Annotated in this window: 54 protein-coding genes and 1 pseudogene (1 of these 55 running past the window's edge); 45 read left to right on the top strand and 10 right to left on the bottom strand. The window is 38.3% G+C overall.

Annotated elements, in window-relative coordinates; translation table 11 throughout:
* On the top strand, positions 1–3,309 hold the 3' portion of the coding sequence (locus Q7O55_RS05270) for an AAA domain-containing protein (RefSeq protein WP_303928972.1). The gene continues 42 nt to the left of window position 1, outside the view; the window shows 3,309 of its 3,351 coding nt (coding positions 43–3,351); its start codon lies off the left edge, out of view; the stop codon is at positions 3,307–3,309.
* Positions 3,310–3,315: 6 nt separating this feature from the next.
* On the opposite strand, the gene Q7O55_RS05265 is transcribed toward Q7O55_RS05270, so the two are convergent.
* Entirely contained in the window at positions 3,316–4,530 is a 1,215-nt protein-coding gene (locus Q7O55_RS05265) for an OFA family MFS transporter (RefSeq protein ID WP_303928970.1), read from the bottom strand.
* A gap of 552 nt (positions 4,531–5,082) precedes the next feature.
* Here Q7O55_RS05265 and Q7O55_RS09305 point away from each other — a divergent pair.
* The 3 genes from Q7O55_RS09305 to Q7O55_RS05255 all read left to right on the top strand — a co-directional run bounded on the left by Q7O55_RS09305 (position 5,083) and on the right by Q7O55_RS05255 (position 6,825).
* Entirely contained in the window at positions 5,083–5,205 is a 123-nt protein-coding gene (locus Q7O55_RS09305) for a CD1845 family protein (protein ID WP_369691709.1), read from the top strand.
* Positions 5,206–5,236: 31 nt separating this feature from the next.
* On the top strand, positions 5,237–5,869 hold the full coding sequence (locus Q7O55_RS05260; RefSeq protein ID WP_303928969.1) for a flavodoxin family protein: 633 nt from the start codon (positions 5,237–5,239) through the stop codon (positions 5,867–5,869).
* A gap of 359 nt (positions 5,870–6,228) precedes the next feature.
* A complete protein-coding gene (locus Q7O55_RS05255) occupies positions 6,229–6,825 on the top strand; it encodes a hypothetical protein (RefSeq protein ID WP_095066165.1) in 597 nt (198 codons plus the stop codon).
* 171 nt (positions 6,826–6,996) lie between these two features.
* Here Q7O55_RS05255 and Q7O55_RS05250 read toward each other — a convergent pair whose 3' ends face one another.
* The gene (locus Q7O55_RS05250) at positions 6,997–7,608 is read right to left on the bottom strand and encodes an acetate uptake transporter (protein ID WP_303928967.1); all 612 of its coding nucleotides are present in this window, start codon (positions 7,606–7,608) and stop codon (positions 6,997–6,999) included.
* A 429-nt stretch (positions 7,609–8,037) separates the two neighbouring features.
* Entirely contained in the window at positions 8,038–8,697 is a 660-nt protein-coding gene (locus Q7O55_RS05245) for an HAD family hydrolase (RefSeq protein ID WP_303928965.1), read from the bottom strand.
* Between the two features lie 139 nt (positions 8,698–8,836).
* Between Q7O55_RS05245 and Q7O55_RS05240 the strand changes: the two genes are divergently transcribed.
* Positions 8,837–9,679, top strand: coding sequence for a hypothetical protein (locus Q7O55_RS05240; protein WP_303928964.1), 843 nt, complete (start codon positions 8,837–8,839; stop codon positions 9,677–9,679).
* A gap of 150 nt (positions 9,680–9,829) precedes the next feature.
* On the opposite strand, the gene Q7O55_RS05235 is transcribed toward Q7O55_RS05240, so the two are convergent.
* Positions 9,830–11,137 (bottom strand): APC family permease, encoded by a 1,308-nt coding sequence (locus Q7O55_RS05235; protein ID WP_303928977.1) that lies wholly within the window; start codon positions 11,135–11,137, stop codon positions 9,830–9,832.
* Positions 11,138–11,152: 15 nt separating this feature from the next.
* A complete protein-coding gene (locus Q7O55_RS05230; RefSeq protein WP_303928963.1) occupies positions 11,153–11,893 on the bottom strand; it encodes a gamma-glutamyl-gamma-aminobutyrate hydrolase family protein in 741 nt (246 codons plus the stop codon).
* A gap of 226 nt (positions 11,894–12,119) precedes the next feature.
* Between Q7O55_RS05230 and Q7O55_RS05225 the strand changes: the two genes are divergently transcribed.
* Positions 12,120–13,163, top strand: a complete 1,044-nt coding sequence (locus Q7O55_RS05225) for an AEC family transporter (protein ID WP_012864537.1) — start codon at positions 12,120–12,122, stop codon at positions 13,161–13,163.
* Between the two features lie 96 nt (positions 13,164–13,259).
* Here the strand turns inward: Q7O55_RS05225 and Q7O55_RS05220 are convergent, their stop codons facing one another.
* The 3 genes from Q7O55_RS05220 to Q7O55_RS05210 all read right to left on the bottom strand — a co-directional run bounded on the left by Q7O55_RS05220 (position 13,260) and on the right by Q7O55_RS05210 (position 16,985).
* Positions 13,260–14,816 carry a polysaccharide biosynthesis protein gene (locus Q7O55_RS05220; protein ID WP_303928961.1) on the bottom strand — a complete coding sequence of 519 codons (1,557 nt, stop codon included), beginning with the start codon at positions 14,814–14,816 and terminating at the stop codon, positions 13,260–13,262.
* Positions 14,817–14,819: 3 nt separating this feature from the next.
* Positions 14,820–15,749, bottom strand: a complete 930-nt coding sequence (fba, locus tag Q7O55_RS05215; RefSeq protein ID WP_303928959.1) for a class II fructose-1,6-bisphosphate aldolase — start codon at positions 15,747–15,749, stop codon at positions 14,820–14,822.
* Positions 15,750–16,010: 261 nt separating this feature from the next.
* Complete coding sequence (locus tag Q7O55_RS05210; RefSeq protein WP_303928957.1) at positions 16,011–16,985, bottom strand: RluA family pseudouridine synthase; 975 nt, start codon at positions 16,983–16,985, stop codon at positions 16,011–16,013.
* 225 nt (positions 16,986–17,210) lie between these two features.
* Here Q7O55_RS05210 and Q7O55_RS05205 point away from each other — a divergent pair, with 225 nt between their 5' ends.
* The 12 genes and pseudogenes from Q7O55_RS05205 (at position 17,211) to Q7O55_RS05150 (ending at position 28,047) form a co-directional block, all read left to right on the top strand.
* Positions 17,211–18,806 (top strand): WG repeat-containing protein, encoded by a 1,596-nt coding sequence (locus tag Q7O55_RS05205; protein ID WP_303928955.1) that lies wholly within the window; start codon positions 17,211–17,213, stop codon positions 18,804–18,806.
* Between the two features lie 386 nt (positions 18,807–19,192).
* Complete coding sequence (locus Q7O55_RS05200) at positions 19,193–19,687, top strand: YajQ family cyclic di-GMP-binding protein (protein WP_004696277.1); 495 nt, start codon at positions 19,193–19,195, stop codon at positions 19,685–19,687.
* A 71-nt stretch (positions 19,688–19,758) separates the two neighbouring features.
* Positions 19,759–20,877, top strand: coding sequence for a cobalt-precorrin-5B (C(1))-methyltransferase CbiD (gene cbiD, locus Q7O55_RS05195; RefSeq protein WP_303928953.1), 1,119 nt, complete (start codon positions 19,759–19,761; stop codon positions 20,875–20,877).
* A complete protein-coding gene (cbiE, locus tag Q7O55_RS05190; RefSeq protein ID WP_303928952.1) occupies positions 20,853–21,479 on the top strand; it encodes a precorrin-6y C5,15-methyltransferase (decarboxylating) subunit CbiE in 627 nt (208 codons plus the stop codon). Before cbiD ends, cbiE begins: the two co-directional genes overlap by 25 nt.
* Positions 21,476–22,063: a precorrin-6Y C5,15-methyltransferase (decarboxylating) subunit CbiT gene (cbiT, locus tag Q7O55_RS05185; protein ID WP_303928951.1), complete on the top strand. Its 588-nt coding sequence runs from the start codon at positions 21,476–21,478 to the stop codon at positions 22,061–22,063. The genes cbiE and cbiT overlap by 4 nt, the downstream gene beginning before the upstream one ends.
* Before the next feature lies 1 nt (position 22,064).
* The gene (gene cobM / locus Q7O55_RS05180) at positions 22,065–22,826 is read left to right on the top strand and encodes a precorrin-4 C(11)-methyltransferase (RefSeq protein ID WP_303928949.1); all 762 of its coding nucleotides are present in this window, start codon (positions 22,065–22,067) and stop codon (positions 22,824–22,826) included.
* Positions 22,827–22,830: 4 nt separating this feature from the next.
* Positions 22,831–23,976 carry a cobalt-precorrin 5A hydrolase gene (locus Q7O55_RS05175; RefSeq protein ID WP_303928947.1) on the top strand — a complete coding sequence of 382 codons (1,146 nt, stop codon included), beginning with the start codon at positions 22,831–22,833 and terminating at the stop codon, positions 23,974–23,976.
* 29 nt (positions 23,977–24,005) lie between these two features.
* A complete protein-coding gene (gene cobJ / locus Q7O55_RS05170; protein WP_303928976.1) occupies positions 24,006–24,695 on the top strand; it encodes a precorrin-3B C(17)-methyltransferase in 690 nt (229 codons plus the stop codon).
* Positions 24,692–25,479: pseudogene (gene cobK / locus Q7O55_RS05165) on the top strand (precorrin-6A reductase). The gene cobJ and the pseudogene cobK overlap by 4 nt, the downstream one beginning before the upstream one ends.
* A complete protein-coding gene (locus Q7O55_RS05160) occupies positions 25,466–26,131 on the top strand; it encodes a precorrin-8X methylmutase (RefSeq protein ID WP_004696261.1) in 666 nt (221 codons plus the stop codon). Before cobK ends, Q7O55_RS05160 begins: the two are co-directional and overlap by 14 nt.
* Positions 26,132–26,269: 138 nt before the next feature.
* Positions 26,270–27,265, top strand: coding sequence for an iron ABC transporter permease (locus tag Q7O55_RS05155; protein WP_303928946.1), 996 nt, complete (start codon positions 26,270–26,272; stop codon positions 27,263–27,265).
* The gene (locus Q7O55_RS05150) at positions 27,265–28,047 is read left to right on the top strand and encodes an ABC transporter ATP-binding protein (protein ID WP_303928944.1); all 783 of its coding nucleotides are present in this window, start codon (positions 27,265–27,267) and stop codon (positions 28,045–28,047) included. The genes Q7O55_RS05155 and Q7O55_RS05150 overlap by 1 nt, the downstream gene beginning before the upstream one ends.
* Positions 28,048–28,115: 68 nt before the next feature.
* Here Q7O55_RS05150 and Q7O55_RS05145 read toward each other — a convergent pair whose 3' ends face one another.
* Both Q7O55_RS05145 and Q7O55_RS05140 read right to left on the bottom strand, forming a co-directional pair.
* Positions 28,116–29,057, bottom strand: a complete 942-nt coding sequence (locus Q7O55_RS05145) for an ABC transporter substrate-binding protein (protein WP_303928943.1) — start codon at positions 29,055–29,057, stop codon at positions 28,116–28,118.
* Positions 29,058–29,108: 51 nt separating this feature from the next.
* A complete protein-coding gene (locus tag Q7O55_RS05140; RefSeq protein ID WP_303928941.1) occupies positions 29,109–30,098 on the bottom strand; it encodes a sirohydrochlorin cobaltochelatase in 990 nt (329 codons plus the stop codon).
* Positions 30,099–30,559: 461 nt separating this feature from the next.
* Here Q7O55_RS05140 and Q7O55_RS05135 point away from each other — a divergent pair, with 461 nt between their 5' ends.
* From Q7O55_RS05135 to Q7O55_RS05005, 27 genes are all read left to right on the top strand, one after another.
* Positions 30,560–31,441, top strand: coding sequence for a sirohydrochlorin cobaltochelatase (locus Q7O55_RS05135; protein WP_303928939.1), 882 nt, complete (start codon positions 30,560–30,562; stop codon positions 31,439–31,441).
* Positions 31,442–31,647: 206 nt separating this feature from the next.
* A complete protein-coding gene (locus Q7O55_RS05130; RefSeq protein WP_303928938.1) occupies positions 31,648–32,502 on the top strand; it encodes a sirohydrochlorin cobaltochelatase in 855 nt (284 codons plus the stop codon).
* Between the two features lie 86 nt (positions 32,503–32,588).
* Positions 32,589–33,296, top strand: coding sequence for a precorrin-2 C(20)-methyltransferase (gene cobI, locus Q7O55_RS05125; RefSeq protein WP_004696248.1), 708 nt, complete (start codon positions 32,589–32,591; stop codon positions 33,294–33,296).
* 29 nt (positions 33,297–33,325) lie between these two features.
* A complete protein-coding gene (locus Q7O55_RS05120; protein WP_303928936.1) occupies positions 33,326–34,702 on the top strand; it encodes a cobyrinate a,c-diamide synthase in 1,377 nt (458 codons plus the stop codon).
* Positions 34,703–34,906: 204 nt separating this feature from the next.
* Complete coding sequence (gene cobO / locus Q7O55_RS05115) at positions 34,907–35,449, top strand: cob(I)yrinic acid a,c-diamide adenosyltransferase (RefSeq protein ID WP_012864517.1); 543 nt, start codon at positions 34,907–34,909, stop codon at positions 35,447–35,449.
* Positions 35,450–35,588: 139 nt separating this feature from the next.
* Complete coding sequence (locus Q7O55_RS05110) at positions 35,589–35,978, top strand: class II SORL domain-containing protein (RefSeq protein ID WP_004696242.1); 390 nt, start codon at positions 35,589–35,591, stop codon at positions 35,976–35,978.
* Positions 35,979–36,297: 319 nt separating this feature from the next.
* Complete coding sequence (locus tag Q7O55_RS05105) at positions 36,298–37,527, top strand: aspartate kinase (protein WP_004696945.1); 1,230 nt, start codon at positions 36,298–36,300, stop codon at positions 37,525–37,527.
* A gap of 7 nt (positions 37,528–37,534) precedes the next feature.
* Entirely contained in the window at positions 37,535–37,852 is a 318-nt protein-coding gene (locus Q7O55_RS05100) for a hypothetical protein (RefSeq protein ID WP_004696238.1), read from the top strand.
* 140 nt (positions 37,853–37,992) lie between these two features.
* Positions 37,993–40,902, top strand: coding sequence for an insulinase family protein (locus Q7O55_RS05095; RefSeq protein ID WP_303928933.1), 2,910 nt, complete (start codon positions 37,993–37,995; stop codon positions 40,900–40,902).
* Between the two features lie 80 nt (positions 40,903–40,982).
* Positions 40,983–41,957, top strand: coding sequence for a tRNA glutamyl-Q(34) synthetase GluQRS (gene gluQRS, locus Q7O55_RS05090; protein ID WP_303928931.1), 975 nt, complete (start codon positions 40,983–40,985; stop codon positions 41,955–41,957).
* Between the two features lie 132 nt (positions 41,958–42,089).
* Positions 42,090–42,464, top strand: coding sequence for a CoA-binding protein (locus Q7O55_RS05085; protein ID WP_101928366.1), 375 nt, complete (start codon positions 42,090–42,092; stop codon positions 42,462–42,464).
* 9 nt (positions 42,465–42,473) lie between these two features.
* Positions 42,474–42,794 (top strand): thioredoxin, encoded by a 321-nt coding sequence (gene trxA / locus Q7O55_RS05080; protein WP_004696229.1) that lies wholly within the window; start codon positions 42,474–42,476, stop codon positions 42,792–42,794.
* Positions 42,795–43,177: 383 nt separating this feature from the next.
* Positions 43,178–43,609 (top strand): division/cell wall cluster transcriptional repressor MraZ, encoded by a 432-nt coding sequence (gene mraZ / locus Q7O55_RS05075; RefSeq protein ID WP_004696227.1) that lies wholly within the window; start codon positions 43,178–43,180, stop codon positions 43,607–43,609.
* 9 nt (positions 43,610–43,618) lie between these two features.
* On the top strand, positions 43,619–44,551 hold the full coding sequence (gene rsmH, locus Q7O55_RS05070; RefSeq protein ID WP_303928928.1) for a 16S rRNA (cytosine(1402)-N(4))-methyltransferase RsmH: 933 nt from the start codon (positions 43,619–43,621) through the stop codon (positions 44,549–44,551).
* Positions 44,552–44,572: 21 nt separating this feature from the next.
* Positions 44,573–44,977: a cell division protein FtsL gene (gene ftsL, locus Q7O55_RS05065; protein ID WP_004697156.1), complete on the top strand. Its 405-nt coding sequence runs from the start codon at positions 44,573–44,575 to the stop codon at positions 44,975–44,977.
* A 55-nt stretch (positions 44,978–45,032) separates the two neighbouring features.
* The gene (locus Q7O55_RS05060) at positions 45,033–46,514 is read left to right on the top strand and encodes a UDP-N-acetylmuramoyl-L-alanyl-D-glutamate--2,6-diaminopimelate ligase (protein WP_303928926.1); all 1,482 of its coding nucleotides are present in this window, start codon (positions 45,033–45,035) and stop codon (positions 46,512–46,514) included.
* Position 46,515: 1 nt separating this feature from the next.
* Positions 46,516–47,874: a UDP-N-acetylmuramoyl-tripeptide--D-alanyl-D-alanine ligase gene (murF, locus tag Q7O55_RS05055; RefSeq protein ID WP_303928925.1), complete on the top strand. Its 1,359-nt coding sequence runs from the start codon at positions 46,516–46,518 to the stop codon at positions 47,872–47,874.
* 56 nt (positions 47,875–47,930) lie between these two features.
* Complete coding sequence (gene mraY / locus Q7O55_RS05050; protein ID WP_278457128.1) at positions 47,931–48,917, top strand: phospho-N-acetylmuramoyl-pentapeptide-transferase; 987 nt, start codon at positions 47,931–47,933, stop codon at positions 48,915–48,917.
* Positions 48,918–49,000: 83 nt separating this feature from the next.
* Positions 49,001–50,371 (top strand): UDP-N-acetylmuramoyl-L-alanine--D-glutamate ligase, encoded by a 1,371-nt coding sequence (murD, locus tag Q7O55_RS05045; RefSeq protein WP_303928921.1) that lies wholly within the window; start codon positions 49,001–49,003, stop codon positions 50,369–50,371.
* The gene (gene murG, locus Q7O55_RS05040) at positions 50,371–51,480 is read left to right on the top strand and encodes an undecaprenyldiphospho-muramoylpentapeptide beta-N-acetylglucosaminyltransferase (protein ID WP_303928919.1); all 1,110 of its coding nucleotides are present in this window, start codon (positions 50,371–50,373) and stop codon (positions 51,478–51,480) included. Before murD ends, murG begins: the two co-directional genes overlap by 1 nt.
* Before the next feature lie 14 nt (positions 51,481–51,494).
* Entirely contained in the window at positions 51,495–52,877 is a 1,383-nt protein-coding gene (murC, locus tag Q7O55_RS05035; protein ID WP_303928917.1) for a UDP-N-acetylmuramate--L-alanine ligase, read from the top strand.
* On the top strand, positions 52,874–53,806 hold the full coding sequence (locus tag Q7O55_RS05030; protein WP_303928916.1) for a D-alanine--D-alanine ligase: 933 nt from the start codon (positions 52,874–52,876) through the stop codon (positions 53,804–53,806). Before murC ends, Q7O55_RS05030 begins: the two co-directional genes overlap by 4 nt.
* Positions 53,807–53,834: 28 nt before the next feature.
* A complete protein-coding gene (locus Q7O55_RS05025; RefSeq protein ID WP_303928915.1) occupies positions 53,835–54,716 on the top strand; it encodes a cell division protein FtsQ/DivIB in 882 nt (293 codons plus the stop codon).
* Positions 54,717–55,412 (top strand): DUF881 domain-containing protein, encoded by a 696-nt coding sequence (locus Q7O55_RS05020; RefSeq protein WP_004697175.1) that lies wholly within the window; start codon positions 54,717–54,719, stop codon positions 55,410–55,412.
* Positions 55,409–55,753 carry a small basic family protein gene (locus tag Q7O55_RS05015; protein WP_303928913.1) on the top strand — a complete coding sequence of 115 codons (345 nt, stop codon included), beginning with the start codon at positions 55,409–55,411 and terminating at the stop codon, positions 55,751–55,753. Before Q7O55_RS05020 ends, Q7O55_RS05015 begins: the two co-directional genes overlap by 4 nt.
* 138 nt (positions 55,754–55,891) lie before the next feature.
* On the top strand, positions 55,892–56,932 hold the full coding sequence (gene ftsZ, locus Q7O55_RS05010; protein WP_303928911.1) for a cell division protein FtsZ: 1,041 nt from the start codon (positions 55,892–55,894) through the stop codon (positions 56,930–56,932).
* A gap of 80 nt (positions 56,933–57,012) precedes the next feature.
* The gene (locus tag Q7O55_RS05005) at positions 57,013–57,582 is read left to right on the top strand and encodes an outer membrane beta-barrel protein (RefSeq protein ID WP_004696198.1); all 570 of its coding nucleotides are present in this window, start codon (positions 57,013–57,015) and stop codon (positions 57,580–57,582) included.
* Positions 57,583–57,671 lie beyond the last annotated feature (89 nt).

Raw genomic sequence — 57,671 nt, 5'->3', positions numbered from 1 at the left:
CTTGAGTGTTTACAACCGAAAGAAGTTCCAAAGTATAAAGCAATTCCTAAGAAGTATATTAAAGAACTCATATTTAAAAGTAAAAATGATACAATTACTATTTATCAACAGTCTGTAATAAAACCTTATTGGAAAAGAACAAATTCACGTGTTTCTACGTATGTAGTACCGTTACCAAATGATCCTTATAATTACTCTATTATTGATGAGATTAAATATTTTAAGGATGAAAAGGACTATGTTTTAGATGATGAGCATGCTGTTCTGTTATGTGTAGTTAAAGGGACTGAAGTATTAGAGGCCTTCATTGATAAACTAGAAATTGAATATCCTGAAAAACCATATTTAGGGAATGTGTATAGTGCATCGTTTGTTGTTGATGCAGAGGGATACTATAAAGAGGGCAGTCTGCAAATTGCTTCTTTTATTTGGGTGATTCATCAAATGATGTCTCAGCCTGATGTGGAGTTTAAAGATATTAAGTTAGATGGCTGGAATGAGGTTGTTAAAGAAATCGAGGATGGTTTTAATCTTCCTGAGGAAAAGGTATCCCTTGATAAGGCTGCACGTGTGATCAATGTGTATATACAAGAGCATATCCTGGAGTCTATGGGCGTTACCATGTTTCGTGCCGGTGATATTTATGGTTATTGCGGTTTTAAGGAAGAGGAGATTCAGCTTGTTAAAGCTGATACAATGCCTATTAATGATTTAAAATCCAGTTTTTTCCTTGATGATTTACAGTTGGTCTTACGGCACATTGATACATTAAAGGATAATGATAAGGTATTATCTTATATCAATAGTCTTAATCAGGATATTGAGCATTATGATTTGCTGAAAGATACTGATCAAATGCGTAAGTGGTATAATCCAAAGGTTTTACCTTATGGTAGATGGCCTTCAAAGTTTAATTTATCCTTTATGCAGCAAATTGCTGTTAATATTGCTAAGGATAATCCTAAAGACATCTTTTCTGTTAATGGGCCTCCTGGTACAGGCAAAACCACGTTATTGAAGGATATAATTGCTAGTAATATTGTTGAACGTGCTGCCAAGTTTTGTGAAAGTAATCATGTAAATGATATCTTCAAAAAGGTTGTGGGCAGGGACGGAACCTCTTTTTACTATGATATACCTAGTGATATTGCAGCATATGGCATGCTGGTGCTTTCATCAAATAATAAGGCCGTTGAAAATATTACATTAGAATTGCCAAATATTTCCTCTGTGGAAAAGGGGACTAATGGGTCTACATTATTTCATCCGGATTCCTCTGATCAACAGGTTGATTTATCTTATTTTGCTAAGGATAAGAAGTATCAATTTGTTAAATCTAATGAGGTATATTTTACCTTTTTAGCAGATCGTTTAGCGGAGAGTAATGAACAATGGGGCCTAATTTCTGCGAGACTTGGTAAGAAGTCTAATATAAACACATTTATGCCAGTATTAGATGTATTATCTTCAGATATGTCCTTTATTATGCGTATACCTAGTGCTCAAGATGCTTTTGAAAGCGCTAAAAAACAGTTTCAAGCTCAATATAATCTTGTAAAAGCATTATTTACTTATGTAACAGCATATGAAGAGAATATTCATTTGATTCAAGAATTAAAGTTTAAAATCGATAAATTAAAAGAGGAAGTTCTTGTAATCAATGAACAATTAAGTAAGTATGATGATTTAGATGATAATTTAGATGATAATTTGTTGAAGTTGATAGAGCGTAAAAATAGTATTGAGCCTAAATTAATAGAGTTGAACAGCAAACGTTCTATTATTGATAAGATTTGGAGTGCTACTAACTGGTCTATTTTAAAAGCCATGAGTAATACTGCATTGTTATCAGTTATTGAAGAGGAGACTACAAATCTTCAAAAGGTTAAATGTCAATTGGATACATTACATCAGTTAGTTAATGAGCGTGAATCTATAATCAATACGAAAGATGGTCTATTATCTGATATTAAAGAACTTGATAGTACTGTTCAAAAAGCAGAAAATACACAGCAAGATATCCTAGGTATATTAAAAACTAGTGATAAAGATTTTATACATTGCTTTGATGATATAGAATCAAAGTTAATGTCATCTGATGAGGAGCGTGCACAGGCCCACACAGCTTTCTTATATGTGTGTAATTATTTGAATGAATGTAGAGAGCGTTTGTTATATGATGCCTTACAATTACAAAAAGCTGTAGTTATGAGTGATGCTTTCAGAAAAAACATGCAATTACTTAGTCAGTATTGGGGATCATTAAGTGATAGGAAAAAATTGCAGAAAAACTTTGATCTTAATATTATTTTCCCTGCACTAATTAATTCTTTGATGATTGCAGTGCCTGTTATTTCCTCCACCTTTGCTGCTGTGGAAAGGTTTTTGATTAATTGTAAAGCTAAAAACTCGTTAGGTACCATCATTATTGATGAGGCAGGACAAGCGTCACCTCATATGCTTGTAGGAGCCTTATTCCGTGCGCAAAAGGCAATAGTAGTTGGTGATCCTAAACAGATTGAACCGGTACAAACTGTGCAGGATTTATTTGTCGAAAAAATTGGTGGCGAAGGTATTGGCAAATATCGGAGTAAAGAGTTATCTGTACAAAGTTTAGCTGATGCACAAAATCCGTTTGCAGGCATTATCAAAAATCTTGATGGTTCCGAATCTTGGGTCGGTTGCCCGCTTGTTATTCATAGACGCTGTAAAGATCCAATGTTTACAGTCGCTAATGAGTTATCTTATGGTGGTTTTATGATTAATAAGACTATCAATCCTAAAGAGCCTATTGAGCCATGCAAAGAGAGCTGTTGGATAACTTATGATGCAAGTAATATTGAATCTACTATGGGTAAAGATAGATATATACAAGTACAAGGCCAAATTGCTTTTGAACTGATACAAAAGTTACGAGCAAGAAATACCAAATTTAAAGATATTTTTATCATTACACCATTTACCAGTGTGGCATATGGTTTTAAAAAGTATATGGCATCCCTTAGTAATGATATTGTGAACTGGACTAAAGAAGATAATAAGAAAGATTGGTTAGATGATAATATCGGTACGGTTCATACCTTCCAAGGTAAAGAAGCTAAAGTCGTTATTTATATGTTAGGCTGTCAAAGCGATGGCGCTGCTAATGGGGCTATTAAATGGGTTAACGCTAACAATGTAAATGTAGCCTTTACAAGAGCAAAAGAATATATCTATGTTATTGGCGATGCGGTGAAATGGGCAGAACTCAATAAAAATCTTGCATTCGCGCAAAAATACCTACCTGTACATACTTTGGAGGATTTTTGAGTAAATTCATGAGTTGTGTAACTCTCGTTTACCATATAATTTTAGGACTATAGCAATAATTGTATTTAATGCGAATAAGAGAGCAAAGCATACTAAAGCAGTAGTGTAGCCATAGCCTGCTTCGTGAAAATATGATACGAGCATAGGGCCAACGATGCCCGCCAATCCCCAAGCAGTTAGAATACGGCCATGAATAGTAGAAAGTTGGCGTATACCGTAGAGATCCGCAAGATATGCTGGCATACAGGCGAATCCGCCGCCATAGCAAGTGATAATGAGAAGGATTAAAATTTGAAATGTTAGCGCGCTATTGGTTTGGGCAAGTAAATAGAATGCGGCGATTTCTATAATAAAGAATAGTATGTAAGTTTGTGCTCGTCCAAGATAATCGGAAATAGTAGACCATGCAATACGCCCCCCGCCATTGAAGATACCGATGATACCAACTAGCGATGCAGCTGCTGCAGGTGTCATACCAATGGTTTCTTGTGCCATAGGGGACGCTAAGGATAGGAGGCCTATACCACAGGTAATATTAATAAAGAATACCCACCAAAGGGCACCGAATTGCCAAGTTTTCATGGCATCATTGGCTAGCATGCCATGGTTATGAACGTACATGGTGGATTTATCTTTCGTAGGTCGAGTTGGATGTTTTGGTTGAGGTGCTTTTAAATAGAGAGAAGAGGCGCCCATAATTACGAGATAGATTACGCCGAGGATAATGAAATTATTTACCAATCCAACCTGAGCTACGAGGTATTGCATAAGAGGCCCTGCAATGAGTGAAGCAAACCCAAAACCCATAATAGCTAAACCGGTAGCAAATCCTGGGCGATTTGGAAAGTATTTAACGAGCGTAGAAACTGGTGTTATATAACCAATACCTAGTCCAATACCACCGATGATGCCGTAGAAGAGATAGAGTAAAGTAAGATTGTGGATGTTAAGTGCATAGGCCGTACCGAATAATCCGGTTACCCAGAATAACATAGCGATAAGTCCACTTTTCTTAGGACCAATTTTTTCTGCAAAGGATCCAAGAAAACCCGCAGATAGTCCGAGCATTAAAATGGCTAAAGAGAATGTCCATGTTGTTTGTGATAAGGTAAACCCCATATCTGCCATGATTGGACGTGTAAGTACGCTCCATGCGTATACGCTACCAATGGATATGTGTAGACCAATGGCTGCTAGTGCAATAAGCCAACGATTTCTCATAATAAAACTCCTTTCATATAGGTGAGATGATTAAAGATTTGTACAGTATGATTTCTCGGGAGAGAACAAAAAAAGACCGCCTGAACAAAAGCTTGCCCAGACGGTCGGCTATCACACGATGTGCGCTACTGTGCATGTAGTCAATTCTACGAATCCGTCAGCCCAGTAGTAATATATTACAAATATAGCAATTAAGAGGAAATCTTGTCGATGATATAAGTCACTATCGTATGCACTATGAAAATCTATAAATGAAAGAAGGAAAGAAATCCTTAAATTTCCTTCCTTGTTTATATATGATATAATTTATATCAAAGTGAGGGATAAATGGTTTGGACGCCAGACTTCGCTTCTATATTGATTTAATTTAAGCAACGGTCTGACTTCACCGTCAGGCTGTTTTTTATGTCCTAATGCCGTGAAAAGCTAGCTTTAGCTAGATGGCAATTCATTTAGCTGCCATAATAATGGTCGCCACAAGTATGCCAAAAGAAATCATTAACGATAACACTTTGTATGTTTGAAGTATTAGCTTCTTTCGTTTAAGGAGAAATCGAAATAGGTATATCTGGATTGGTTATTGCCTTCCTGTTTAATCCTTATGTAATTCCTATGATGGAAGCAATAGTGATATCATTTATTGAACTAATAAGTGGTAGGATTAAGGCAATATAGATAAATTTGAAGTTGTGGAGGGATGTTCTCTATGAAAACAATTATATTAAATGCGAGTCCAAGAAAAAATTGGAATACCGCCAAGCTATTAAAATCAGCTGCCGAGGGTGCTTTATCGACTGGTGCAGACGTAGAGTATATAGATTTATATGATTTGAGCTTTACGGGTTGTAGAAGTTGTATGCTTTGTAAACGCAAGGATGTAGAAAGATGTCATTGTTATTGGAAGGACGACCTATCACCAATTATTGATAAAGTATTTTCAGCAGATACGCTATTAATAGGTACTGCTATTTATCTAGGAAGACCAACAAGCCAGTATTTTGCATTTATGGAAAGACTGCATTTTTCAGCGCTCTCCTATGATGATTACAGTAATTATTTTAAAGGCAGAATAAACGTAGCTATGTTTGTCAGCATGAATGCGCCGAAAGAATTCTATGATAAATTATATAAAGAAAAATTTGAGGAGTATGCCAAAGAGTTGGAGATGTTAAACGGGGAAGTTACGCTGTATCCATGTTATAACACTCTGCAGGTAGCAGATTATTCTAAATTTAATATGGGAAGCTTTGACGAAAATCTAAAGAAGGTTGCGCATGAAGAGCAGTTTCCAAAGGATTTGGAAGCTGCGTACAGGATAGGAGCGCAACTGAGTCGATAGTTCCTATACCTAATATGGATACTATAAATAGATTTTCTTTATATCATTCTCAAGTCAATAAATTGAAATTTGTTTAAATGGCGTACAATAAAAATAGGGAAAGGAATCATATGACTTTTTTCCCTATTTAGATATGATATAATTTATATCAAAGTGAGGGATAAATGGTTTGGTCGCCAGGCTTCGCTTCTAGTTTTTAAAATTGAAGAAACGGTCTGACTTTACAGTTGAGATTAGAGGTTCCTAATAGTCACCTAGTTGACCAATAGGAACCTCTTTCATTTTGTAATTATTTTCATAAAAATGAATTAACTATGTTACAATACAGTTAATATTAGTGTTTAATGGGGGATGTATGTATGAAGCGTTGTATTACACTACTTAGTCTAGGCTTGTGTTTAGCAGTACCGATGCTTTCACAAGCAATGGATATCAAGCCTCTTATACATGTTACGAATGTACAAAATGGTCAATATGATGAGGCGTTAGATGCAATTACAGATACCAAGTTTTATGGACCGTATCAATTCCGAGTACTAAAAGAAGCAGTAGAAACAAAAGGTGAAACAAAGGATATCGACGGTAGGGTGTTTAGAACCTCCGATGGTGTTTTTATGCATGTGAAGGCTAGATCTATTGATGATACAAGTGCGACCTTAGATAATGAGATTGAAAAAATTGTTAAAGATAGAACGGTTCCTGAACCTACCGTAAAGATGGTATTGCCTATTAAGCATAATGTAATAGAGGTCAACAATGATGGTGTGCGTAGTTTACTAGCTGAATTTATGTATGGGTGGCCGTTGGAGTATCGTACAGATATGGTATTAATGACCGATTATGAAGGAACTCGTTATTATTATAATTTGCAATTTTATAGAGATAAGCTACCTGAAGGTGTTCGCATTGAGCAGTTGCGCCAAATGATTATGGATGCGCAGTTCAGTTATAAATAAACCATATTGCTTCAGATTTTTATATTCGGGCAGACAACAATATTAGTGAATGTATAATATTTAGATAAATAGGCATAGTGAAAGTAAATAGAAAAGAGGGTCCCCTTAGTCAGCTAGTGACCATAGGGAACCTCTTTTGTTGTGCAAGTAATTTATATAGTTAGTAAATTATTATAGAATACTTTTACCCATAGGGAATATAGTTTTGCCGAAAACTTTGTTAACAAGTACGGCACCGGAACCGTAGAATCCCAATAGGGAGATGAATAGTTCAGACCATGCTGCAAGAGCGAAGAAACCTGTTTTGCCGCCTAAGAATAGGTCTGTTGCTAGACCAAAGAATAGGAAACAGATTAGTAGCATAATAGCGAATACAACTTTATTTGTTTTTAAAGCTGCAATAGTACCAAAGATAGAGAAGATTAAAAAGCCCACAAAAGCGAATGCTAATTGTGTTACATCGAAACCTTTTTGAATTTCAGGACCGAAGGAGCCCATTTGGATCAACCAAACTCCAGCCATTGCAGACCAGAATAAACCGTATGCACCGAATACAACGGAGCCGAAAGGATTGTTTTTCTTGAAATCAAAATAACTTGCCATTAATTGGGCCAAAGAACCTAATAAAACAGCCCAAGGTATAATAACGGATGTTGTTGGACCAGACCAGCCTACGCGGGACGTGGATACCACAAAACATACAATAGCTAAACCTAGTAGACCAAGACCTGTTGGATCTGCTACATTTTCACTCATTTCAACTTTTCTTACTTCCTTTTCCATTTGTTCCTCATTTCTCTGTCAACTAACTACAACCATACAGTAAAATATTCACATGATATTATGCGGTCATCTCCTGTTCAATACACTAGCTATTGAATTGACGGCGTATCTATGTGAAAGCACTGCCCCATAAATGTAACATATATCACATTTTTAAGGCAATAGATTTGGAATAGTAGCTATGCGTAAAAAGTATAATGTGAAAAATGAAATAAAATTGAGCAAATAAAAGAAAAACCGTACAAAATGAGAAGTTTAAGATTTTAACTCCTATTTTTGCACGATTTTAATTTATAAATCTCTTATTTATATGAATTTGCTATAGATTATTGACAAGAATTTAGAATATATCAATGACTATATTCAATATATGAGTAGTGCCTTGAATATGACTAATCTTATTATAAATTCCATGAAACGGTGCATATATTATTTATTTAAGGTTTCAATAATGCTTAGAATATCATCTGCTTTTCGGGCAATATGTGTTACGCCTAGTTCTTGATGGAGAGATTCCGCTCTAAAGCCCCATGTAACACCAATACAAAGTAGGCCGGAGTTTTCTGCAGTAGCTACGTCAACTTCAGAGTCACCTACATAAATAGATTCTTCTGGTTTAGAGCCTAGTTCTTTTAAGGCTTGGAGTACCATATCTGGTGCTGGTTTACGTTGTAATCCTGGTCTTTCACCAATGGCAACAGGTAAGCGGTCGCCAAAGTACTCTTTATTGAGTGGTGTTACACCTTCTTGGATTTTGTTGGATACGATAGCTAATTTATAACCTTGTTCACGCAATACATCAAGCATATCTAGGATGCCTGGGTAGGGCGCTGTTGTGTCTTTTAAATGCTTACCATAGTAAGCTTTGAATTCCTCAATGTATGGCTCTAATTTATGATCAGCTACTGTACTTGGGAGACACTGACGCATTAAATATGTTACTGCATTACCCAGAGCTGCTTTTACCTCTGCTAGAGATTTTTCAGGGAAGTTATGTGTACGTAGAACATGATTTACGGCGTTAGCTAAATCTGTAGCTGTATTGAGTAATGTGCCGTCGCAATCAAAAACGATGGTAGTATATTTCATAGAGGCCTCCGATATTAAATCAATATGTACTTTTTAAGTATATGATAAATATGTAGAAAATCAAGAGAATAGACCTATTAGTTATTATAATTGTGTTACAATAATAGAAGTAATAAGTACAGTGTATAGGAGGCGTAGTATGACTGAAATACAAGCTCTTTTATTGATAAAATCTATTCTCGAATCTGCAGATATTCACGGTATTGAACATATTTTAACTGAAGATTGCGAGTACCTGTCTACAGGCCGGGGCATCATTGGACGAAACCGCAATGAAACTGTTGAGTTTTTGTCCTCTATGGCTGAGTCTATTAAGGCTGATAATGTGCCTGTTACCTGCAAGGTCATGCATATTACGGATGTGTACGAGGGGGACGCGCTATTTTATGAGGGGCGTCATGGGTTGACTGTTTCTTATGAAAGCGGAGATAACTATGTGTATATGATTTTTGTAGACGTAAATGATGAAGGCCTTGTAGATCGTATCGTTTCAAGCCAAGAAAATTATAGCATTGAGTATGATGATCTCCGCTTTTTTGGCGACGATGAAAGTGAGTATGCTTTTATTTCAGCGCCTACAACTGTGAAAGACTGGATTACAGCCCTTAGTATGTGGTTAGAAACGGCAAATGTCGATATTGATGATTTCTATCAATATATCGATAAAGATACGCGCGTTGTATTCCAAAAGGGCGATTCTGAATCGATTACACTTGAAAGTGGCCTTGATGTAGAGGACTATTTTGATCAGTTAATGAATCAACACTTTGATGTGGTGCCTCATATCATTCGCGATGAGGAAGATGGTCTTATTTTGACTTATGGTCCTATGAGTGCTATTGCTACACTTAATGAAGAAGGTGCACTAGCACTTATCAGTATCTATATCGATATACGCGATGAAGATGAAGCGACTGATGAGATTGGTTATATAGAAGAGGACTTAACGAAGGAAACTATTATTGAAGAGGATTTATATTAGTCGATACTATTCATTTGATATATCTAATTTAATTAGGATTAATAGATAAAATAAAAACTACCAGTTAAACATATATCTTTTAAACAGATCTTCTACTATGGAAGGATAAGCCACTAGATATTATGAATAACTGGTAGTTTTTTGTATTATTTACATTTCGTCATGGTCTTTAATGAGACCAGCTTTTTTCTTTTTCCAGTAGGAGTAGTAGAATGGCAAGATTATGATACAGCCGCCTAGACCCCATAATAATTGGTTAGTTTGAGCTTGGGCAAGCATCCATAGGGATGTGCCGATAGCGATGACTGGGATTAAGTAGCCACCAGGGATTGTGTAGGAACGAGCTTTGTCTGCCCATTTACGACGGAAGATAATAACAGCCAAACACGTTGGTAGGTATTGTGTAAAACGAGATACCGCGCTGATTGCTGCTAGTGTTGTAAAGGAACCGGACCAGGCAAGTAATACACTGGCAATGGCAGTAACGATAGCTGCTACATATGGTGCATTGTAACGATTGCGTTTTGCTAAAGCACTTGGTAGCATACCATCTTCCGCCATGGATGTTGCCACACGAGGCGCATAGTAAGCTTCAGCAAAGTTGATACCGCCCATAGAGATTAAGGTGCCTATTAATACGATATACATACCAATAGGTCCAACAATTACGTTGAATGCATCTTGTACTGGAGCCTTGGTATTTGCCAAGGCAGTACCGAGTACGCCAATAGATACGGCGAGGATTGCCATATATAGGACAGATACGAGAAGCATACACATGATAATAGCACGTGGTAAGTTCTTTTTAGGATTTTTCATATCCTCTGCAGCAATGGCAATAACTTCAAACCCTGTATAGGCAAAGAATAGAAGAACTGCAGCTTGAGCAAATGATCCATCTACATAGATGTCTTGAGGGAAGACTGGTGTAAAGTTAGCTCCATTTATAAAGAAAATACCGATTGCAATAAATAGGGCAAGAGGGACTAGCTTAGAAATAGTGATTAAGTTATTAACGAATTTGGATACGTTAACACCAAATATATTTACAACCGTAAGGCCTACAATTAAGATAAATGAAATGACGTCCTTTGCAAAATCACCACTTAAAGCTGGTACTGCAGCACCTAATGCTGTAGCAAAGCCAACGGCCATAGCCGCCCAGGCAATAACGGTTACGATCCATTTTAAAACGCCCACTTCAAAGGCCCAAAAATCACCTAATGCATGTTTTGCATATAGATAAGGACCTCCATTACGTGTAAATAGGCTGGCTGCCTCTGCAAAGCAAAGGGCGATACAACCTGCGATAACGGCGTCAAATAACAGGACGCCTAAGCTAGCGGAACCAATTATAGAATATGCTTTGTTTGGTAGTAGGAAAATACCTGTTCCTACAATACCATTGATGCCTAGGAGTACAATACTCCAAAAGCCAAATTTTCCTGTTTCTTTTATGATATAATCTTCCTACTATTTAGTTATATTTTCTCGAACTGCTTTTACGAATGCAGTAAATAAACGTTTTGCATTTTCGTCATTTGTAGACATCATTTCTGGGTGGAACTGACAGGCTACTAACCAAGGATAAGATGGATCCTCTAAACCTTCTACAGTACCATCCTTAGCTCTTGCTACAACTTGTAATCCTTTACCGACATTTTTAACTGTTTGGTGATGATGGGAGTTCGTAATCCAAGTATTGTAACCTATAGCACTAGCTAGTTTTGAGTTGGTCTTAATCTCTACAGTATGGGTACCAAGAGAAGGTGTTTGATTCTGAGAGTGTTTTATTGTACAGTTTTGATCATATTTTAAGTCTTGGAATAAAGAGCCGCCACGATATACATTTAAGATTTGTAAGCCACGACAGATGCAAAAGATAGGAATTTGTTTTTCTTCTGCTGCTTTGATTAAAGCAAAGTCGAATTGATCTCGCTCCGGAAATACATCGCCAAGACCTTGCAAAGGTTCTTCTCCATAGTGGAGAGGGTATACATCATGACCGCCGGATAATAGTAAGCCGTCAAGTTTTGCTACCGTTTCGCGAGCTACATCAAGATTTTGGGTAAATGGAATTATAACAGGAATGCCACCAGTCTCCTCAATAGAACGAGGATAGTCTTGGTTTACGTAGGAGCGCAATAAATCTACGTAAGGACCACCATTATCTCGTAAGATATTGCCAGATATGCCAATGAATGGTTTCATCATAATATCACCTCATATGTGTAAAAATCTGTACAACCTTATGTTAGTGTATCAGATTTTATGGATAAAAACACTACTAATAGATATAATTATAAGACTTATAATTATAATAGAGAAAATATGTTAAAGTTGATACATTTTACTATATTTTCTTTCCAGATATAGTTGTATCTGTTTATTGCGAAACATGATATGATAAACTACGAATGAACTGTGAGGGAGGGTTACTATGGTTTTTCTAACATCTTTACAAAGTATCATACCTATTGTGCTACTTATTTTGTTAGGATATATATTAAAAGGGCGGGGCATGTTTAATCCTACCTTTAGCGGTAATTTATCGCGATTTATCATGTCGGTTGCATTACCAGCGGGAGTATTTGTATCTGTATTACATCACCTACATACTTCTGATATATGGAATTTACGATATGGCATGTTAGTGGTTGTGCTAACATATGTTATCGCATATATCGTAGCGTTTATTATGATGAAAATGTTGAAAGTTCCTAAAGGACGACGTGGTATTTTTATCAATATGGTAGTAAATGATAACTGCTTGTTTATTGGGTTACCAGTGCAAATTGCACTCTTTGGTCAAGATGCGCTGCCGTATTTCCTGTTATATTACATCGGTAACACTATTTCCGTATGGATGGTGGGAGTATTCCTTATAGAACTAGATCCACTGCCAAATTCTGAAGTAGATTTTAATAATGGCTCCTATAAGATTGATAGTATAAATAATAGTTCAGAATCTACTGAAGGTAAAAGCAAGAAACCTAAATTTGATTGGAAGAAGTTATTACCACCACCATTGATAGGTTTTTTTGTGGCCTTAATCTTCTTGTTTTTTGAAATTCCTTTACTTCCAATTTTGCATACTACCTTGAATTACTTAGGTGACATGGTAACCCCATTATCCTTGATTTATATAGGTATTGTACTTCATGATGCGGGCTTAAAAAGCATGCGTTTAAATAAAGACTCCATCGGTGGGATTGTAGGACGATTTGTCATTTCCCCGATTATCATGTTCTGTTTGATTACGGTCTTACAATATGGAGCAGGCATTGTATTGGAGCCGATCGCAATCATCACCTTTGTTGTACAATCAGCAGGACCAGTCATTGCTGTATTACCAATTGTAGCTAATGAATCAAAAGCTGATTTGCCATTTGCTACAGGTCTTGTAATGATTAGTACCATACTATTTGTTGTAGTAATTCCAATCATAATGGAAATTTTAACAATGATAGGTATACAGGCTTAAAATAAGGAGAAGATTAAAATAAGTAAATAAAAAATAGGTTCCTAATGGTCATATAGGTGACTATTAGGAACCTATTTTTATGTAAGTATATACAGCTTATCTAAAGAATCTACCAACGAGTGGCATGCTAGCACCATCGTTTTTATTAAGGCCTTTTAAAAGAACCATGATAATTACGTATAGTAGTAATCCTTCAATACCTGTGAGTATAAAGTTAGCCCACATTGGTAGGATGTCTATTAAGTAATGGTAACTTATGAAAATAAGTATACCCATAACACCGGCACTGACCACGTTTTTCCAAAGAAGGGAAATATCTAGGAAGTAGCCTGTGTATTTTTTGATATAAATCAAGTTAAGTAATGCGGCAAAGCCAATATCAGCAACGGTTGCCCAAGCGGCACCGCCGATGCCCAGCCAAGGAATAGCAGTCAGTGTCCAGTTAAGGATGACCTTGATTATGAGGGAAATCCCCATATTTATGACTGGAATACGTGGTCTATTGAGACCTTGTAGAATACCTGTTGTTACTTGATGTACACCTAGGAAGAATATAGAGAACGCCGTGATTTGCGTTGCTAGTTCTGCCTTAGGCGCATTGTAAATCAGTGTAACAGTTGGGGCAGCAAGTACATATAATAGCACTGTAAATGGTACGGTTGCCATAAATGTTAAACGCATAGAGCCAGCAGTGCGATCATATATACCTTGATGATCGCGTTTTGCAAAGGCATGAGAGATAGCTGGTACAATGCTTGTCGCAAGGGCTGCGGTAATGATGGTAGCCAAGTTGATGAGCGGTACCGCCATCCCAGTAAGGTAACCGAACAGTTCTGTTACTTCGTTCATTGGGAACCCAGCATCTAATAAGCGACGTGGTACGATAAGTAAGTCTAGATTCGCCGTCAACGGTAACATGATACTTGCTAAGGAAATTGGTATGGATAATGTTAAGAGTCGTGACAAAATTTCTTTAGCTGATTCACGGGGACCATCGTAGCTTTCACCAGAACTACTTGCCTTAGGTAATTTGTAGTAGTAATACAACAGCACCAGGAAGGCCCCAAAAGCACCTACACCAGCACCTAAGCTAGCGCCACCTGCCGCGGCCGGTAAGCCGTAAGGTAATAAAATAGCAGCAGCACCAAGCATAACGATAACCCGTAGCAATTGTTCTACAATTTGGCTAATCGCCGTAGGCGTCATCATTTCATAGCCTTGGATATACCCGCGGAAACAGGAAATCCATGTTACAAAGAATACTGCCGGAGCGAGCGCGATAATAGAGTAGTAGGCACGGCTTTCAGCAATGAGACCACTAGAGATTAACCAATCTGCACCAAAGTACATGGCAAGACTGGCGATAAAACCTGTAATAGTCAACATTGTAAAAGAAATATTGAATACTCTCTTAGCACCACTAAAGTCGTGTAAGGCTAATCGTTCTGCCGTCAAAATAGAGATGGCAATCGGCACACCTGCGCTCGAAATTTGCAATAGTAACAAATAGATAGGAAAGGCCATCTGGTAGATGCCGATCCCTTCACCGCCCAAGATGCGGGATAGAAGAATCCAGTTGATACTACCGATGGCTTTCACTACGAAACCGGCAATGGTTAAAATTAAGGTTCCTTTTAAAAATCCACTAGCCATTGATTATAGTTTGTTGGAAGAACCTAAAACATTTTTTATTTTGTGAGCTACCATGCCTTTAATAGCATCACGAGCAGGTCCTAAGTATTTACGAGGGTCAAATTCGGATGGATTTTGAGCCAAGTATTCACGTACAGATGCAGTCATAGCAAGGCGAAGGTCTGTATCGATGTTGATTTTGCAAACTGCCATTTGAGCTGCTTGGCGAAGCATTTCTTCAGGTACGCCTTGTGCACCAGGAATGTTGCCACCGAATTCATTACATTTTGCTACGAATTCAGGTAATACGGAGGATGCCCCATGCAATACGATAGGGAAGTTAGGCAATAATTCGCCAACTTTTTTCAAACGATTGAAGTCGAGGTAAGGGTCTCCTTTGAATTTGTAAGCACCATGGCTAGTACCAATAGCGATTGCTAAGGAGTCTACGCCAGTTAGGTGTACGAATTCAGCAGCTTGTTCTGGGTCTGTAAAGCGAGCATCTGCATCTGATACGTTTACATCATCTTCAACACCAGCCAAACGGCCTAATTCTGCTTCTACTACAACGCCATGAGCGTGAGCATATTCAACAACTTGTTTAGTGATTTTTACGTTTTCATCGAAATCATAGTGAGATGCGTCGATCATAACGGATGTGAAACCACCATCTACACAGTCTTTACAGATTTCAAAGGAATCGCCGTGATCAAGGTGAAGAGCGATCGGTAAGTTGCTGTCTTCAAGAGCTGCTTCTACGAGTTTAACAAGGTAAATATGTTTAGCATATTTACGAGCACCTGCAGATACTTGCAAGATAAGAGGGGATTGTTCCTCTTTCGCTGCATCTACGATACCTTGTACGATTTCCATGTTGTTTACATTGAAAGCGCCAACAGCATAGCCGCCTTCATAGGCTTTTTTGAACATTTCTGTAGTAGTAACTAATGGCATGTTGTCCTCCTTGGCTCTAGAGCCTGTCATATCATGTTATTAATACTGTGACTGCTAGTATTTCTAGCGCATATGAGCTAGATAAAAAAACTAGTGTTATTGCAATCATATATCAATTCAAGTTAAGTTAAGTTAAGTATATCAAGAAACACTATAAAGGGCCAATATTTTTTGTATAACTTATGCATAAAATTCGTCTTGTTATGTGACCCATGTGGGTTATTTCTGTGTAGGAGCATTTATTTAGGGTATTATATCAGCTCAATCGTTTAGCAATACTTTCATATCCTCTGGCATTTCTGCATGCAGTTCGAGCCATTCATTTGTTACGGGATGGTAAAAGCTTACGCGCGCTGCATGCAGTGCTTGGCGTTGGATAGATTCTAGATGACCACCGTATAAGTCATCACCAGCTAGTGGATACCCTAGTTGAGATAAATGAACTCGAATCTGATGGGTGCGTCCTGTGTGCAATAAGCACCGTACATGGGTAAACTGATTATAAGATGTAAGCGAGCTGTCAGTTGAACATACATTACTATTATTATTCATCGTAATTACATCATCAGAATTAATCTTACCACTACTGATTTTGTTTGTATTTTTACTAATAATAGTTATATCCGTGCGAGCTGGCTTTCCTTGGAATGTACAACAGCGCTCAATGATACTGCCTGGTTTACGACCTATAGGCCAGTTAATGCTTATAGGCACAGCAGGGAGATGTCCCTCTACAATGGCGTCGTAGCTTTTGTAAAAATGGGTGTGTTTTTTATCAAAAGCATGTTGGACCACCGATGTTTTAGCAATGATGACAATACCTGAGGTATCCTTATCTAATCGGTGTACAGGATGGAAATCATAATGCTGATTTGTTTCTTGGTAGTAATGAAGTACACCATTTGCCAGCGTATGATCTCGGACGATAGAAGTAGGGTGCATAAGAATACCAGCCGCCTTATTAATGACTAAAATATATTCGTCCTCATATATGATATCTAAACTCATAGGGCTTAGGCTAAACTCTTGCTCTGGAGTTAACTTCATAACGAGATGATCGCTACCGTGAATGAGCGTATTCCAGGTAGCAAATTTACCATTAACTGTTATGATGCCTTCATTTCGTAAACGGCGTCTCATGCGCTGGGAAATATGCTGTTGTTTTATAACATGATTTATAGATTGTGTATGTACATTAGAGTTTACAATCAAATCGATTATCGTTGCTGCTTTCATACGTATTATTATAACAAATAAAATATAAATGAAGAATTTTTCATAATTCGTTGTATTTATGAAGGTCCATATAGTATAATTTGAATTATTAAATTTTATACATTATTTATGTGTGAACTTTTTTACTGTAAAACTGTGTGTTTAGTTATAACAGTATATATTAAGAACTATGTATGTATGTTAATGACTGTATGGTTATAGCTTATTCTATAAAAGGAGAGGTTTATGAATATTAACAAGAAATCTGTATTAGTCGCATGTGTGTTAGCGGCTATGTCTACAGCAACTTTTGCGGCATCTACTACAACATCTACTAGTAGTACAACGGTAACAAACCACGATACACCAACATCTACTAGTACACGTGTTACTCGTGAGCAACATACAACAACTACATCAACTTCTACTGTGCGCACAGAAAGCTCTAGCTCCACTAAAAGCACTAAAGCTAGTGTAGGCGTAATGACTCCTCAAAAACTTGAAGAACGTAGTGCACTTTCTGGTTATATCGCGGCTGATGTATCAAGTGCATTAAACCCTTATCGTGATGCACCAAAATCTTTGAAATCTGGTAAAGGTACTACTTTCAAAAATGACGAAGTGCTTGAGCATGGTGTATTAGCATCTATGAAACAAGGTGGTAAATGGGGTATTATTCGTCCAGATGGTACTGTTGCTATTGAACCTAAGTACAAAGAAATTAAAGATGTTGATTATAAAACAGGCAATGTGTTAGCTCAAGTAGATAAGAAAACAGAAACTTGGGTTACACCTAAGGGTGTGGAAATCTCTGAAGAGGAAGCTTTAAAAGAACGTGTTAAACAAGAAGCAACTCAAGAGTATCCAAGCGATTCCTATGTAGAGTTTAAAGAAAAAGGAAAATACGGCTTTAAGACTACTGACGACAAAGTAGTGATTGCTCCACAATTCCGTCAAGTTGTGACTGGTTTTAGCGAAGACCGTGCTTTTGTTAAGAATGCTAAAGGTAAAATCGTAGCTATTGATGGTACTGGTAAAGAATTATTTAATGCTCCTTCTAAAGAGGTATATGCATTCCGCAATGGTCTTGCTGAATATCGTCGCTCCGTAAGTGGGTTTAACTTAGGTGGTCTTGTAGGTGGCTTTATCGTGGGAGGTATCCTTGGTGGTGCACTTTTAGGTGGTCAACATTACCACGTAGGTGGTTTTGCTTATGATGGTGCAAAACGCGGCTATATCGATCGCTCTGGCAACATTGTTATCGATAGCAAAAAAGATAAAGTATGGCCTATCACAGCTTATGGCACAGTAATCAAAGATGCTGGTAATTTATATTTCGTGAACCGTAAAGGTGAAGTTGTTATTCAACCTGGCGATTATGATGCAGGTGAAATGGATAAATTGAATGGTCTATTAGCGTTAAAAGATAATAAGACTGAAAAATGGGGCATTTTTGATGTATCTACAGGTAAACAAGTAGTGTCCTTTAAATATGATTCTATTTCCTTTGCAGGTACAGATCGTTTAGTAGTCGTGAAAGATCATGTTAAAAATCTTATTGATATGAGTAATGGTAAATCTATGTATTCTGCTCAAACAGAAGCAACTATTGAACCGTTCAACAACGATACTGTAACGTGGGTTCATACTGGTAAAGAGGGCTATACGATCATCGATAATGACGGTCATGTATTATTTAGAGATACAAACAAACTTATTGAAGATGCTAAATCCTTCAACCATGGTTTTAGCTCTGTTAAATCTAAAGGTAAATGGGGTATTATGAATTCTAAAGGGGAATGGATTGTACAACCTAAATATGATGCGGTAAACGTTTTGTAATATCAATTGGCTTTTAGGTCTTTATGAATTGTTATTGTCTTTAGTTATGGTTCATAAACTAAATACAACATAATAGAGTTATATGAGAACTAGCAATGTACATGTATTATGTATGTTGCTAGTTTTTTTTGTGTTATTGGCCTTATGTATTGCATTGTGTACCGTATTAGAGAACTTCCACTATACTTATAAAAGCTTCATTAATACATAGCTAACAATTATAATTAAGAAAATCGATTTACCTAGAAAATAAGCCTGTTTTAAGGTATAATTATAGAGATATATTCTGTTTTGGTGTAGTTTTACACTTTCACTTGGAATATGAGGATGATGAAAGTAATGCTATGAACCTTATGCCCAACAGGTTCAGGTGTAGGAGGTATAAAATGGCTAAAGATTGTTCCTTTGACGTTGTGTCTGAAGTGGATATGCAGGAAGTGGATAATGCGGTAAACCAAGCAAAAAAAGAAATTGGTACGCGTTATGATTTTCGTGGCTCTAAAGCGGAAATTAGTCTTGAAGGTGACACTATCAAAATCATCGGTGATGATGAATACAAATTGAATGCCATTATCGATGTATTAAAAGGCAAGATGGTTAAACGTAACGTAGCGATTAAAAATCTTGATTACGGAAAAGTTGAACCAGCAGCAGGTGCAACAGTTCGTCAAATCATTACTATTAAAAAAGGCATCACCAAAGAAAATGCTAAAGAAGTAGTAAAAGCAATTAAAAACATGAAAATTAAGGTACAAGCATCTATTCAAGAGGATCAAGTGCGTGTATCCGGTAAGGATAAAGATGATTTGCAAGCAGTAATCCAAATGTTAAAACAATTGGATATCCCTGTAGAATTACAATTCGTTAACTTCCGTTCCTAATAACATATGTTCATAGGATAGGGTTAGTTAGACTCGTTTGAGTCGCTAATACTATCAGTGTAGGAGGCCTTATGAAAGTGGAGGACATGAAGGGTGGCTATACCACAGGTTCATGTGCTACGGCAGGTATGAAAGCTGGTTTATTGGCCCTCTTAGATAAGAATATTGTGGACCAAGTGGTCATTGAGAATCCTCAAGGTCAGTACATTGAGGTTCCTATTAAAGCGGTAGAGGTTATATCCGATACAGAGGCGAAGGTGATCGTTATGAAAGACGGCGGCGACGATCCTGATGTAACTCATGGCAATGATGTGGAAACGACAGTGACCCTTGATGATACTGGTGAACTACGATTCCGAGCGGGCTTTGGCGTAGGGACCGTAACAAAATCGGGCCTTGCTATGCCGCCTGGAGAACCGGCTATCAATCCAGGACCTCGGATGATGATGAACATCGTCTTTGAAGAGCTATGTGTACGTGGACAAGGGGTTACCGTTACTGTTAGCGTACCGAACGGTATGGTATTGGCTAAGAAAACGTTAAACCACACATTGGGAATCGAAGGTGGCATTTCCATTATTGGTACTACAGGTATTGTTAAGCCTATGAGTGAAGAAGGGTTTAAGAACTCGTTAGTGCCTCAGTTAAAGGTTATGAAAGCGAACGGATGTGAAACGGCGGTTCTCGTGCCGGGACGAATCGGACAGGACTTAGCAGAGCAGGTGCTGGGTATTCATAAGAACCAAATGGCAGAAACGAGTAATTTTATTGGATTTATGCTTGAAAAGACTGTACAGATTGGATTCAAACGAATATTAATCATCGGTCATATCGGTAAATTAATCAAACTAGCTAGTGGTAGCTTCCATACTCATAATCGCATGAGTGATGGCCGTATGGAAAGTATCGTGGCATATGCTGCCTTAGAAGGGGCATCGCAAGTGGTTTGTGAAGAGTTATTTAATTGCCAGACTACAGAGTCTACGTTCCCTATTTTGGAGCGAGAAGGACTGACTGGTGTATACCAACGTGTTGTAGATCGTGCCTCTCTACGGAGTGAGCGATATATTGCTAATGAAGCAGAGGTAGGCATCATCATTACGACCTTAAAAGGCGAGATTTTAGCAATGGATAAGCATGCAAAAGAGATGGGAGAACTTGAACAATGGCACATACCTTGTATATCGTAGGCATTGGTCCAGGTAATCCTGATTATGTGGTGCCTAAAGGTCTTAATTTAATTAAACATGCTACGGTCCTGGTGGGCAGTGAACGATCTTTAGAGGACTTTCAAGAACCTGGCCAAATTACATATCCTGTAACGGGTAAGCTCAGCGTATTAGCGGAGCAAATTGAGCGTGAGCTCAACGACCATGACGTTGTAGTTATGGTTAGTGGTGATACAGGCTATTATAGCTTATTGCCATATTTAAAGAAAAAATTTACTGCTAACCCTATTGAGGTGGTGCCTGGCATTAGCTCTATGACCTTTGCCTTTGCCCGTCTTAATGAGGTGTGGCATGATGCGGATTTAATGAGCTTTCACGGTCGCCAACCGGCACCAGAGAAACTCGTATATGAAGCAGGTAAAAAGATGGGATTCTTAACGGATCCTGAATATAATCCAGCGCATATTGCGCGTATTTTAATAGATGCAGGTTGGCCAAAAGAAACGAGAGCAGCAGCCCTTGAGCGCTTGAGCTATGATGATGAAAAAGTCGTAGACTCCACGTTAGAGGTATTAACTGAGCTTGAAGGCTTTGGCCATTCTGTAATGGTGGTACTAGGATGAGACATTTTTTCGGAATTTCCGATGAGGAATTTATCCGCGGCGATGTGCCGATGACAAAATGCGAGATTCGCAAAGCCGTTATGAACGAGGCGCGCATCGAGGAGGATAGCATCGTCCTTGACGTAGGTGCTGGTACGGGCTCTATTTCTATTGAAGCAGCCTTGGCAGCTCCTAAAGGGCATGTATATGCGATTGAGCGCTTTGATAAAGGCATCGACCTTATCAATGAGAACATGAAGAAATTTAATATAACTAATATGACTGTTATCAAGTCCAAAGCTCCGGAAGGCATGGAAGAATTGCCTGAGCTTGATGCGGTTATTATCGGCGGCAGTGCTGGCGGTATGACAGGCATCATGGATGAGGCACAACGTCTATTAAAAATTGGTGGTCGTCTAGTTGTAACCGCTGTAACGATGGAAACTGGTTATACCATCCTTAAAGAGTTGAAAGGGCGTCCTTTCACCTATGAAGGGTACCAAATGTCCATCAGCCGTTACCGCAAGGCTGGTCCCTATCATTTGTTAGACCCATTGAGCCCGATTTTTATCGTATCTGCAACGCGTATCGCAGAAGGAGAGTAATATGGTTGACGTACATATCGTAGGCGCAGGCCCTGGAGATCCTGAGTTAATTACTCGTAAAGGGTATCGTTTAGTGCAAGAGGCAGACGTTGTTATTTACGCTGGCTCTTTGGTAAACCCTGCCATTTTAGAGGCTTGTAAACCAAGCTGTGAAATCCATAACAGTGCTACTATGAACCTTGATGAGGTGTTGACTGTTATGAAAGCTTCTGTTGAGGCTGGTAAAAGCGTAGTTCGCCTTCACACAGGTGACCCTGCTATTTACGGTGCTATTCAAGAGCAAATGGATGCACTTGCTAGCATGGGGATTTCTTATGAAGTCGTACCAGGTGTAAGCTCTTTCCTTGCTACAGCTGCGGCATTGAAACAAGAATATACATTGCCAAATGTATCTCAAACAGTCATTATTACGCGTATGGAAGGTCGTACACCGATGCCTCCAAAGGAAAAATTGCGCATGTTAGCATCTCATGAAGCGACAATGTGTATTTTCCTTAGCGTTCAAATGTTAGATAAGGTTGTAGCTGAACTCATCGAGGGCGGTTATGACAAAACGACTCCAGTGGCTATCGTGGTAAAAGCTTCTTGGCCAGACCAACGCATTATTCGTGGCACATTGGAAACTATTGCGGACATCGTAGCTAAAGAAGGCGTATTGCGCCAAGCTATGATCGTTGTAAGCCATGTATTAGATAGTGAATACGAATTGTCTAAACTCTATGATAAAGGCTTTGCTCACATGTACCGCAGTGCTAAGGATTAGTATGATGAAAGAGCTAGAAACTGTTGTGCCTACGACGGGAGCTAAGAAGAATAGAACGGCTATTCTTTCTGTTTCTGAGCGAGGAGCAAAGCTAGGTCAACGCATCAAGTCTCTGGTGGCACCCCATGCGGATTGCTTTGAAAAGGAAACCCGTCCCTCTGGTGGAGAGGCCATCTATTTTGATTCCCTTAAAAACCATATTGGACAAATTTTCAAGGATTACGACCAAGTGTTATGCATTATGGCACTTGGTATTGTAGTGCGCATGATTGCACCGTATATTGAACATAAATCTAAGGATCCTGCGGTAGTCGTAATGGACGAAGCAGGGCACCATGTTATCAGCTTATTATCTGGTCACCTTGGGGGTGCCAACGAATGGACGCAGTCCATTTCGCTGGCCATCGATGCGGACCCGGTCATTACAACCGCAACGGATGTAAACGGATTGCCTGCGCCTGACGTGTTGGCGCGCCACGAGCATCTGTTGGTAGATGATTTTCAAACATTAATCAATGTAAACTCTGCCATTGTTGGGGGCGAACGGGTTGATTATTACATCGACGAAAGCGTAGCGAATGCAGAGCATTTAGAGCAATCTGCAAAAAATCATATTGGTGAACATGGTACGGTTCACGTTGTTTCTCTGGAGCAACTCGAGTCTATCCCATGTAGAAACGATAGTGCTGAAGAGGGCTTATCTCGGGTTGTAATTACCGATAAGGTGATTACCGAGCATGGTTATCAATTGATTTTACGTCCTCGTACGTATACGATGGGCATTGGTTGTCGCCGAGACACACCAAAGGAATTGATCCTTGACGCCATTCAACAATCCTTGGCAGAGCATAAGCTTTCACCAAAGAGCATTGTAACGGCGGCATCGGTCATCGTTAAACAAGATGAAGTAGGCCTGTTAGAAGCTATGCAAATTATGGGGTGGCCTATCGTGTTCTATACACAGGACGAGATGGCACCACTCATTGAAGAAGAAAAATTAAAAGAATCTAATTTTGTAAAAGGAACTATAGGAGTAGGAAACGTATGCGAGACAACAGCATTACTAGCGGCCAAGAGCCGAACACTAATACAGCACAAAACAATTTATCCCAAAACAACGGTAGCCATTGCACAGGTAACATCAAAGTAATTGGCATCGGCCCTGGCGATGAAGAGTTTATGACGCCTCAAGCGCGCGAAGCTATCTTAGCTGCTGACCGTGTTGTAGGTTATTTGACTTATCTTGATTTGATTAAAGACCTCATCAAAGGCAAAGAAACTGTAGGTACTGCGATGATGCAAGAAGTCGATCGTTGTCAACAAGCTGTTGATTTAGCGGTAGAAGGCCATCAAGTGGTAGTAGTATCCTCTGGTGACTCCGGCGTATACGGCATGGCAGGTCTTGTGTTGGAACTTGCTAATAAAGTACCAGCTGAAAAACGCCCTTCCGTAGATATCGTACCTGGACTTAGTGCTGTAAACGTAGCGGCTTCTGTTTTAGGCGCTCCGTTGATGCATGACTTTGCAGTTATTTCTCTTAGTGACTTGATGACTCCATGGGATTTAATTAAAAAACGTGCTGACCTTTGTGCGCAAGGGGATATGGTTATTTCTTTATATAACCCACGCAGTAAAAAACGCGTAACACATCTAGATGAAGTTCGTGAAATCGTTCTTAAATACCGCGACCCTAAAACACCTGTTGGCATTGTGCAAAAAGCAGGTCGTTCAGGTCAACAAATGGTAATTTCTGACCTTGAAAACTTCACAAACGAAGAAGTAGATATGCAAACACTTGTTATTATCGGTAACAGCCAAACCTATGTTGAAAACGGTCGCATGATTACACCTCGAGGCTACAAATTATGATTTGGGTCATCGCTGGTACCTTAGATGGTCGTACCTTAGCGGTAGAAATCCAAGAACGGACAGGTGAAGAGGTTCTCGTTACTGTTGTGAGTCAGTATGGGGCAGAGCTTGCTGCCCATAAAGGCATTACTGTTCATACGGGCCGTCTTGATCAAGAGGCTATGCAAAATTTGATAAAAAAACACAACATACGTTTATTAATCGATGCAAGCCATCCGTATGCTGCTATTGTTACAGCTACGGCTCAAGATGCAGCAAAAGCTGAAGGTATTCCTTTTGTTCGCTTTGAACGTAAAGAGGTACCATTACCGGACTATGATAAATTGCATATCGTAGTGGATGAGGTAGAGGCCGCAAATTTGGCTGGCAAATTGGCAAAGGAGAATAACAAACATGTGTATTTGACCACAGGTAGTAAGACAATGCACATCTTTGCTAAATCTGATGCTTTACAAGATTGTGAAGTATGGACACGTATTTTGCCGACCGCAGAGGTGTTACAAATGATGGAAGACCTCAACGTGAGTCCTAAGCGTATCGTTGCTGTTCAAGGTCCATTTTCTTATGATATGAACCGCATCATGTTCCACGATACACAGGCAAGCGTTGTAGTTATGAAAAACTCTGGCCTTGTAGGTGGTGCTGATACAAAATTACAAGCTGCTATGGATCTTGGTATCCATGTTATTGTTATCGATCGTCCGCGTGTTAAACTTGAAAGTCACGTGGTATCATCAAATGATGAATTCTTTAAATTATGGAGGACACTAATGGATTACGTTAAAAATCCTAAAGCTATTGAAGATAAAAGCATGGAAATCATTTACGATTATGTAAAGGATTTAGGCTTAACAGATGATGAAGTGCGCGTTGTATCTCGTACAGTACATGCGTCTGGCGATGTTGAATATGCTCAACTTGTAAAAATGAGCCCTGATGCCGTTCAAAAAGGTATTGAAGCTTTGGATAATGGTGCAGACATTTATACAGATGTAGAAATGGTTCGCACAGGTATTTCTAAGCCAGCTCTTAAAATTCGCGGTAATGAAGTGCACTGCTTAATTAAAGATGAAAATGTAGCTAAAATGGCTAAAGAATTAGGTGTAACTCGCTCCATCGCAGCTATGCGTACCTTTGGCAAACAATTAGAAGGACAAATCGTTGCTATCGGTAATGCACCCACTGCATTGTATGAAGTATTGCGCCTTGCTCTTGAAGAAGGCATTAAACCAGCTCTTATCATTGGTATCCCTGTAGGCTTCGTAGGTGCTGCAGAATCTAAAGACTATTTGATGGAAGTATCCCCAGTTCCTTACATCACTGTAAAAGGCAACAAAGGTGGTAGCCCAATCGCTGCCTCCGTATGTAATGCATTACTTTACACAGACGTAAAACGCAATGACATGCTTTTTGTAGAAGGTAAAGAATCTAAATAATACAAAACCCGAATCGTGTTTTAGTAGTTTTGCGATTCGGGTTTTACTGTATATATTTTCACAATAATTAGCTGAACATGGCCAATTATAATGTATTAGATCTCTTAAAATGTAGTTAATTTTTGAGAGGGGGTTCATATGGCATCAAGTAATGAACGAAAATTATTTCGTGTATCAGTGATTTGTATCTTAATCATCGCCGTTATTACGAGCATGATTATATCTCTTATTTGGGGATCAACACCCGTATCATTAGCTGAGATTTGGCATACATTATGGTCTAGTGAGCTAACTGATACATCTTCACAAATTATTTGGAATATTCGATTGCCTCGCAATATTGTAGCTGCGTTAGTGGGGGCTTGTCTAGCTGTATCTGGTGCAATTTTGCAAGCAGTTATGAAAAACCCCCTAGCGGATCCACAAATTGTAGGGGTATCCTCTGGTGCAGGACTAGCTGGTGTTATCATATTTATTTTATTTCCTGGATATGATCATATAGTTCCTTTAGTGGCCTTTTTAGGTGCTATGGCTGCAGCACTCATGGTGTATGCATTAGCATGGAAAAATGGAGTGCGACCTAGTCGTATTATCTTAGCTGGTGTTGCGGTCGCAGCCTTTTTAGGCTCAGGTATTTCAGCACTACTTGTATTCTTCGGCGATCGTGTACAAGGGGCATTGCTTTGGATGGTAGGGGGACTCGCTGCACGCAGTTGGCCTCAGGTAGAAGTGCTGTTTCCATATGCTATAGTCGGTCTTATTTTTGCCTGTTTAGGAGCTAAACGACTTACCATTTTAAGCTTAGGTGATGAAACTGCAAAGGGGTTAGGCCTTAAGGTAGAACAAACACGGTTTATTATGACTGCAGTGGCTGCTCTTTTAGCGGCTGGTGCTGTAAGTATAGCTGGACTTATCGGATTTGTAGGTTTGGTTATTCCCCATATGTTACGTCTTATAATCGGTAATGACTATGCATATTTACTGCCTGGATCCGCATTATTAGGCGCCCTAGTTCTTGTTGTCAGTGATACAATAGGACGAGTTATGTGGAGCCCTATAGAGGTACCAGTGGGCATTATTATGGCATTTTTTGGAGCGCCGTTCTTCTTGTATTTATTGAGGAGGGATAACTAATGAATACCGCTATTGATATAAAACAGTTATCCGTAACTCTTGGTAATCGTCATATTCTACATGACATTAATGTATCGGTTCCTATCGGTAAAATTATGACATTAATAGGGCCTAATGGTTGTGGTAAAAGTACGCTTTTACGATCTATGATCGGATATATTCATAGCCCTCATGAATGTATTACCATTTTTGATAAACCGTTACAATCATATTCTCAAAACAATCTGGCACGGCAAATGGCATTTTTGCCACAAGTACCGAATATGCCAAAAGATATGACTGTAGAAGAATTGGTATATTGTGGACGGTATCCATACCAAACATGGTGGAAAAACACGGCTAAAGAAGATCGTGAGATTGTTGACTATGCGTTACATATCACGAAAACGAATCATTTGCGAGAACAATTAATCCCATCCCTATCTGGTGGTGAACGGCAACGCGTTTGGATTGCTATGGCGCTAGCACAGCAACCAAAATTATTAGTCTTAGACGAACCAACAACATATTTAGATATTAATCACCAATTAGAAATTATGGAGTTATTGAAACGATTAAATAAGGAACAAGATTTAACCGTTCTCATGGTACTTCACGAACTAACACAGGCGGTTCAATATTCACATTATATGGCTGTTATAAAAGAAGGGCATTTAGTAGCATCAGGAGAGACAAGTAAAATTATATCGGATGAGTTGTTTAGAGATGTATTCTCTGTAGATGTACAACTTGATACATTTGATAATAAAAAATATGTGCGTGTAAAAGGATTAGTTGAGTAGCTTGATATTAATAAAAAAAGAGGACATTCCTTGTTTGGGGGATGCCCTCTTTCGCATGATGCAATATGTTAAAATGTAACATTAATACCGTATGCTTCTTTAACTAAACGTGCCATAGCTTCAGGTGTTTGTAGTCCTGGGTTTAATAGGAATAGTTTAGATGGTAAGTATATTACGCGGTTATTTTGTACGGCTTTTAAATTAGCCCATGCAGGATTATCTGTCATAGCTTGTTTCATAGCTTTTGTAATTTCTTCTTCTTTACCCATTGTAACAACAAAGATAATATCAGGGTTATCTGCAGTCAATGTTTCAAGAGAGTAAGGGACAGTTTTGTCCTTAGTTGTACCCTCTAGGTGAGAGGCAACAACATTTGTCATGCCTAGCTCTTTTACCATGGATGCAGTAACTGCTTCATCAGTTTCGGCAGTTACACCTTTCCCTGTGGCACGTAATACGGCAACACGTGCAGGCTGTTGATTCTTAACTGCATCTTTTACCTTGGTAATATTGCTTTCATAGGTAGTAATAACAGATTTAGCCTTATCTTGATGATTAGTTAACTCGCCAAGAAATGTTAACATTGGTACATTATCTTTAATACCATCGTAATCAAAAAGTACGGTTGGAATATTATTAGCTTGTAATTGGGATTCATATTTTTTATGTTGATTTACTAAACCCAATACCACATCTGGCTTCAAGCCTAATAGTTGTTCCATGTTGATATTTGCAGTTTGACCAAGAGCGGGTAGAGCTTCTAATTCTGGGGCTAATTTATCCGTTGTATTGGCACGGCTAATGGCTTTACCATCGACAGCATAAAGCATAGATAAAACAGAATTAGATAATACAGCAATTTTTTGTAGATCCTTTGGTACAGTATAGGTTTGACCATTAAAGGTCAATTCCTTCGTAGTAGCAGAAGAGCTGGATGTGGTTTTACCACACCCAGCTAGTGCTAGTACAATCATAACCAAAGCGATACTACCGAGTAGTATTTTTTTCATGATGTACTCCTATAAATGTTATATGTGTAATAACAATACTAGTTATATTGATTATTTTTCTAATGCGTCCCAAGCTTCGTTAGCACGTTCTACAAAGATGTTACGGATATTTTGGTTTTCGCCTAAACCATGAAGGTATGTATCCACTTTGAAACCATCTTTTTCAAGGATAGACTTATGGGAATCTGGTTCTTCGCCCGCCATGTCGTTGTTTGCATGGTCACCAGCTACCATCATGAATGGCATTAATGTGACATGTTTAATGCCTTTAGCTTTTAGTTGTGGTACAACTTGTTCAAGATTTGGTGTACCTTCTACAGTATAGATATAAACATTTTGCAAACCAAGGGAATGGATACGATCTTGGATTACAGAATAGTATGCGTTGGAAGGATCTGGAGTACCATGAGCCATGATAAGAAGCGCATCTTCTTTACCTAATTTAGGGAATTGAGATTGAACTGCTTTAATTGTTTGTACAACTTCATCTGTTTGGCCTTCTTGACCCATCCAGTACATAAGAGGAGTGCCTAGTGTCATTTTTTTGAAGTTATTTTTGTAAAGGTTATAGACTGCTACATCATAGTTATATTCCATCCCAGGAATAACATCCAAAGATGTTAAAGCTACACGAGAGTAGCCTTCAGCTTTTAATTGATCTAATGCTTCTTCCGGAGTAGGATATGTAATGCCTTCTTTTTGCTGGATACGGTCACGAATGATATGGCTTGTGAAAGCAGTTACCACTTTAGTGTTTGGATGTGCTGCTTTAATAGCGTCTACAGTTGCATCAATAGTTTTAGCGCGAGTTTCTTTGTAAGTTGTACCAAAGCTCATAACAACGATAGCATCTTTGTTTTGAAGATTTTGAAGCTCTTTAGTTTCATGTGTGCGAACACCAATAGTAGATGCCTCTTTTAATGCAGGTGTAGGATCTTTTACTTCTTCATTTAATTGATATGCAGCATTAGATACAACAGGTGCACCAAAGGATACTGCAAGACCTAGAATAGCGGATGCTAAAGCTAATTGTTTTTTCATTTCTATACTCCTATTTATAACTATAACTACACTAATATGCAATCATTCACATAGCTCTAATATAATGAGAACTATGGATTCATCGCATATATATAACTTTAAATCAATCGTAGCAAAGGGGATAAGGGGTGTCAATAAACCCTATACCCCTAGAAGTATAGAGCAAATAAGAAAGTATTAATAAATTAATGTGATGAATATAGTATGATAGTACATTTTATAATTATATTCTTTTTGGTTATAAGGATATGAATATGTGAATATGTGAGTAATTTTATTTAGGATTATTTTGATGGGGCCCCATAGTATTACTACAATTAAATTAATCGTTATAAATATTAATTTTGATATTTTTTCTCATTGACTTCTATAGATTAATCTTGTACTATTATTACATAGTAGTTGATAACAGTTTTCAATTGTGAAAATTGTTTCATGTATGAGTAATATGGAGGTCACATATGAAAGGCATAATTATTGCATCCTTTGGATCAATTTACCAAGATGCTGTGGAGAAATCCATTGGCAGGATAGAGAAAAAAGTACGTTCCATGTATAGTGATATGGAGGTACGCCGCGTATTCTTATCTGATGCATTAGTAGAGAAGTGGAATGAGAAGTACGAAGATAAGATTTCTTCTTTCACAGAGACTATGCAAGATTTCGCTCGTATGGGTATCGATGAGGTGTACATTCAACCTATTACATTGGTGGCAGATCAGTGCTACCAACAAATGCGCAAACAAGCATTAAAATTTTTACATAGCAATGAATATGGTTTTAGCCAGGTAAATATCGGTAAACCATTGCTTACCTCTTTAGGTGTAAAAAATTATGCCGATGATTATGAAGCAACATTAGAAAGCATTGTTCGTCACGTTAATACAAAAGCACTTAATAAATCTGTTGTGCTCATGGCGAATGGCCAAAATCAATTAGAGTTCAGTACATTGCAATTAAAGGCGATGTATGGTGCAGCACCAAACGTAGTAGTATTTACTACAAATGGTTTTCCTACTTTTAAACAAGCTCTTACTTTCTTGGATCGTATGGGGCATAAAGATTTATTAGTTGTACCATTGGCTCTCATAGGTTCTACACATTTAATGGACTATCTTGGCGGTGAACGCTCCGATTCCATTTATGCTTTACTCGCTGAGGAAGGCTATAATGTTGACATCTGGAATGAAGGGCTTGGGGAAAATCCACATGTACAAGATTTATTTTTGAAACATTTAGGTCAAGCTATCCGCATGTCTGATCGGAAGCGACCCATGCCTAGAGAATCCGTAAAACCTGTGATGACAAATTCTCGCTTGGAAGCGCAAGGTTTGATTTCTTGATATTTGCTATTACATAATTAGACATACATTACTGCACTCCTTCACATTAATAAAAATCCTCCTTGTTGGATATCCAATGAGGAGGATTTTTACTTTTACCATGAAAGATAAGAATAATTTCCATTTTATACGTACCATGGTATGCCCCTAGAGAATGGTCTATGGTATGATTAAGATACATTATTAGTTAATATAAGGAGACATTCATGAAACAAGCTATCTTAGTTGTTGCCTTTGGGTCCACTGTGGACAGTGCTCGTGAACATAATATTGATTCTGTAGTAGAACATATTCGTAAATCGTATCCGGATTATACTGTAGAATTAGCTTTTTCGTCTCGTATCATCGTTAAGCGCTTACGTGAGCGTGGTATTGAGATTCCTACTGAACAAGGGGCGTTAGAAAAACTGGTTCAAGAAGGTTATACACATGTATATGTGCAGCCACTTCATTTCACCGGTGGTGAAGAGTTCGATAAATTAAAAAATAATATCCTTGCTCATGAAGGTGAAGGACAACTCGAAGTGTTGCGTGTAGGTAGACCTCTTGTATACTACATGGGACAAGAAGAGCATCCAGATGATTACCAAATTTTGATTGACCGTTTCATTAAATCTCTTAATATTTCCAAAGATGATGGTTTGTTATTGGTTGGTCATGGAGGTCTTGGTTCTGGCAATTCTTCATATGGTAATTTACAGTTTAAGCTAATCCGTAATGGACTTACGAATGTGCGTATTGCTGTACTTGAAAACGCACCATATGTGTCAGATGTAGCAATGCCTTGGGAATGGCTTGATGGTAAACGCCCAGAAACAATTTATGTACATCCTTTATTATTGGTACTCGGGGATCATGCACAAAATGATTTATTTGGTGACGAAGAGGATAGCATAGTGAATGAACTCGCTGGAGCAGGATATGAGGTTAAATCAATTCATAGTGCTCTAGGTGAATATGAAGTGATTCATGATATTTTCCGTCAACATGTGCAAGATTGTATCGACGATTTGTATGGCAAACGTAGCCCACATCGTCCTGCAATACCAAATATTAAATAGTATCTTTGTATATATTGTATAAATTGGTTATAATAAAAGATATTGCAATTATAAATAGAGTGTGACTATAAGAATAGGAGATACCCATGAAAGGTAAATTATATGGTATTGGCGTAGGCCCTGGCGATTCTGAATTAATGACTGTGAAAGCTGCTCGCATCGTAGGAGAAGCAGATATTATTATCACACCTAAAACAGAAAAGAAAGATGGTTCCGTAGCCCTTGATATCGCATCCCCATATATCCAAGAACATACAGAAATCGTTCCCGTAGTATTCCCAATGGTGTTGGATGATTCTACGCAAGAGGAAGGCTGGCAAGAGGCTAAACGCGTTATCTTGTCTTACTTGGATGAAGGTAAAAGTGTTGTATTCTTAACATTAGGTGATCCTATGTTCTACAGCACATATATGTATGTATACCGTTTGATTGAAAACACAGGGCATGAAATTGAAACAATTCCTGGCGTTACTGCATTCTGTGCTATCGGATCTCACCTTGGCTATCCAATCGTAGAGAAGGAAGAGGTATTGGCTATCGTTCCAGCTACAGCGCCTAAAGAAAAAATCGATGCTGTATTGGCTGTTGCAGATGATGCAGTTATTATGAAGGTATATAAAAACTTTGATGAAGTACAAGAAACCTTGATTAAACATAATATGGCAGATGATGCGGTTATGATTAGCCGTGTAGGTTTGCCTGATGAGCAAGTATTCGTAGGTTTAGATAATATACCAAAAGATACTAAACTCAACTACTTATCTACAATTCTTGCAAAACGCAAGGATCGTTAACAAACACATCGTATTACGAGGTAATATCTATGAACACAGTACAGATTCCACGTGTTGTTATTGCTGGCACCAATTCTGGTGTTGGTAAAACAACTATCGTAGCGGGCTTATTGTCCGCTTATGCAAATGGTGGACGTACGGTGCAATCTTTTAAAGTGGGCCCGGATTATATTGATCCGGGCTTTCATAAAATTGCATCCGGCCGTGACAGCTATAATTTAGATACGTGGCTCGTGCCACCTCACAAGTTGACTCCTTTCTTTGCTACAATGGCACATGATGTAGACCTTGCCATTATTGAAGGTGTTATGGGCCTTTACGATGGTGGTCGAGAGGGCGTTAGTTCTACGGCTCAAATTGCTAAACAGTTAAATGCACCGGTGGTGCTTGTTATTGATTGTAAGGCTATGGGTGAAAGTGCAGCCGCTATTGCTAAAGGGTTCCGTGACTATGACCCAGAGGTAAACTTTGGTGGTGTCATCTTGAACCGCTTAGGCTCAGCCAATCATGAGCGTATGGTTCGTGAAGGGATGGATAAAATCGGGGTACCTGTTATTGGTGCCATTTATCGTGATGATCGTATGCATTCTCCAGAACGTCATTTAGGACTTACACCGGTTACTGAAATTGATCCAACAGAGGCGATTAATACGATTCGAGAAGCTGTTGAGAAGATGGTAAATTTCAATGCACTATTGGAAATTGCTACTAATGCACCAACTATCGAACTACCAGATGCTATAGATGTTAAAACCATTGAAAAACGTGTGAAAATCGGTGTAGCTTATGATGAGGCGTTCTCTTTTTACTATCCAGCTAGTCTTGCTGCGTTAGAGGAAAAAGGGGCTGAGCTTGTTTACTTTAGTCCGCTTAATGACTCGGTAATTCCTGATGTAGACGGACTTGTATTCGGTGGTGGCTTCCCAGAAATGTTTTTATTTCAGTTATCTAGCAATGAGTCTATGAAGGAATCTATCCGCCAAGCTAATGCACAAGGTATGCCTATTTATGCCGAATGTGGTGGCCTCATGTATCTTTGTGAAAGTATTAATGACTTTGGAGGTTCTGTATATAAAACTGTAGGTATTGTACCTGCCAATTGTGTGATGCAACAAAAGCTTCAAAAGGTGGGCTATGTTACAGCAACTGCAAAGAGAGATACTTTATTAGGTGCTATGAATACAGCTATTCGTGGTCATGAGTTCCATTTCTCTACAATGGAGCCAACTATAGATGACTTCCCATGGGCTTTTCATTTAGAAGGAGGCCGTAAACCTCAATCGTATGACGGCGGCTATGCAACAAAAAATGTATTAGCTTCTTACTTACATTTGAACTTTGCTGGCTCTGATGAAGGGGCACAACATTTTGTTGATACATGTGCTGCTTATAAAGCCCAAAAGTAATAGATGTATAAATGTATTTAATAGGTTTATATTACTATGTATTATCACAATTAAATACATAAGTATTGTAATGTGCTATTGCAATTGCAATTATATTCATATGTATTGTTGTGATCCTATTAGTAAATATGAGGAGAATGTAATTAATCAGGAATAGTTAGTTCTTAAAGTTATTGCGGGACAGTTCGTATTAAAGGAGCTATTATGGAAGAACGTGGATTAATTCTAGTTAATACAGGAAATGGTAAAGGTAAAACAACAGCGGCATTAGGCGTTGTTTTACGTGCTGTCGGACAAGGTTTCAAGGTTCTTATATTACAATTTATTAAGAGCGGTAATGGTTATGGTGAATTGGCAGGTCTCGCTAAACTAGGTGATCAAGTTGAAATTCGCTCTATGGGAAAGGGTTTTATTTACTATAAACGTGATGAAGTAGGAGAAGCTGAACTTGCTCGCCACAAAGAAGCAGCACAAGCCGCTTGGCGTACATTAGTAGAGGAAGTAAATTCCGACAAATGGGATCTAATTGTTATGGATGAAATTAATAATGCCATTAATTATGAGCTTATCGATGTGCATTCTGTAGTGGAAATGCTTAAAAATAAGCCAGAAAGACTTCATGTTGTTTTGACGGGTCGCTATGCTAAACCTGAAATCATTGATATGGCAGATACTGTAACGGAAATGAATGTAGTAAAGCATGCTTATGAAAAGGGCATTAAGGCTGCTAAAGGAATTGAGTTCTAACTAAATTCAAAAAAATCGAAAAATATCGAAAAAGAACTTGCTAAAACTATATCGAAAATGTATAATATAGTCATAAGCACAGAGGTGCTCAATATTCTTGACATTAAGTATGTATATAAGACTAACCAGGAGGTTAACTATGGCTGTACATGATTACATTAAATCTGGCGATTTCGCTACTGAAAAACACGTTCCTGTTATCGAAACAGTTGACACTGTAAAAGCAGGTGAAACATTCCACGTTACTTTATCCGTAGGTAAAGACATTGCACATCCAAACACTGTAGAACATCACATTGATTGGATTAAATTGTACTTCGTAGCTGAAGGCACTCAATTACCATTCGAAGTTGGCGCTATCGAGTTCAACGTTCATGGTGACGGTGCAACTGCAAATGAAGGTCCTGTAGCAGCAGTTTCTGAAGGTACTTTAGCAGTAGCTTTGAAAAAATCCGGTAAATTGATCGCTGTTTCCTACTGCAATATTCATGGCTTGTGGGAATCCGAAAAAGATATCGTAGTTGCTTAATTAACTAAAACAACTAATAAAGACCAGCCCGAGGGCTGGTCTTTTTGTATATCTATGTGTTTACATAGCTTAATAATGAGGTAAAGTTAAACTTTCAATAGTAGATATTTAATGGCATTATGGCTAATACATGTTAGGATTATTTAATGCATATTCATAATATTATAAACATATTATTTGATTTTTAGTGTCCGCATAAAAAGGAGTTTTGTATCACTCCAGTGGATTAATTGCTGTATATCCCTTTACAGTGCTATTTGTTTGTGGTAAAGTATATGCATATTGATATTTAGTAAACATAGTTAAATGAGGGATTATTGTGGCCTTAATCGTTAAAAAATTTGGTGGTAGTTCCGTAGCTACACCAGAAAAAATATTTAATATTGTTGATCGCGTTCTTCGTGAGAAGCAAGCTGACGATAAAATCGTTCTTGTTGTATCCGCTATGGGTGATACAACTGATGACTTGGTGGCCTTAGCTAAACAAGTTACATCCAAGCCGTATGGTCGTGAAATGGATCGCTTGTTATCTACAGGTGAACAAGTAACAATTGCATTGATGGCAATGGCTTTTAACGAACGTGGTCAGGAATCTGTATCCTTAACAGGTGATCAAGCAGGTATTACAAGTAGTGATACGTTTAATAAAGGTCGCATTTTGGGCGTTGATCCTAATCGTGTGTTTGAAGCTTTGGATGAAGGTAAAATAGTAGTAGTTGCTGGTTTCCAAGGTATAACTGAATATGGTGATATGGTGACATTAGGCCGTGGTGGATCTGATACAACAGCTGTTGCATTGGCAGGTGCTATGAAAGCGGATGTATGTGAGATTTTTACGGATGTAGACGGCGTATATTCTACAGATCCTCGCGTGGCGAAGGAAGCTTTCAAATTAGAAGAAGTAACGTATGGTGAAATGCTTGAAATGGCACGCCTTGGTGCAGGTGTAATGCAACCGCGTGCCGTAGAAATGGGTTTCCGTTATGGTGTACCTATTCATGTACGTTCTACATTTAGTGATAAACCAGGTACTATTATTCGGGAGGATTATACTGTGGAAGCAAATAAACACGTAATTACTGGCGTAGCTGATGATACAAATACAGCAAAAGTAGCCCTTGTAGGCGTTGAAAATAAACCAGGCGTTGCAGCGACTGTATTTAAAGCATTAGCTGCTAGAAACGTTGACGTAGATATGATTGTTCAATCTATCCGTTCTGTGGGAGAGCCAAAAACTGATCTTATCTTCACTGTAGCTATGGATGATGTGGTATTAGCTCGAGAAGTATTAGAAGAATTACAAAAAGCAGTAGATATTGAAGCTGTTAATATCGATGAAAAAATGGCGAAAGTTTCCATTATTGGTGCAGGTATGTTAGGACAACCTGGTGTAGCTGCGCAAATGTTTGATATCTTGAGCCAAGAAGGTATCAATATTGAAATCATTTCTACTTCTGAAATTAGTATTTCTTGTCTTGTTGCTGAAGATCGCGTAAAAGATGCCGTTCGTGTAATTCATAACGGCTTATTGTTAGATCAACGAGGTTAATTACTTCATGGATAGTCTACGTAGTTTTATGGATGAAATGCTCAATGACCAAGGTCGTAAAGAAGGTTTCATTAGCGATCTACTAGGAAATCTAAAAAATCAGCCTATTCCAACATTGGAACAAGCTCAAACTGGTTATACAACAATGAGTAATTTACATGGTATCTTCTATGATTATGATAAGTCTGAGGTTACTATTACTTACAAGGTTGTACCAGATATGTATCAACCATATACATTGAGCTTTATACAATTTGAAGCCGTGTTAGAAGGCTTATTAACCTTACGTCGCAATCAAAAGTGGCAGATGCAACATAATAAATAATATGAACCCCATGGGTATACTTGCCTATGGGGTTTTGTAATTCGATAATTATTCTTAACATCTATATATAGAGTCATCGATATGATATAATAAATTATTCAGAGAGAAATCATTATATTAGTATAGAAAGAAGGGACAGCATGGAAATAAATAAGGTTTATTCTGGCTTTCGCCTTGACCGCATTGAGCGCATTGATGAGATCAATGGTACCGCTTATGAAATGAAACATGAAAAGTCTGGTGCTCGTTTAATTTATATTGATTCACCAGATTCTAATAAAGTATTCAATATCGCTTTTAGAACAACACCACATAATAGTACTGGTGTAGCACATATTATGGAACATTCCGTTTTATGTGGTTCTCGTAAGTTTCCTTTAAAAGAACCATTTGTTGAACTTGTTAAGGGGTCTTTAAATACGTTCTTAAACGCTATGACATACCCTGATAAAACGATGTATCCTGTAGCCAGCAAGAATGATAAGGACTTCCACAATTTGATGGACGTATATCTTGATGCTGTATTGTATCCACGTGTTCGCGATGATGCAGAAATCGTGATGCAAGAAGGTTGGCATTATGAACTAGATAATGCGGAAGATGAACTTACCTATAAAGGTGTTGTATTCAATGAGATGAAGGGGGTTTATTCCTCTCCGGATTCCGTTCTAGAACGCCAAATGATGCGTGAACTTTTCCCAGATACCACTTATGGTGTTGATTCTGGTGGAGATCCTGACCATATTACGGACTTAACTTATGAAGAGTTCCAAGAGTTCTATCGAGTTCATTATCATCCGTCCAATAGTTATATTTTCCTTTATGGTGATATGAATATTGAAGAGCAATTGGCGTTCTTGAATGATGAGTACTTAAGTCATTTCGATGCTATTGAGGTTAATACAGAGGTTGGCTTACAAGCTCCATTTACGGAAGGTAAGGTGGTGAGCTATCCATACAGCGTAGGTTCTGAAGAACCTACAGATAACCGTACTTTACATTCTTTTGCCTATGTTTTACCTGATGTAACACCTGAGCATAGTTTAGCTTTTGAGGTCTTAACACATGCATTGTTAACATCTCCTGCGGCTCCTCTTAAACAGGCTTTGGTGAAAGCAGGTATCGGCTCTGACGTAAGTGGTTATTATCTTGATAGTATTCGTCAACCAATGTGGACCGTGCAAGCAACTGGTTCCAATCTCGATAAACAAGCTGATTTGCAACGCATTGTTGAGTCTACCTTGCAAGAACTTTGTGATAACGGTTTAGATAAAGAATTATTAGAAGCTTCCTTAAATAGTATTGAGTTTGCTCTTCGTGAAAGCGACTTTGGTGGTCGCCCAATCGGTTTAGCTTATGTTATTCGTATGATGGATAATTGGCTATATGACAATGATCCACTGGAGCTATTACACTACGAAGAAGCATTAGTGAATATTCGTAAAGGCTTATCTGGTACGTACTTTGAAGATTTGATTCGTCAATCTATTTTAAATAACAATCATAAAGTGCTTGTTTCTATTTATCCTGAACGTGGTCTTCAAGAGCGCAAGGATGCAGAGGTTAAAGAGCATTTAACTGCTGTAAAAGCTAAGATGTCTCCAGAAGAAATCGAAGCAATTGTAGAGCAAACAAAACGACTTAAACTTCGTCAAGAAGCTCCAGATAGTGATGAAGCGTTAGCGTCGATTCCATTGCTTGAATTATCTGATTTAAATCCTAATATTGAAGAGGTAGAGCGTCGTGAAAGTAAAATTGGCAACACTACAGTACATTTTGTACCTACTTTCACAAAAGGTATCAACTATGTAGGTCTTTACTTTAATTTAAGTTGTCTTACAGAAGAAGAGTTGTTCTATGCCGATATTCTAAGTGATATTATCGGTCGTATCGACACATCTGAACGTGACTACGAAGCATTGGCGAAAGATATCAATATGAACCTTGGCGGTTTAAGCTCAGATATTACGGCTATTAGTAAAGATGGTAAGCGTGATGAATTTACTCCTCTCATGATTGTTCGCGCTAAAGCCTTGCATTCTAAATTACCTGACTTATGTCGCTTGATTAACGAAGTAGTACAAAAAGCAGATTATAGTAACGATAGACGCTTGACTGAACTTGTTCAAGAAAGCAAAGCTATTTGGGATAATGAAGCGTTTCGTCGTGGTAATTCCATTGTAAGTCAACGTGTTATGGCACAAGTATCTGCAGTTGGTAAATTTAGAGATAATGGTAACTTTGGTTATTATCAAAAGATTAGCGAATTGGCTTCTAACCCTGCGGCATTACCATTATTGCCGGAAAAATTAGCTGATGTGGCTCGTAAGATTTTCCGTGCTAATAATGTGGATATCATGTTCGTTGGTGAAGAAGGCGAATTAGAAGCCTTTGAAAATCTTATGAAACTATTGATTGAAACCTGGGATACTACTGACTTAAGTAATGATACATTAAAGATTACACGTTTGTCTGGTAATGATGGTATCGTTACAGCTGGTAAGGTTCAATACGTAGCTCAAGGTGGTAACTTTGTAGACCATGGGTATAAACACGTAGGCCCAATGAGTGTATTGGAAACGATTTTACGGTATGAATATCTTTGGATTCGTATTCGTGTACAAGGCGGTGCTTACGGGGCTTTTGCAAACTTCTACGACGATGGTAATATGATTTTCTGTAGCTATCGCGATCCAAACTTGGTAGAAACATTAAATGTATATAAAGAGTTACCTCAATACCTTCGTGAGTTCACATTGACTGATCGTGAGATGCGTAAATATATTATCGGTACTATGAGTTCTTTAGATTTACCAATGACTCCTGCATTGCGTGGTCCACGTGCGATGGGCATGTATTTTAGCGGTACTAAATTAGAGGATAAGGTAGAGTTTCGTAAACAAGTTATCGCTTGTAAACCAGAGGATATCGTTGCTTTAGCAGATGTGGTTGAACCTGTATTGAAGGACAATCATATTTGTACAATGGGGAACGAACAAAAAATTAAAGACGCTGGTAAAGTATTCGATAACATTATTTCTCTAGGATAATCGTTTTATATTATTTATAGTGGCATATTCTGTGTAAATTTACGGGATATGCCACTTGTTTTGTACTGTAGGAGGGCATCATGAAAGGTCGATTTGCTCCAAGTCCCACAGGATATATCCATCTCGGCAATGTGTGGATAGCCCTCTTATCTTATGTTTCTACGAAACAACAAAAAGGGCAGTATGTTGTGCGAATGGAGGATATAGACACCCAACGCTCTAAATGTGAGTTAGGGGAAGCTCTATTAGATGATTTAGAGTGGTTAGGATTTGAATGGGATGAAGGGCCTCGTGTTGGTGGACCAGAATCAACGTATTGGCAAAGTGAGCGACAAACATATTATAGAGACATATTAGAACATCTTGCATTAGAAAAACTAATTTATCCTTGCTTTTGTAATCGTACAAGGCTCCAGTCTATTGCTTCGGCGCCCCATGTTGGGGAAATAATTCATCGATATGATGGACACTGTCGTCATCTAGAGGATAAATTGATAAAAGAGTTTATGACGTCTAAGGAACCATCTTTGCGTTTAGCCGTTAATTCCTGTGATATAGATTTCGTAGATCGCTGGCAAGGCTTTCAACATATTCATTTGGAAGGTGAATTAGATGATTATGTATTGCGTCGTGGTGACGGTATGTATGCCTATAATTTAGCTGTCGTACTGGATGATATTGCTATGGAGATAACGGAGGTCATTCGTGGAGATGATTTACTAGAGACTACGGGGCAGCAAATATATTTATATAAAACATTACAATCTAGTTTTACATCTAAAAATATACAAATACCTTCTTATGGACATGCTCCATTATTAATTGATTCTGAAGGGCATAGATTATCTAAACGACAAAAAAGTATTACTATTCGTGAATTACGTGAAAGTCAATGGTCTCCTAATAGAATTTTAGGTGAACTAGCTATTGCTGGCGGCTTAGTTGAAGCTCATACATTTAGTCGTAGAGAAATTAGTTTATCTGAATTAATTGAGATTGATTTAAATTTACCTAGTCTTAGTCAGAAAACGATTGAGATACAAATTAAAGAATAGAGTAATAGAATAGTATTGCTTTATGTTATAGGATGATTGCTAAAAGAGAATAATTCTTTAGCTATATAATTCGATATAATATATTGACAATATTCGATATTTATTTATAATAGTATATAAGAGGTGGTCGAAATGACAATTCAACAAGCTTTAGATCAAAAAGTATGGGCCGTTATTGGAGCTACCCATAAAACCGAAAAGTTCGGTTATAAGATTTATAAATGTCTTAAAGATCACGGATATGAAGTATATCCAGTTAATCCTAATATTGCAGAAATAGATGGAGACACGTGTTACTCTAGCCTTTCTGCACTTCCTGTTGTGCCTGCTGTGGTAGATTTTGTTGTGCCAGAAGCAGCGGGATTAGCTGCACTTGATGAATGCAAAGAACTTGGCATTTCTATTGTGTGGTTGCAACCGGGGGCGGATAAACCATCTGTTGTTGAAAAAGCACATGCTTTAGACCTGCATGTCATTCAAGATTGTGTATTAGTTCAATTACCGTAGGAGGGTACAATGAGCGAATTAAAAGACTTAAAAACTGCTGAATATCAAGATTTAGTAAACCAAGGTGGTGTTACTGTTGTTGACTTCTGGGCTCCATGGTGCGGTTATTGCGTACGTATGATGCCAATCATTGAAGAAATTGCAGGTGAGCTCGAAGGTAAAGCTAACTTTGTAAAAGTAAACGCTGATGAAGAACCAGAATTAGCACGTAACTTACAAGTTGAAGTATTGCCTACATTCGTTATCTTAAAAGATGGTGAAGTAGTAGACCGTAAAATTGGTTTCTTACCTAAAGGCGATCTTCAAGCGGCTATCGAATCTAAATTCTAATACTATAATCAAAACTATATAAATAGAGGAAAACCTCATCAATGTATGTGTTGTACATTGATGAGGTTTTTTGTGCTTTTTTGAATATAGTCCTAAATATCTTTAACTTTTATGAGTTACTAAACATAATACATCTAAAAGTGGGGATTATGTTCATCTAAGGAGTGGTATTTCACCATTGTGGTGGAGAGTGGTTTAAATTGATTAGTTTTAAATATTTAATCGAACATATGTATTGTAGAAAGGCGGAGAAAAATAGAGATTAAACAAGAAAAATATAAAAAAGTGGGATAAAAATGGATTTTTTATTGTGAAAGGTGGGGAATTGTGGTAGAATTTACCATATAGTGGTGGATAAGAAATAGTGAAAGGCGGTGATACGTATGTTCATGGGCGAATATAATCACACTATTGATACAAAAGGGCGGATGATTATACCTGCGAAAATACGTGAACAACTAGGCGATTTGTGCATCGTTACAAAAGGCTTAGATAACTGCTTGGCTATTTACACCGAAGAGGCGTGGAAAAAAATTTCTACTGCTTTACAATCACAATCCTCCACTAAAGCTAGCGTGCGTGCCTTAAAACGTTTTGTTTTTGGTAGTGCTGCTGAACTTGAATATGATAAACAAGGTCGTGTCCTCATTCCTGTACCACTACGTGAATATGCAAGCCTTGATAAACAGGCTGTTATTGTAGGTGCTGGGGACCACGTTGAAATTTGGAGTCGTGAAAAATACGATTTCTATGATGAGCAAGTGGCTGAAAGCATGGAAGAGTTAGTTGAAGGGCTTGAAGGGATTATGTTATAGGAGGCTATGATGGAATTTAATCATACTAGCGTACTCTTACGTGAAACGGTGGACTCCGTCGTAACTAATCCAAAAGGCATTTATGTGGACTGTACCCTTGGTGGGGCAGGACATGCTCACGCAGTGGGAGAGATGCTAGACCCAGAAGGCATGATTATAGGTTTAGATCAAGATGAAGATGCTTTGAGTGTAGCTCGACAGCGTTTATCTGATTTGAAATGTCAGGTGTTAACAATACCTACAAACTTTTCTAACTTAAAAGAAGCCCTCCGAAATGCGGGCATTTATGAAGTAGATGGTTTTATATTTGATCTTGGCGTATCAAGCTATCAACTAGATACCCCTGAACGAGGTTTTTCATATATGAATGATGGACCTCTTGATATGCGTATGGATAAAGATGCACCTCTCACGGCAGAGGAAGTTGTTAATGAATATGACAGTGAACAATTACTGCAAATTATCCGCGACTATGGGGAAGAACGATGGGCTAAACGGATTGTTGAGTTTATTGTTGAAGCACGCCAAGAAAAAAGAATTACTACTACTGGTGAGTTAGTTAGAATTATTAAGAATGCAATACCTGCAAAGGCGCGACAAGATGGACCTCATCCGGCAAAACGGACGTTTCAGGCCATACGTATTGAAGTAAATAGAGAATTAGCAATTTTGCATGATAGTTTTGTAGATGCAGTATCGATGTTAAAACCAAAGGGAAAGATTGGAGTTATTACATTCCACTCCTTGGAAGATCGAATTACAAAGCAAACTTTTAAAGAGTTAAGTACCGCATGTATATGTCCTCCACAATTGCCTATGTGTGTTTGTAATCACAAGGCAGTTGTAAAGGCAAAAAATAAGGCTATAGAGCCAAGTATAGGGGAGATTGAAGTTAATCCGAGGGCTAGAAGTGCTAAATTGCGCGTAGCAGTAAAGTTGTAGAATTGGAAGGGGTTAAGTGTTATGTTAGCGAGAAAGGCTGTTGTGGGCCAAGTAAAAGGTGATATGTTGGTCATTGCACAAGGGAGAAGACGTAGTGCAAACGTAGCTTTAGATTTAAGCCCTATGATGTGGCAAGTTGTATATGGTATTGCTGCATTAGTTGCATGCTTGCTTATCATGATGGTTATGAATGCATACAGTACAAAGTTGGGCTATGAGGTAGTTAAAACACAGCAAGCTGTAGTACAATTAACAAAAGATAACGATGCATTGGACGTTGAAGTGGCCTCCTTGAAGTCTCCTGTACGTATCCAACAAATCGCAGAAGAACAACTAGGAATGGTTTTGCCTGATTCTTTTGTTTATAGCACAAAAAGCGCTGTTACTGAACGTAATGTACAAGAGAAACAGCAAATTATAGACTAGCAGGCGAAGCAGCTCGTATTGGGCTGCTTTCCTTTGCGTGTAAAGGAGATTGTATATGCACTTACAAGATATAGTAAAAACCTTACATGCACCGCATGTAGAAGGTAATACAGCTGTTGAAATTTTAGATGTTACTGCTGATTCTCGTGCTGTAAAAGCAGGTAGTTTATTTATTGCTTTAGATGGTGCCACTGTAGATGGTCATAACTATGTAAATAAAGCTATTGAGGCTGGTGCAGTAGCTGTACTAGTATCTAAACCGGTGGAGGTAAGTGGTGATGTTTGTGTTATCACTGTTGAAGATACACGTGCGGCTATGATGGTCTGTGTACCGTACTTTTTTGATTATCCAGCCAACTCTATGCGCATGATTGGCGTTACTGGTACTAATGGTAAAACGACTACGAGTCATATGATTCGTCATATTTTGAAAGCTCAAGGTCATAAGGTTGGTGTAATTGGTACCGTTCATATTATGATTGGTGATACATCATATCCGATTCATAATACGACACCTGACGTAGTAGATTTACAACATATCTTGTATCAAATGGTGCAAGAGGGGGTTACACATTGCGTAATGGAAGTATCTTCTCATGCATTGGCATTAGGTCGTGTATCTGGGGTTGAGTACGATACGGCAGTATTTACAAATCTTACACAAGATCATTTAGACTTTCACAAAACATTTGAGAATTACTTAGCAGCTAAATGTAAACTATTCGAACAAGTTAGCAAACCAAACCAAATAAAATCTGGTAAGGGTGCTGTTATCAATATTGATGATGCCTATGGGCATCGGGTTGTTGAAAACACCACAGCCCCTATCATTACCTATAGTATTGATGGAAATGGTACGCTGAATGCGCATGATGTAGATATGACTCCTAAATCTAGCCGTTACACTGTATCCTATGACGGACATGACTATACGGTAGCTATGAATACAACGGGTTTATTTAATGTGTATAATACATTGGCGGCTATTGGGGCGTGCCTTTTGGAAGGTATTTCCATGGAAGATATCGATAAAGCATTAAAAACATTTAGCGCTGTACCTGGGCGCTTTGAGTTGATAGAAGAAGGTCAACCATTTGCTGTTGTTGTAGACTATGCACATACACCGGATGGTTTAGAAAATATTTTACAAACAGCAAAGGCGATTCAAGAGAATCGTATTATCGTAGTCTTTGGCTGTGGCGGGGACCGAGATGCAACCAAACGCCCTATTATGGGGCGTATTGCGGCACAATATGGTGATGTTGTGTACGTTACATCTGATAATCCGCGTACAGAAGATCCTGTACAAATTGTTAAAGATGTGGAAGCAGGTGTTAAAGAAGGGCTTCGTGAAGGCTCTTATTATGAAGTTATCGTTGATCGTCGAGAAGCGATTCAACATGCAATACAAAATGCAAAACATGGGGATATTGTACTGATTGCAGGTAAGGGGCATGAGGATTACCAAATCTTAAAGGATAAAACGATTCATTTCGATGATCGTGAAGAGGCGCGAGCAGCTCTCAAGGAGATTTAATATGGTAGAATTTACATTGTCTCAAGTAGTGGAAGCCACACAGGGGACAAGTGCACATACCGACAATATTAAGTTTTTAGATATATCTACTGATACGAGAACTATTGAATCGGGATTTTTATTTGTAGCATTAAAAGGCGACACTTTTGATGGTCATGATTTTATCAATACGGCTATTGAAAAAGGTGCCACAGGAGCTATCGTTGAAAAAGGACGTGCTGTAGAAGGCATTGCTTGTATCGAGGTAGACAATACTTTGGTAGCATATCAAAATTTGGCACGTTATCATCGTCGCCGTTTTGATATTCCTGTAGTTGCTATTACCGGTTCATCTGGTAAGACTACAACAAAGGAAATGGTGGCAGCCGTACTTGGTACAGAATTTAATGTATTAAAAACTGAGAAAAACTATAATAATGAAATTGGCTTACCAAAAACCTTGTTACGTTTGACCGCTGAGCATGAAGCCTGTGTTGTTGAAATGGGTATGCGTGGCCTCGGCCAAATTGAAGAACTGGCGTTGATTGCAGAACCAACGATGGGGATTATTACCAATGTTGGTACTAGTCATATCGAGCTTTTAGGTTCTCGCGAAGCCATTGCCGAAGCAAAAGGTGAGTTGATTCGTTGCTTGTCTGAAAATAGTGTAGCTATCCTTAATGAGGACGATCCATATGTAAAAGCAATGGATAGCTTAGCTAAAGGTAAAACTATTACGTATGGTATTGAACGTAATGCTACCTGTATTGGTAGTCATTTGCGCTATAAAAAAGATGGTATTAAGTTTACCTGTAAGTGTTATGATGAAGTTTTTGATATCTTCTTGCCTATGATTGGTGAACACAATGTATATGATGCATTGGCGGCTATCGTCGCAGGCCGTGTTTTAGGTATAAAATCCAATACAATTCGTAAAGGTTTGAGCGAGTTTACTGGAACTCCAATGCGTCAAGAAATCGTTCCGTTTGAAGATATTGTTATCTTAAATGACGCTTATAATGCAAATCCATCATCCATGGCTGAAGCGATTAAAGCTCTTGGTCAATTGGAAGGTAAGCGTAAAATAGCGATGCTCGGCGATATGCTTGAACTTGGTGACCTCTCTGAAGAAGCACATCGTGAAATCGGTCATTTGCTTGCTGAAGAGGGGTATAGTGTTGTATTCACCTTTGGTGATGCTGCTGCCTTTATTGCAAAGGAAGCGAAAAAAGCAGGTTTAACTGCATTCCGTTGTAACAGCCATTTAGAAATGGCAAACGCATACAGTGATATTCGTGAAAAAGGGGATGTTATCCTTGTGAAAGGTTCCCGTGGTTTACGAATGGAGCGCGTTGTTGAAGAATTAAAGGATCGAGAATAATAGGTAACGGCTAGTTATATCTAGCCGTCCTATTTATTAATAAGTAGAGGATTCATATGATAAATCACATTCTGTTAGCCTTCGTAGCGACTTTCATCATTACGGTAGTGCTAGGTAAAATTGCTATTCCTATGTTGCGTTCTTTGCACGCACAACAAAGTATTCGTGAAGAAGGCCCTGAAAGTCATCAAGCGAAAGCAGGTACGCCAACAATGGGCGGTGCTTTCATGATGGTAGCCCTTGTTATTGGCGTGGCATTGTTTGCACCATGGAATGTGGGCACAGGTATGTTATTATTTTTAACACTGGGTCATTGTTTATTAGGTTTTTTTGATGATTTTGTAAAAGCAGTAAAGAAACGAAATCTTGGTTTAACAGCGAAGCAAAAATTACTTGGACAATTTATATTGGCTGCCGTATTCTGTTATTGCATTACTGAGATTATGGTTGTTCCTACCACATTATGGATTCCTGTTGTAGATATACAATTACAATTGGGATGGGGGTATTATGTATTGGCATTCTTGATTATTGTAGGAGCTACAAATGCAGTAAATTTAACAGATGGTCTTGATGGTCTTGCTGGTGGTACATCAGCAGTGGCGGCGATAGCATTCTCTGTTATTGGCCTGATGGCTGCATCGATGACAAATTCTATCGGTGCTGAAAGTGTTGCGTACTTCGGTGCTATTATAGCAGCTGTATGTCTTGGCTTTTTGGTATATAATGTGAACCCTGCAAAAGTATTCATGGGGGATACAGGCTCTTTGGCATTAGGCGGTGCCTTTGCAGCAATGGCTATTTTAACTAAAACAGAATTGTTACTTGTGGTGATTGGCGGCATTTTTGTTATGGAAGCATTATCTGTTATTATTCAAGTTATTTCTTTCAAAACACGTGGTGTGCGTGTATTTAAGATGAGTCCTATTCATCACCATTTTGAACTTTCCGGATGGGCAGAACAAACAGTTGTTAATCGTTTCTGGTTTGGTGGAGCTGTTTTAGCCATTATTGGTGTGCTTTTAGCGACTATAACTTTATAAGATAATACTTAACGGAAGTTGTAAATAATGGTATGCTTATTAGATAGGATACATTAATTTTGTAGATAATTTAGGTGATATAGATGGAATACGGAGATAAACATATACTTGTTCTTGGCGCTGGAGCCAGCGGTATAGGTGCATCTTGGGTATTAGCCCAAGTGGGTGCGCATGTTGTGTTAAATGATTATAAGCCCATGACACTGCCTACGGCTGAGGAGAAACGACTCGTTGCGGCAGGGGTAAATATTATTACAGGACGTCAAGATGAATCCTTGCTAGATGGCGTGGATCGTATCGTTATTTCTCCAGGTATTTCTTTAGATATTCCGATTGTAAAAGCAGCACAGGCTCGTGGTATTGACGTGGTCAGCGAAGTAGAATTAGCTTATGAAGTATCTAAATCACCTATCGTAGCTGTTACTGGTACAAATGGTAAGACTACGACAACAACCTTATTAACTAAGGTTCTAGAAGGCTCTGGAAAACCAGTTCGTGTGGGAGGGAATATTGGTGATTCCCTTAGCGAAGTGGCGTATGCTATGCCTGCAGACGGTTTTTTGGTAGCCGAATTATCTAGTTATCAATTAGAGACAATCAAGCATTTTAGGCCTGTTGGGGCTATTATGCTCAATATTACTCCAGATCACTTAGCTCGTCATAAGACGATGGAAAACTATATTGCTGCGAAGGAACGCATCTTTGAAAATCAATTAAGTACAGATTTTTTAGTACTTAACATTGATGATTCCGTTGTAGCTGATATGGAACACCGTGCGCCTAGTCATATTTTACAAATTAGTCAAAACCGAGCTGTAGAGAATGGCGCTTATTATGCTGATGGGCAATGTTATATTGCTAAAGATGGTATAGCAAAATCTGTTGTTGGAAATGAAGATATTCATATTCCAGGCCGTCATAATATTGAAAATATATTGACCGTTATTGCTTTATCCTATGCGTTGGGCGTATCCGTAGAGACAATTCATCGCATTATTAGCGAGTTCCATGGAGTTGAACATCGTTTAGAGCGCGTTAAGACGATTGGTGGTATCACATTCTATAATGATTCCAAAGCCACTAATGTAGATTCTGTGATTAAAGCATTAGAATCCTTTGATCAACAAGTTATTCTATTAGTTGGTGGCCATGATAAAATGACGCCTTTAGAAGATTTCATGGAGTTAGTTAAAGAGAAGACTAAAGCTGTTATTTTCATGGGGGAAGCGGCAGATCGTTTCGAGACGGCTGCAAAAAAGGCTGGTGTGAAGCCGATTTATCGTGCTTTATCCATGAAGGACGCAGTAGAGAAAGGCTATAAATTGGCAGAGACGGGCGATATTGTGCTATTATCTCCGGCTTGCTCAAGTTTTGATTGGTATAGCTGTTTTGAAGAGCGTGGAGATGATTTTAAACGTTGTGTTCATATGTTGCAAGAGGGAGGACACCATTAATGAAACGTATTATTATTTCAGGTGGTGGTACTGGTGGACATATATATCCAGCAATAACTATATATAAAGAAATCATGAAACAAAACCCTGATGCAAAGGTGTTATACGTTGGCACCAAACAAGGCCTTGAGGCTACATTAGTTCCTAAAGAAGGTATTGATTTTAGTACAATTCCTGTGCAAGGCTTGCAGCGTCAATTATCATTAGGTACCATGGTCACGCTAGGTAAAACTGCTTTAGGTATTGTGAAAGCTAATGCCATAATTTGTAAGTTTAAACCTGATGTAGTTATTGGTACTGGAGGTTATGTATGTGGTCCTGTTCTCATGGCTGCAGCATTACACAATATTCCTACTTTAATTCAAGAACAGAATGTCATAGCAGGCATTACTAATAAAATTCTGAGTCGTTTTGTTGATGTGGTAGCCTTAGGCTATAAGGATGCGGAAGCATCATTTTCTAAAGCAAAGCGCGTAGTCTACACTGGTAATCCTGTTCGTCCAGATGTGTTAGTTGATTCAAGAACAGCGGGACGTAACTATTTCAACTTAAGTGATGATACCTTCACCGTACTCATAGCTGGAGGTTCTCGAGGGGCGAGAACTATTAACAATGCTATGATAGATGTACATAAACACTTCCAAGGTGTGGAAGGTATTAAATTAATTCATATTACGGGAAACGGAGAATATGAATCTGTTTTATCTCAATTAGGTATTACCGCTGGGGATGGTTTAGGTAGTTCATCTTTGATTTTGCCGTATTTACATAATATGCCAAAAGCACTAGCAGCAGCCGATTTAGCAGTATTTAGATCTGGTGCTATAGGTCTTGCGGAATTAGCAGTTCGCGGTATTCCATCCGTATTGATACCGTATCCATACGCAGCGGAAGATCATCAAACCTATAATGCACGTATCTTTGTACAAGAAGGGGCGGCGCATATGATTGTAGATAAAATGTTGAGTGCTCACGATTTAATAGGGGAAATTGAGATGTTTATGGCCAACCGTGATTTGTTGGCACAAATGGGAGAACGAGCATTGCAATTGGGAAAACCGAATGCGGCTCATGATATTGCAAAATTAGCTTTATCTATTGCAAAGTAATAAGGAGAGGTTTTATGTTAGACGGTATTCACAAGATTCACCTTATCGGTATTGGTGGATCTGGTATGCGTGCGATAGCGAATATTTTGATTCAAAAAGGGTATGATGTATCTGGTTCAGATGTAGCTGAATCTGCAGTGATTTCTAAATTTAGAGATATGGGTGCCACAGTGCATATCGGTCATAATAAAGAATATGTAAATGGTGTTGATGCCATAGTTCGTTCTACAGCGATTCGTGAAGACAATCCTGAAATTGTTGCTGCTAAAGAGCAAGGGATTACCATTTTACACCGTTCTGATATTGTAAAGGCTGTGTTAGATGTGACAGATGGTATCGCAGTAGCTGGTGCGCATGGTAAAACATCTACAACTTCAATGATTGGACAAATTCTGGTGGAGGCTAATGCGGACCCTACGGTAATTATCGGTGGCGAAGTAGATTATCTCAAAGGTAGCAGTTGCCTTGGGAAAGGCCATTTTTCAGTTGTGGAAGCGGATGAGAGCGATGGTTCATTTTTGAAATTGCATCCACATACTATCGTTATAACTAATATTGAAGATGATCATATGGATCATTATAAGACTATGGATAACTTGTTAAACGCTTTCTGTGAGTTCGTCGAAACGTTACCAGAAGCGGGCAAGGCTATCGTATGTGGTGATAATGAAAATATTCGTTATATTATGAGCCGCGTAAAACGTACTTTTATTACATATGGCTTAGAGGATAATAATGATTATGTAGCAAAAAATATTCATTATGTGGACTCTTCCTTGGTATATGATGTATATCATAAAGGCATTAATATAAGCCGTATCAGCTTGCGCGTGCATGGAGAACATAATGTATTAAACTCATTGGCAGCCTTTATTGTGGCTCATGAATGTTGCGGTGTAGAGAATCGCTTTATTACAAAAGCGTTAGGTAAATTTATCGGTGCAAAACGACGTTTTGAAACAAAAGGTCATGTTGCTGGCGTCTGGGTTGTCGATGATTACGCACATCATCCAACAGAAATTAAAGCGACCTTAAGAGCGGCAAAAGAGCTTGAAAAACATCGCGTTATTTGTGTGTTTCAACCGCATCGGTATACACGTACAAGCTTGTTGAAAGATGAATTTGCCACTGCTTTTACCAGTGCTGATGAAATATATATGACAGATATTTACAGTTCTGGTGAAGATCCGATTGCAGGTATTGATGGACGTACTATTCCTGACGCTGTTGAAGCCGCTACACATAAGGTTGTACATTATGTACCATCTGTTGACGACATACCGGCTGTATTGGCAAAAATTGTGCGACCTAATGATCTGGTTATCACAATGGGGGCCGGTTCTATTAATCAATATGGACCCAAATTATTAGCTATATTGGAGGAAGGCTTACAATGAAAGATAGAAAAATAATCGTATTGATGGGTGGCCCTTCCAAAGAGGCTGAAGTATCTCGCCGTACTGGCGCTGCTATTGCGGAAGCACTCGAAAGCAAAGGGTATAATGCGCAAACATTAGAACTTAATCCTCGTACTGTTTTAAAAGATATTGAATCCTTAGGCGGAGAGATTGTATTTAATGCAATTCACGGCCGTTATGGTGAAGATGGCGCATTACAAGGCTTGCTTGAAATGGCAGAAATTCCATATACTGGATCGGGCATCATGGCTCATGCGGTAGGAATGAATAAAAAAGTAAGCAAAGATGTTTTCAAAGGAGCTAATATTCCAACAGCCGCTTCTGAATCCTTTAATGGTAATTTAGAATCTGCAGAAGATATTATAGGACATATTCGTAAACAGTTTACAATTCCTGTAGTGGTAAAATCTGCTACTCAAGGATCTAGTATTGGCGTTACCATTGTTCGTGATGAGGCACAATTGGAGGATGCTGTTACAGAGGCACTAAAATATGATCCGATTCTTGTAGTAGAGCAATTTCTTGATGGTCGCGAATTTACAGTATCCGTTCTTGACGGCAAGGCCTTGTCAGTAATCGAAATCCGTCCACATTCTGGGGAGTATGATTATACCAGCAAATATACTGTAGGTGCTACAGAATATTTAGTGCCTGCGCCTATTAGTGAAGAAATGACTGCTGAGATGCAACGCATAGGGGAACTTGTGTATCGCGAAGTACAAGGCAGTGGGGTTATTCGTGTTGATATTATGACAGATCATGCAGATGATATGTATGTTCTAGAATACAATACTGTGCCAGGTATGACGGCAACGTCTTTAGTACCAAAGGCAGCTAAAGAAATGGGAATTGACTTTCCAACATTATGTGAAAAGATTCTATTAACAGCTAGTATAGGGAAATTTTAAGGGCTGAATAGAACATAAGGAGTTATCTATGGATGATAAGCAATACCATCCATCCAACTCTGGGGAGATGCAGTCTTCTACACCTGTTCAAGATGAACGGGCTGTATTTAGAAAACGAGTGTTAAAAATCGGTGGTGCAGTTACTCTCGTGTTGGTGGGATTGTTTACACTACCTATTCCTTTTGGATCCTTAAAAATTATAGGATCGGATAAGGTAACTGTACAAGATGTAATGGTAGCAGGGGATATTCATGAACCTGTAAATATATTGCAAATTAGTACAGAGAAATTAAAAACTAGATTGGCGAAAGACTTACGGGTTGAAGAGGCCCAAATTAGTTATCAATTGCCATTTACAATGGTTGTACGTGTCATAGAGCGCAAAGCTGTTGCAGTTGTACCGGCTCAGTTTGGTTATTTAACACTTGACAGTAAAGGTCAAGTGATTGCATCAGAGCCTGCAATACAAGATACGTCGGTACCAATGATATCAGGTGTTAAGGCGGGAAATATTTTGTTAGGTGATACCGTTGTTGATAGGCCCATTTTAGCGGCTCTTGAATACTTAAACTCTCTTGATGAGAGCACCTTCAAGAATATTGCGGAAGTCAATATAGGAGATCCTGATGCAATAATGGCTTATACCGTATCGGGGGTGCAGATTAGATTAGGGGATAGTAAAGACTTACCTAAAAAAGCCGAGTTAACTCAGTCTATGTTACAAGATATTAAGACAACACATAGCAATGTACAATATATAGATGTTAATGTTTCATCACCATATATAAAAACTGATGTAATACCGGAAGTTAAAAAGCATCAGACTGGAACAAAGACAACAGAAAATTCATCTACTAAGAAGGATGATAAAAAACAAGATAAACAAGGTCATGTTGAAGATAAAAGGTAGATGATTGTCGTGAGACACGAACGGTGGGCAATAGCCTTAGTCAGTTGCATATTGGGCTTCATGGTTGTTACTCAATATAAGATGACTCAAGATAATATAGAAGAAAATATCCGTTTACAACGGGCTGGTGATTTAGCCGTACAATTACGAGAGGCTCAAAGTGAACGTGATGCATTGTTAAAACAAATAGAAGAACTTAAACAGTCTGGTGCTAGTAGTAATGTTAAAGCAGATGAACAGTTGATGATGAAAGCAGCTTTAACTAATGTTAAAGGTACGGGTGTTAGTGTATTAATTGAGGATAGCCTAAAGCCTATTCAAAGTGGTGAAAATCCTAATTTATATGTGATTCATGATGAAGATATTTTACGTATTGTTAATGAATTGCGAGCTGGTGGGGCTGAGGCGATAGCTATCAATGATCAACGTCTCATAGGGACTTCTGAAATACGATGCTCTGGTCCGACTATTACTGTGAATGGTAAGGTTTTTGGGGCTCCTTTTACAGTTAAAGCGATTGGTGACCCAAAAACATTAAATTCTGCGCTCACCATGCGAGGCGGTGTGGTGGATTCTTTGAAACACTGGGGTATAAAGGTAACCATAAAGGAAGAAAATGAAATAGCTATTCCAGCTTTTACAGGAACCTTCAGAGAAGAACATATAAAGCCTAATGAAACAGGAGGTAAAGAATGAATATTTATATCTTTGCCATTGTTGGTTTAATTGTAGGTACTACATTAGGGTGGCTTTCACCATTTCATATACCTATAAGTTATGCAAATTACACATCAGTCGCTGTTCTGGCTGCACTAGATGCTGTATTTGGTGGTAGCCGGGCTGCATTGGAACGAACCTTTGATCTTAGTATTTTTGTGCTTGGGTTCTTTTCAAATGTTGTGTTAGCTGTTATTCTTGTATATGTAGGTGACCTCATAGGAATTAACCTATATTACGTAGCTCTTATTGGCTTTGGTCTACATGTATTTATTAATGTAGGTGCTATACGCAAGATTATTATGACTAAGCGATTCTAATAAATCACATTCTATATAGTGGAAAGTTTTTAAATTTTAGTGTAAAATAAATGTAATTGTTATAAGATTGTCAGTATATAAATCGATACATTGGGACGTATATTGATACGATAGATAACGATAAGAGGAGGAAGTTCAATGTCTGATTTTGCAAATATTAAAGTTATCGGTGTTGGCGGTGGCGGTAATAACGCTGTTAATCGCATGGTAGATAGCGATCTTAAAGGTGTTCAATTTTTATCCGCTAATACTGAAAGCCAAGTGCTTGAATTATCTAAAGCGGATGTAACGATTCAAATTGGCGAGAAGGTTACAAAAGGTCTTGGTGCAGGCGCAAATCCACAAATCGGTGAAGAAGCTGCTCAAGAAAGCCGCGAAGAAATCATTAAAGCTCTTGAAGGTGCCGATATGGTGTTCGTAACTGCCGGTATGGGTGGTGGTACTGGTACAGGTGCTGCTCCTATCGTTGCAGAATGTGCTAAGGAAGTTGGAGCATTGACAGTAGGCGTTGTAACTAAACCTTTTGCATTTGAAGGTAAACGTCGTCGTGCACAAGCAGAAAAAGGCATTGAGTTTTTGACTCAAAAAGTTGATACAATTATCGTTATTCCTAATGACAAATTGTTACAAGTTGTAGATAAAAAATGTTCTTTGAGCGATGCATTCCGCACGGCAGATGATGTTCTTCGCCAAGGTATCAAAGGCATTTCCGATTTGATTCAAGTTCCTGGTTTAATCAATCTTGACTTTGCAGATGTTAAAACTATCATGACTGAACAAGGCGAAGCATTGATGGGGATTGGCGTTGGCGAAGGTGAAAACCGCGCTGCTGATGCTGCTAAAATGGCTATTAATAGCCCATTGTTGGAAACATCTATTGATGGTGCAAAAGGCATCTTGCTCAATATTTCCGGTAGTGCTAACTTAAGCTTGTTTGAAATCAATGAAGCAGCTGAAATTATTTCTGACGCTGCAGATCCTGATGCAAATATTATTTTTGGTTCTGTTATCGATGAAAGCTTAGGCGATAAAGTTCAAATTACCGTTGTTGCAACAGGTTTTAACTCTAATGCAAAAAGTGTACCAGAATTTGGTAAATCCACTAGTACTTCTCGTCCTGCATCCACTACAAATACTAACAGTGGTATCCCTGATATTCCTGTATTCATGAAACGCTAATTTATAGATTGTATAATTATTATACTTATCAATTAGTAACTTATTAAGACATACCATTGGTATGTGTATAGGAGGTAAAAATGAAGAAATTAGTATTATTAACTTTAGCAGCTACAGTTGTAGCCGGCAGTGCATTTGCTGCAGCTCCTGTAACAAAAATTAGTGATGGATCCACTAAGGTACAAGCTGATTATGCTTTTAAACAACACGTATCTAACGGTGGTGGCAATAGCAATGATGGTTTCGGTGTTTCTTTACAACACGACCTTTCCAATAAAGCTGCATTACAATACTCTTACGATAAATTAAATGCAAAAAATGGCGATATTAAAGATCATCAATTAGCATTGGTTTATAAGGTACATCCAAATGTAAATCTATATGGTGCAGGTACTGCGATTCGTACAAATGATACTGAACTTGGTTTCCAAGCCGGTGTTATCGGTCATGTACCTTTGACTAATAAAGTAAACGGCTTTGCTAAGGCTGGTTGGGGTAATGATATTAAGCAAACTTATCAAGTAGGTGCTCAATATGAAGTACGCCCTGATGTAGATTTGAATGTATACTATGGCTATGATAAATATAGCGTAGATAGCAATGATAAAACTGCAAAAGGTTTACACGCTGGTGTAGGCTACTCCTTCTAAGGATGATAAGGACCACTCTTTTGAGTGGTCTTTTTTATATATTTACTGTTTTATTGTATATTTGTTAACTATTTTTCCTAAATAAGGTA

The organism is Veillonella parvula (assembly GCF_945949885.1).
Classification (GTDB): domain Bacteria; phylum Bacillota; class Negativicutes; order Veillonellales; family Veillonellaceae; genus Veillonella; species Veillonella parvula_B.
Note: the sequence above shows the minus strand (reverse complement) of the source record. Positions and strands in the feature narration are given on the sequence as shown.

Excerpts from the sequence above, each read along its gene's own strand:
- Q7O55_RS05265 (WP_303928970.1), bottom strand. The coding sequence starts at position 4,530 with ATGAGAAATCGTTGGCTTATTGCACTAGCAGCCATTGGTCTACACATA.
- Q7O55_RS05260 (WP_303928969.1), top strand. The coding sequence starts at position 5,237 with ATGAAAACAATTATATTAAATGCGAGTCCAAGAAAAAATTGGAATACC.
- Q7O55_RS05255 (WP_095066165.1), top strand. The coding sequence starts at position 6,229 with ATGAAGCGTTGTATTACACTACTTAGTCTAGGCTTGTGTTTAGCAGTA.
- Q7O55_RS05250 (WP_303928967.1), bottom strand. The coding sequence starts at position 7,608 with ATGGAAAAGGAAGTAAGAAAAGTTGAAATGAGTGAAAATGTAGCAGAT.
- Q7O55_RS05245 (WP_303928965.1), bottom strand. The coding sequence starts at position 8,697 with ATGAAATATACTACCATCGTTTTTGATTGCGACGGCACATTACTCAAT.
- Q7O55_RS05240 (WP_303928964.1), top strand. The coding sequence starts at position 8,837 with ATGACTGAAATACAAGCTCTTTTATTGATAAAATCTATTCTCGAATCT.
- Q7O55_RS05230 (WP_303928963.1), bottom strand. The coding sequence starts at position 11,893 with ATGATGAAACCATTCATTGGCATATCTGGCAATATCTTACGAGATAAT.
- Q7O55_RS05225 (WP_012864537.1), top strand. The coding sequence starts at position 12,120 with ATGGTTTTTCTAACATCTTTACAAAGTATCATACCTATTGTGCTACTT.
- Q7O55_RS05220 (WP_303928961.1), bottom strand. The coding sequence starts at position 14,816 with ATGGCTAGTGGATTTTTAAAAGGAACCTTAATTTTAACCATTGCCGGT.
- fba (WP_303928959.1), bottom strand. The coding sequence starts at position 15,749 with ATGCCATTAGTTACTACTACAGAAATGTTCAAAAAAGCCTATGAAGGC.
- Q7O55_RS05210 (WP_303928957.1), bottom strand. The coding sequence starts at position 16,985 with ATGAAAGCAGCAACGATAATCGATTTGATTGTAAACTCTAATGTACAT.
- Q7O55_RS05205 (WP_303928955.1), top strand. The coding sequence starts at position 17,211 with ATGAATATTAACAAGAAATCTGTATTAGTCGCATGTGTGTTAGCGGCT.
- Q7O55_RS05200 (WP_004696277.1), top strand. The coding sequence starts at position 19,193 with ATGGCTAAAGATTGTTCCTTTGACGTTGTGTCTGAAGTGGATATGCAG.
- cbiD (WP_303928953.1), top strand. The coding sequence starts at position 19,759 with ATGAAAGTGGAGGACATGAAGGGTGGCTATACCACAGGTTCATGTGCT.
- cbiE (WP_303928952.1), top strand. The coding sequence starts at position 20,853 with ATGGCACATACCTTGTATATCGTAGGCATTGGTCCAGGTAATCCTGAT.
- cbiT (WP_303928951.1), top strand. The coding sequence starts at position 21,476 with ATGAGACATTTTTTCGGAATTTCCGATGAGGAATTTATCCGCGGCGAT.
- cobM (WP_303928949.1), top strand. The coding sequence starts at position 22,065 with ATGGTTGACGTACATATCGTAGGCGCAGGCCCTGGAGATCCTGAGTTA.
- Q7O55_RS05175 (WP_303928947.1), top strand. The coding sequence starts at position 22,831 with ATGAAAGAGCTAGAAACTGTTGTGCCTACGACGGGAGCTAAGAAGAAT.
- cobJ (WP_303928976.1), top strand. The coding sequence starts at position 24,006 with ATGACGCCTCAAGCGCGCGAAGCTATCTTAGCTGCTGACCGTGTTGTA.
- Q7O55_RS05160 (WP_004696261.1), top strand. The coding sequence starts at position 25,466 with ATGGATTACGTTAAAAATCCTAAAGCTATTGAAGATAAAAGCATGGAA.
- Q7O55_RS05155 (WP_303928946.1), top strand. The coding sequence starts at position 26,270 with ATGGCATCAAGTAATGAACGAAAATTATTTCGTGTATCAGTGATTTGT.
- Q7O55_RS05150 (WP_303928944.1), top strand. The coding sequence starts at position 27,265 with ATGAATACCGCTATTGATATAAAACAGTTATCCGTAACTCTTGGTAAT.
- Q7O55_RS05145 (WP_303928943.1), bottom strand. The coding sequence starts at position 29,057 with ATGAAAAAAATACTACTCGGTAGTATCGCTTTGGTTATGATTGTACTA.
- Q7O55_RS05140 (WP_303928941.1), bottom strand. The coding sequence starts at position 30,098 with ATGAAAAAACAATTAGCTTTAGCATCCGCTATTCTAGGTCTTGCAGTA.
- Q7O55_RS05135 (WP_303928939.1), top strand. The coding sequence starts at position 30,560 with ATGAAAGGCATAATTATTGCATCCTTTGGATCAATTTACCAAGATGCT.
- Q7O55_RS05130 (WP_303928938.1), top strand. The coding sequence starts at position 31,648 with ATGAAACAAGCTATCTTAGTTGTTGCCTTTGGGTCCACTGTGGACAGT.
- cobI (WP_004696248.1), top strand. The coding sequence starts at position 32,589 with ATGAAAGGTAAATTATATGGTATTGGCGTAGGCCCTGGCGATTCTGAA.
- Q7O55_RS05120 (WP_303928936.1), top strand. The coding sequence starts at position 33,326 with ATGAACACAGTACAGATTCCACGTGTTGTTATTGCTGGCACCAATTCT.
- cobO (WP_012864517.1), top strand. The coding sequence starts at position 34,907 with ATGGAAGAACGTGGATTAATTCTAGTTAATACAGGAAATGGTAAAGGT.
- Q7O55_RS05110 (WP_004696242.1), top strand. The coding sequence starts at position 35,589 with ATGGCTGTACATGATTACATTAAATCTGGCGATTTCGCTACTGAAAAA.
- Q7O55_RS05100 (WP_004696238.1), top strand. The coding sequence starts at position 37,535 with ATGGATAGTCTACGTAGTTTTATGGATGAAATGCTCAATGACCAAGGT.
- Q7O55_RS05095 (WP_303928933.1), top strand. The coding sequence starts at position 37,993 with ATGGAAATAAATAAGGTTTATTCTGGCTTTCGCCTTGACCGCATTGAG.
- gluQRS (WP_303928931.1), top strand. The coding sequence starts at position 40,983 with ATGAAAGGTCGATTTGCTCCAAGTCCCACAGGATATATCCATCTCGGC.
- Q7O55_RS05085 (WP_101928366.1), top strand. The coding sequence starts at position 42,090 with ATGACAATTCAACAAGCTTTAGATCAAAAAGTATGGGCCGTTATTGGA.
- trxA (WP_004696229.1), top strand. The coding sequence starts at position 42,474 with ATGAGCGAATTAAAAGACTTAAAAACTGCTGAATATCAAGATTTAGTA.
- mraZ (WP_004696227.1), top strand. The coding sequence starts at position 43,178 with ATGTTCATGGGCGAATATAATCACACTATTGATACAAAAGGGCGGATG.
- rsmH (WP_303928928.1), top strand. The coding sequence starts at position 43,619 with ATGGAATTTAATCATACTAGCGTACTCTTACGTGAAACGGTGGACTCC.
- ftsL (WP_004697156.1), top strand. The coding sequence starts at position 44,573 with ATGTTAGCGAGAAAGGCTGTTGTGGGCCAAGTAAAAGGTGATATGTTG.
- Q7O55_RS05060 (WP_303928926.1), top strand. The coding sequence starts at position 45,033 with ATGCACTTACAAGATATAGTAAAAACCTTACATGCACCGCATGTAGAA.
- murF (WP_303928925.1), top strand. The coding sequence starts at position 46,516 with ATGGTAGAATTTACATTGTCTCAAGTAGTGGAAGCCACACAGGGGACA.
- mraY (WP_278457128.1), top strand. The coding sequence starts at position 47,931 with ATGATAAATCACATTCTGTTAGCCTTCGTAGCGACTTTCATCATTACG.
- murD (WP_303928921.1), top strand. The coding sequence starts at position 49,001 with ATGGAATACGGAGATAAACATATACTTGTTCTTGGCGCTGGAGCCAGC.
- murG (WP_303928919.1), top strand. The coding sequence starts at position 50,371 with ATGAAACGTATTATTATTTCAGGTGGTGGTACTGGTGGACATATATAT.
- murC (WP_303928917.1), top strand. The coding sequence starts at position 51,495 with ATGTTAGACGGTATTCACAAGATTCACCTTATCGGTATTGGTGGATCT.
- Q7O55_RS05030 (WP_303928916.1), top strand. The coding sequence starts at position 52,874 with ATGAAAGATAGAAAAATAATCGTATTGATGGGTGGCCCTTCCAAAGAG.
- Q7O55_RS05025 (WP_303928915.1), top strand. The coding sequence starts at position 53,835 with ATGGATGATAAGCAATACCATCCATCCAACTCTGGGGAGATGCAGTCT.
- Q7O55_RS05020 (WP_004697175.1), top strand. The coding sequence starts at position 54,717 with ATGATTGTCGTGAGACACGAACGGTGGGCAATAGCCTTAGTCAGTTGC.
- Q7O55_RS05015 (WP_303928913.1), top strand. The coding sequence starts at position 55,409 with ATGAATATTTATATCTTTGCCATTGTTGGTTTAATTGTAGGTACTACA.
- ftsZ (WP_303928911.1), top strand. The coding sequence starts at position 55,892 with ATGTCTGATTTTGCAAATATTAAAGTTATCGGTGTTGGCGGTGGCGGT.
- Q7O55_RS05005 (WP_004696198.1), top strand. The coding sequence starts at position 57,013 with ATGAAGAAATTAGTATTATTAACTTTAGCAGCTACAGTTGTAGCCGGC.